The organism is Micromonospora sp. NPDC049049 (assembly GCF_040649115.1).
Classification (GTDB): domain Bacteria; phylum Actinomycetota; class Actinomycetes; order Mycobacteriales; family Micromonosporaceae; genus Micromonospora.
The window spans coordinates 314,362-366,439 of record NZ_JBEZEX010000002.1; the positions used below are offsets into that span (position 1 = coordinate 314,362).

General features: G+C 71.3%; 50 protein-coding genes (1 of these 50 cut by a window edge). 33 read left to right on the forward strand and 17 right to left on the reverse strand.

What is annotated here, in order from left to right:
- The 4 genes from AB0B68_RS03855 to AB0B68_RS03870 all read right to left on the reverse strand — a co-directional run.
- On the reverse strand, nucleotides 1–758 hold the 5' portion of the coding sequence (locus AB0B68_RS03855) for a hypothetical protein (protein WP_357257766.1). Its footprint begins 70 nt before the window's first position; 758 of the gene's 828 nt are visible here — the first part of the coding sequence; the start codon lies at nucleotides 756–758; its stop codon lies off the left edge, out of view.
- 189 nt (nucleotides 759–947) lie between these two features.
- Nucleotides 948–1,619, reverse strand: coding sequence for an FKBP-type peptidyl-prolyl cis-trans isomerase (locus AB0B68_RS03860; RefSeq protein ID WP_357203787.1), 672 nt, complete (start codon nucleotides 1,617–1,619; stop codon nucleotides 948–950).
- Between the two features lie 146 nt (nucleotides 1,620–1,765).
- Entirely contained in the window at nucleotides 1,766–2,404 is a 639-nt protein-coding gene (locus AB0B68_RS03865) for a DUF4241 domain-containing protein (protein WP_357203785.1), read from the reverse strand.
- 73 nt (nucleotides 2,405–2,477) lie between these two features.
- Complete coding sequence (locus AB0B68_RS03870; RefSeq protein WP_357203783.1) at nucleotides 2,478–3,506, reverse strand: Ku protein; 1,029 nt, start codon at nucleotides 3,504–3,506, stop codon at nucleotides 2,478–2,480.
- Nucleotides 3,507–3,592: 86 nt separating this feature from the next.
- Here AB0B68_RS03870 and ligD (AB0B68_RS03875) point away from each other — a divergent pair, with 86 nt between their 5' ends.
- Together ligD (AB0B68_RS03875) and ligD (AB0B68_RS03880) are read left to right on the forward strand one after the other, a co-directional pair.
- A complete protein-coding gene (gene ligD, locus AB0B68_RS03875; RefSeq protein WP_357257725.1) occupies nucleotides 3,593–4,534 on the forward strand; it encodes a non-homologous end-joining DNA ligase in 942 nt (313 codons plus the stop codon).
- A complete protein-coding gene (ligD, locus tag AB0B68_RS03880) occupies nucleotides 4,524–5,438 on the forward strand; it encodes a non-homologous end-joining DNA ligase (protein WP_357203779.1) in 915 nt (304 codons plus the stop codon). The genes ligD (AB0B68_RS03875) and ligD (AB0B68_RS03880) overlap by 11 nt, the downstream gene beginning before the upstream one ends.
- On the opposite strand, the gene AB0B68_RS03885 is transcribed toward ligD (AB0B68_RS03880), so the two are convergent.
- Complete coding sequence (locus AB0B68_RS03885) at nucleotides 5,347–6,477, reverse strand: hypothetical protein (protein WP_357257727.1); 1,131 nt, start codon at nucleotides 6,475–6,477, stop codon at nucleotides 5,347–5,349. The two genes, ligD (AB0B68_RS03880) and AB0B68_RS03885, sit on opposite strands and share 92 nt — an antisense overlap.
- A 145-nt stretch (nucleotides 6,478–6,622) precedes the next feature.
- Here AB0B68_RS03885 and AB0B68_RS03890 point away from each other — a divergent pair, with 145 nt between their 5' ends.
- Entirely contained in the window at nucleotides 6,623–7,375 is a 753-nt protein-coding gene (locus AB0B68_RS03890) for a TIGR03089 family protein (RefSeq protein ID WP_357203775.1), read from the forward strand.
- Between the two features lie 132 nt (nucleotides 7,376–7,507).
- The gene (locus tag AB0B68_RS03895) at nucleotides 7,508–8,230 is read left to right on the forward strand and encodes a hypothetical protein (protein ID WP_357203773.1); all 723 of its coding nucleotides are present in this window, start codon (nucleotides 7,508–7,510) and stop codon (nucleotides 8,228–8,230) included.
- Between the two features lie 12 nt (nucleotides 8,231–8,242).
- Here the strand turns inward: AB0B68_RS03895 and AB0B68_RS03900 are convergent, their stop codons facing one another.
- The gene (locus AB0B68_RS03900) at nucleotides 8,243–8,614 is read right to left on the reverse strand and encodes a DUF4267 domain-containing protein (protein WP_357257729.1); all 372 of its coding nucleotides are present in this window, start codon (nucleotides 8,612–8,614) and stop codon (nucleotides 8,243–8,245) included.
- A gap of 89 nt (nucleotides 8,615–8,703) precedes the next feature.
- Between AB0B68_RS03900 and AB0B68_RS03905 the strand changes: the two genes are divergently transcribed.
- On the forward strand, nucleotides 8,704–9,276 hold the full coding sequence (locus tag AB0B68_RS03905) for a TetR/AcrR family transcriptional regulator (RefSeq protein ID WP_357203769.1): 573 nt from the start codon (nucleotides 8,704–8,706) through the stop codon (nucleotides 9,274–9,276).
- A 372-nt stretch (nucleotides 9,277–9,648) separates the two neighbouring features.
- Here the strand turns inward: AB0B68_RS03905 and AB0B68_RS03910 are convergent, their stop codons facing one another.
- On the reverse strand, nucleotides 9,649–11,328 hold the full coding sequence (locus tag AB0B68_RS03910) for a DNA repair helicase XPB (RefSeq protein WP_112699948.1): 1,680 nt from the start codon (nucleotides 11,326–11,328) through the stop codon (nucleotides 9,649–9,651).
- A 172-nt stretch (nucleotides 11,329–11,500) separates the two neighbouring features.
- Here AB0B68_RS03910 and AB0B68_RS03915 point away from each other — a divergent pair, with 172 nt between their 5' ends.
- A complete protein-coding gene (locus AB0B68_RS03915; RefSeq protein ID WP_357257731.1) occupies nucleotides 11,501–12,391 on the forward strand; it encodes a L,D-transpeptidase family protein in 891 nt (296 codons plus the stop codon).
- Between the two features lie 97 nt (nucleotides 12,392–12,488).
- Entirely contained in the window at nucleotides 12,489–12,725 is a 237-nt protein-coding gene (locus tag AB0B68_RS03920; RefSeq protein WP_357203765.1) for a hypothetical protein, read from the forward strand.
- A gap of 30 nt (nucleotides 12,726–12,755) precedes the next feature.
- On the opposite strand, the gene AB0B68_RS03925 is transcribed toward AB0B68_RS03920, so the two are convergent.
- Nucleotides 12,756–15,239 (reverse strand): helicase-associated domain-containing protein, encoded by a 2,484-nt coding sequence (locus AB0B68_RS03925; protein WP_357257733.1) that lies wholly within the window; start codon nucleotides 15,237–15,239, stop codon nucleotides 12,756–12,758.
- A gap of 83 nt (nucleotides 15,240–15,322) precedes the next feature.
- Here AB0B68_RS03925 and AB0B68_RS03930 point away from each other — a divergent pair, with 83 nt between their 5' ends.
- Nucleotides 15,323–15,946 carry an HAD hydrolase-like protein gene (locus AB0B68_RS03930; RefSeq protein WP_357206227.1) on the forward strand — a complete coding sequence of 208 codons (624 nt, stop codon included), beginning with the start codon at nucleotides 15,323–15,325 and terminating at the stop codon, nucleotides 15,944–15,946.
- Nucleotides 15,947–15,973: 27 nt separating this feature from the next.
- Nucleotides 15,974–16,360, forward strand: coding sequence for a cold shock domain-containing protein (locus AB0B68_RS03935; protein WP_357257735.1), 387 nt, complete (start codon nucleotides 15,974–15,976; stop codon nucleotides 16,358–16,360).
- On the opposite strand, the gene AB0B68_RS03940 is transcribed toward AB0B68_RS03935, so the two are convergent.
- Nucleotides 16,321–17,169: a 1,4-dihydroxy-6-naphthoate synthase gene (locus tag AB0B68_RS03940; protein WP_357206225.1), complete on the reverse strand. Its 849-nt coding sequence runs from the start codon at nucleotides 17,167–17,169 to the stop codon at nucleotides 16,321–16,323. The two genes, AB0B68_RS03935 and AB0B68_RS03940, sit on opposite strands and share 40 nt — an antisense overlap.
- Nucleotides 17,170–17,599: 430 nt before the next feature.
- Here AB0B68_RS03940 and AB0B68_RS03945 point away from each other — a divergent pair, with 430 nt between their 5' ends.
- Nucleotides 17,600–18,460 (forward strand): helix-turn-helix transcriptional regulator, encoded by an 861-nt coding sequence (locus AB0B68_RS03945; RefSeq protein ID WP_357206223.1) that lies wholly within the window; start codon nucleotides 17,600–17,602, stop codon nucleotides 18,458–18,460.
- A gap of 13 nt (nucleotides 18,461–18,473) precedes the next feature.
- Here AB0B68_RS03945 and AB0B68_RS03950 read toward each other — a convergent pair whose 3' ends face one another.
- Together AB0B68_RS03950 and AB0B68_RS03955 are read right to left on the reverse strand one after the other, a co-directional pair.
- Entirely contained in the window at nucleotides 18,474–19,124 is a 651-nt protein-coding gene (locus AB0B68_RS03950) for a futalosine hydrolase (protein WP_357257737.1), read from the reverse strand.
- A complete protein-coding gene (locus AB0B68_RS03955; protein ID WP_357206219.1) occupies nucleotides 19,121–20,734 on the reverse strand; it encodes an MFS transporter in 1,614 nt (537 codons plus the stop codon). Before AB0B68_RS03955 ends, AB0B68_RS03950 begins: the two co-directional genes overlap by 4 nt.
- Nucleotides 20,735–20,822: 88 nt before the next feature.
- On the opposite strand from AB0B68_RS03955, the gene AB0B68_RS03960 reads away from it, so the two are divergent.
- On the forward strand, nucleotides 20,823–21,662 hold the full coding sequence (locus AB0B68_RS03960) for a DUF3027 domain-containing protein (protein WP_357206218.1): 840 nt from the start codon (nucleotides 20,823–20,825) through the stop codon (nucleotides 21,660–21,662).
- Between the two features lie 36 nt (nucleotides 21,663–21,698).
- Here the strand turns inward: AB0B68_RS03960 and AB0B68_RS03965 are convergent, their stop codons facing one another.
- On the reverse strand, nucleotides 21,699–21,944 hold the full coding sequence (locus AB0B68_RS03965) for a DUF2530 domain-containing protein (protein ID WP_091395273.1): 246 nt from the start codon (nucleotides 21,942–21,944) through the stop codon (nucleotides 21,699–21,701).
- An 88-nt stretch (nucleotides 21,945–22,032) separates the two neighbouring features.
- Between AB0B68_RS03965 and AB0B68_RS03970 the strand changes: the two genes are divergently transcribed.
- From AB0B68_RS03970 to AB0B68_RS03985, 4 genes are all read left to right on the forward strand, one after another.
- Nucleotides 22,033–23,511, forward strand: a complete 1,479-nt coding sequence (locus AB0B68_RS03970) for an NCS2 family permease (protein WP_357257739.1) — start codon at nucleotides 22,033–22,035, stop codon at nucleotides 23,509–23,511.
- A gap of 114 nt (nucleotides 23,512–23,625) precedes the next feature.
- Nucleotides 23,626–24,075 (forward strand): MarR family transcriptional regulator, encoded by a 450-nt coding sequence (locus AB0B68_RS03975; protein ID WP_357206214.1) that lies wholly within the window; start codon nucleotides 23,626–23,628, stop codon nucleotides 24,073–24,075.
- A 71-nt stretch (nucleotides 24,076–24,146) separates the two neighbouring features.
- Nucleotides 24,147–25,430, forward strand: coding sequence for an MFS transporter (locus AB0B68_RS03980; protein ID WP_357206212.1), 1,284 nt, complete (start codon nucleotides 24,147–24,149; stop codon nucleotides 25,428–25,430).
- A gap of 114 nt (nucleotides 25,431–25,544) precedes the next feature.
- Entirely contained in the window at nucleotides 25,545–26,036 is a 492-nt protein-coding gene (locus tag AB0B68_RS03985) for a hypothetical protein (RefSeq protein ID WP_357206229.1), read from the forward strand.
- A gap of 16 nt (nucleotides 26,037–26,052) precedes the next feature.
- Here the strand turns inward: AB0B68_RS03985 and AB0B68_RS03990 are convergent, their stop codons facing one another.
- Nucleotides 26,053–26,802: a helix-turn-helix domain-containing protein gene (locus AB0B68_RS03990; protein WP_357257741.1), complete on the reverse strand. Its 750-nt coding sequence runs from the start codon at nucleotides 26,800–26,802 to the stop codon at nucleotides 26,053–26,055.
- A gap of 237 nt (nucleotides 26,803–27,039) precedes the next feature.
- Between AB0B68_RS03990 and AB0B68_RS03995 the strand changes: the two genes are divergently transcribed.
- Together AB0B68_RS03995 and AB0B68_RS04000 are read left to right on the forward strand one after the other, a co-directional pair.
- Nucleotides 27,040–27,705, forward strand: a complete 666-nt coding sequence (locus AB0B68_RS03995; RefSeq protein WP_357206208.1) for a DUF4097 family beta strand repeat-containing protein — start codon at nucleotides 27,040–27,042, stop codon at nucleotides 27,703–27,705.
- A gap of 32 nt (nucleotides 27,706–27,737) precedes the next feature.
- A complete protein-coding gene (locus tag AB0B68_RS04000; RefSeq protein WP_357206206.1) occupies nucleotides 27,738–28,565 on the forward strand; it encodes an alpha/beta hydrolase in 828 nt (275 codons plus the stop codon).
- Between the two features lie 99 nt (nucleotides 28,566–28,664).
- On the opposite strand, the gene sepH is transcribed toward AB0B68_RS04000, so the two are convergent.
- The 3 genes from sepH to AB0B68_RS04015 form a co-directional block, all read right to left on the reverse strand.
- On the reverse strand, nucleotides 28,665–29,744 hold the full coding sequence (gene sepH, locus AB0B68_RS04005; RefSeq protein ID WP_357203179.1) for a septation protein SepH: 1,080 nt from the start codon (nucleotides 29,742–29,744) through the stop codon (nucleotides 28,665–28,667).
- 185 nt (nucleotides 29,745–29,929) lie between these two features.
- Nucleotides 29,930–31,057, reverse strand: coding sequence for a phosphoserine transaminase (gene serC, locus AB0B68_RS04010; RefSeq protein WP_357203182.1), 1,128 nt, complete (start codon nucleotides 31,055–31,057; stop codon nucleotides 29,930–29,932).
- 227 nt (nucleotides 31,058–31,284) lie between these two features.
- A complete protein-coding gene (locus tag AB0B68_RS04015; RefSeq protein ID WP_091395245.1) occupies nucleotides 31,285–32,391 on the reverse strand; it encodes a citrate synthase 2 in 1,107 nt (368 codons plus the stop codon).
- A 278-nt stretch (nucleotides 32,392–32,669) separates the two neighbouring features.
- Between AB0B68_RS04015 and pdxH the strand changes: the two genes are divergently transcribed.
- The 7 genes from pdxH (at nucleotide 32,670) to AB0B68_RS04050 (ending at nucleotide 38,808) form a co-directional block, all read left to right on the forward strand.
- Complete coding sequence (gene pdxH / locus AB0B68_RS04020) at nucleotides 32,670–33,299, forward strand: pyridoxamine 5'-phosphate oxidase (protein ID WP_357203216.1); 630 nt, start codon at nucleotides 32,670–32,672, stop codon at nucleotides 33,297–33,299.
- A complete protein-coding gene (locus tag AB0B68_RS04025) occupies nucleotides 33,296–34,594 on the forward strand; it encodes an MFS transporter (RefSeq protein ID WP_357203185.1) in 1,299 nt (432 codons plus the stop codon). The genes pdxH and AB0B68_RS04025 overlap by 4 nt, the downstream gene beginning before the upstream one ends.
- A gap of 18 nt (nucleotides 34,595–34,612) precedes the next feature.
- Complete coding sequence (locus AB0B68_RS04030) at nucleotides 34,613–35,542, forward strand: aldose 1-epimerase family protein (protein WP_357257744.1); 930 nt, start codon at nucleotides 34,613–34,615, stop codon at nucleotides 35,540–35,542.
- Nucleotides 35,542–36,144 (forward strand): nitroreductase family protein, encoded by a 603-nt coding sequence (locus AB0B68_RS04035; RefSeq protein ID WP_357203191.1) that lies wholly within the window; start codon nucleotides 35,542–35,544, stop codon nucleotides 36,142–36,144. The genes AB0B68_RS04030 and AB0B68_RS04035 overlap by 1 nt, the downstream gene beginning before the upstream one ends.
- Nucleotides 36,145–36,331: 187 nt before the next feature.
- On the forward strand, nucleotides 36,332–36,637 hold the full coding sequence (locus tag AB0B68_RS04040; RefSeq protein WP_030329612.1) for a type II toxin-antitoxin system VapB family antitoxin: 306 nt from the start codon (nucleotides 36,332–36,334) through the stop codon (nucleotides 36,635–36,637).
- 44 nt (nucleotides 36,638–36,681) lie between these two features.
- Complete coding sequence (locus AB0B68_RS04045; protein ID WP_357203194.1) at nucleotides 36,682–37,845, forward strand: acyl-CoA dehydrogenase family protein; 1,164 nt, start codon at nucleotides 36,682–36,684, stop codon at nucleotides 37,843–37,845.
- A gap of 99 nt (nucleotides 37,846–37,944) precedes the next feature.
- Nucleotides 37,945–38,808, forward strand: coding sequence for a DUF4230 domain-containing protein (locus tag AB0B68_RS04050; RefSeq protein WP_355004975.1), 864 nt, complete (start codon nucleotides 37,945–37,947; stop codon nucleotides 38,806–38,808).
- Nucleotides 38,809–38,890: 82 nt separating this feature from the next.
- On the opposite strand, the gene AB0B68_RS04055 is transcribed toward AB0B68_RS04050, so the two are convergent.
- Entirely contained in the window at nucleotides 38,891–39,100 is a 210-nt protein-coding gene (locus tag AB0B68_RS04055; protein ID WP_030486383.1) for a PspC domain-containing protein, read from the reverse strand.
- Nucleotides 39,101–39,470: 370 nt separating this feature from the next.
- On the opposite strand from AB0B68_RS04055, the gene AB0B68_RS04060 reads away from it, so the two are divergent.
- From AB0B68_RS04060 to AB0B68_RS04100, 9 genes are all read left to right on the forward strand, one after another.
- Nucleotides 39,471–40,847 carry an L-serine ammonia-lyase gene (locus AB0B68_RS04060; RefSeq protein ID WP_357203197.1) on the forward strand — a complete coding sequence of 459 codons (1,377 nt, stop codon included), beginning with the start codon at nucleotides 39,471–39,473 and terminating at the stop codon, nucleotides 40,845–40,847.
- A gap of 71 nt (nucleotides 40,848–40,918) precedes the next feature.
- Nucleotides 40,919–41,746 carry an ABC transporter permease gene (locus tag AB0B68_RS04065; protein ID WP_112581809.1) on the forward strand — a complete coding sequence of 276 codons (828 nt, stop codon included), beginning with the start codon at nucleotides 40,919–40,921 and terminating at the stop codon, nucleotides 41,744–41,746.
- A gap of 1 nt (nucleotide 41,747) precedes the next feature.
- Nucleotides 41,748–42,494, forward strand: a complete 747-nt coding sequence (locus tag AB0B68_RS04070; protein WP_334507643.1) for an ABC transporter ATP-binding protein — start codon at nucleotides 41,748–41,750, stop codon at nucleotides 42,492–42,494.
- A gap of 11 nt (nucleotides 42,495–42,505) precedes the next feature.
- Nucleotides 42,506–44,551 carry a DUF5941 domain-containing protein gene (locus AB0B68_RS04075; protein ID WP_357257768.1) on the forward strand — a complete coding sequence of 682 codons (2,046 nt, stop codon included), beginning with the start codon at nucleotides 42,506–42,508 and terminating at the stop codon, nucleotides 44,549–44,551.
- Nucleotides 44,552–44,565: 14 nt separating this feature from the next.
- Nucleotides 44,566–46,776 carry a bifunctional glycosyltransferase family 2 protein/CDP-glycerol:glycerophosphate glycerophosphotransferase gene (locus AB0B68_RS04080; RefSeq protein WP_357257746.1) on the forward strand — a complete coding sequence of 737 codons (2,211 nt, stop codon included), beginning with the start codon at nucleotides 44,566–44,568 and terminating at the stop codon, nucleotides 46,774–46,776.
- A 125-nt stretch (nucleotides 46,777–46,901) separates the two neighbouring features.
- The gene (locus AB0B68_RS04085; protein WP_357203205.1) at nucleotides 46,902–48,200 is read left to right on the forward strand and encodes an ABC transporter ATP-binding protein; all 1,299 of its coding nucleotides are present in this window, start codon (nucleotides 46,902–46,904) and stop codon (nucleotides 48,198–48,200) included.
- Nucleotides 48,201–48,271: 71 nt separating this feature from the next.
- Nucleotides 48,272–48,736, forward strand: a complete 465-nt coding sequence (locus AB0B68_RS04090; protein WP_357203208.1) for a DUF4442 domain-containing protein — start codon at nucleotides 48,272–48,274, stop codon at nucleotides 48,734–48,736.
- A 59-nt stretch (nucleotides 48,737–48,795) separates the two neighbouring features.
- Nucleotides 48,796–49,599 (forward strand): beta-phosphoglucomutase family hydrolase, encoded by an 804-nt coding sequence (locus AB0B68_RS04095; RefSeq protein ID WP_357203211.1) that lies wholly within the window; start codon nucleotides 48,796–48,798, stop codon nucleotides 49,597–49,599.
- Nucleotides 49,596–51,968 carry a glycoside hydrolase family 65 protein gene (locus AB0B68_RS04100; RefSeq protein ID WP_357203213.1) on the forward strand — a complete coding sequence of 791 codons (2,373 nt, stop codon included), beginning with the start codon at nucleotides 49,596–49,598 and terminating at the stop codon, nucleotides 51,966–51,968. Before AB0B68_RS04095 ends, AB0B68_RS04100 begins: the two co-directional genes overlap by 4 nt.
- The last annotated feature ends 110 nt before the right edge of the window (nucleotides 51,969–52,078 follow it).

Sequence of the window (52,078 nt, forward strand, 5' to 3'; positions counted from 1 at the left end):
GGCTCCAGCAGCTCCCGGAGACGGTCCGTGTCGTCGGCGCCGAGCGTCTGCCACGGGTGCGCGGCGGCCAGGTCGGTGGCGTCCTCGATGGCCTGGAACTCGGCGCGGGCGTGGTCGGTGGCCGCGCCGTCACCGGTCAGCCAACCCCGTTCGGTGAGCCGCTCGCGGGCGGCCTGCCACTGCTCCTCGGACCAGCCCCGGCCCAGCAGGTACTGCGGTGGCGAACCGTCCAGCGCGACCCGCACGGTCAGCGTCTCCACCGGGTCCAGGCCGGCGGCCACCAGCGCCGCCACGTGCCCGTCCCCCCGGTGCTCCCGCAGCGTGGTCGCGGCCTGCCAGAGCCGCGCCAACGGGTACTCACCGGCCGGGAGAGCCGCGTTCGCCGCGCCGAGCACCCGGCCGGCGGTCTGCGCCGCCGATGCGGCCCGTTCCAACAGGTCGGCGGCCTCCACGAGGTGCGACTCGGGAAGCTCGTAGGTCAGCTCGGCGAGCGCCTGCACCGCACCGGTCAGGCGGGCACGCAGCGCCTCCTGGGGAGTGGCCAACCGCCACACCGCAGGCAGTGCCCGGGTCACCATCGGCGGCGCGAAGTTGAAGAAGGCGGCGATCACCGGGGCCGCCTCGGCGGCTCCCAGCGGCGCGGCCCGGCCGGCGAAGTAACCGCGCCAGTAGCCGCGCAACCCGACCGCTTCGTACGCGGCCCGCGCCCGGGGGTGAAGGTAGGTGACAGCGTGGACCGGCTCGAAGTACGCCCACATCGACCGGGCGGTCCGCCCAGGCTCGTCCAGCGCAGTCACATGCACCTCCGCGTCGCGGTTCCGGATGCTCACCCCGGGCGGCGAACCGCCCGGGGTGACGCCGAACCTACTGCCGCTGGGTGACGGGCCGGAAGCCCCATGTGAACAACTCCATCTCGTCCCGGCGACAACCGGGACGATCCGGACAGGTCACTGGGCGGCGAGCACGTCCACCACGAAGCGCAGCGGACCGGTCGGACGTCCACCGGCGTTGGCCTCGTCGTTGCCGTACGCCAGCTCGCCCGGGATGTCGAGCTGCACCCGGCTGCCCACTGTCACACCGACCAGGCCCTGGTCCCAGCCCGGAATGACCTGGCCGACGCCGATCGGGAAGGTGGCCGGCTGCCCGGCCTTCCACGAGGAGTCGAACTCCTTGCCGTCCTTGAAGAACACCCCCACGTAGTTGGTGGTGATGTTCTGGCCCTTCTGCACGGCCGGGCCCTTGCCCTTGATCAGCGGGGTGACCACGAGCTTCTTCAGGTCACCCGTGCCCGGCGTCACCGTCGGCTTGGTGCCCAGCGCCGGGTCGGAGCCCTCGGGCAGCTGCGGAGCGGGGGGTGCGCCAGCCTCGTCGGGGGCCGGGGCGGAGGCGGACGGGGTCGCGTCGGCCTGGGTCTTGGGCTTGTCGTCGCCCCCGCCGATCGCCACGAAGACGCCGATCAGCGTCGCGGCCACGGCGAGGGCGGCGAGGCTACTGAGCCCGGCGTTGATCTTCCGCCTCCGGTCGGCGGCCTTCTTCTCCGCCAACTGGGCGGCCAGGCGGCGCCCCGACTTGGTTGCCGGGCTCTGGTCCGGGCCCGTCTGCTGCGTCCGCTCGCTCACGTCGTCGACTCCCTGCTGCGAAGTGTGGCCGGCACCCGGTGCCGGGGGGAAAGCCGACGCACACGGTACCCGCACAGCGGCCCACCGTGCCCGCCGCGGACGCCTCGGATCGCCCAGCGCGACAGTTCCGGGTCTTTCCCGGGCGGTTATTCCGGGACGACCATGAAGTCCGTCACGAACGAGGTGACCCGCCCGTCGGCGGCACGGCCGATCCAGGTGCCGTAGCAGCCGTCGCCCCAACCGGTGGCCACTGTGACGACGTTGGCACCGCTGGCCTCGTCCAACACGGCGGTGATCAGCCCCGGAACCGGGGACGAGGGCAGCTCGGCCGGGATGAAGACCTCCTCGACCAGTTCCTCGTCCCAGCCCTCCAGGACGGCGAGAGCGGTCGGGTCGGCGAAGGTGCCGACGCCGGCATCCACCCCGTAGCCGAAGTAGTCGTCCCCTCCGAGCGTGGCGACGTCCTGGTCACCCGCGACGGCCGGCTCCCAGCGGATCGTCGGCTCGGCTGAGACGACCAGCTCCAGCGCTGCGACCCGCCGGTCCACCTCGGCGTCCTCCCGGAGCACCACAGCCACCCAGGCGCGCGCGGGATGCCGCCCCGGCGGCACCGTCACGGTGAACGGCTCCGCCTCCGGGCAGACCAGCGGGTCACACCCGACCACACGGCCGGTCGGCAACACGATGTCGCCCACCGGGTGCACCTCGATCAGGTATCCGCCGTGCTGGTCGGTGAAGCGGGCGCCGGGCGTCAGTAACCGGTCCAGATCAGGGGTGTACGGCATGGGGGCTCCTCCGGTCGCCAGCGGCCGGCGGAGCGTACCCGGCGAGGCGGACACCGCCGCCGCTGCCGTACGGTCAGGCGCTCTTGCGGGGTGCGGTCTTGCGTGCGGCGGTCTTCTTCGCCGGCTCCGCCTTCTTCGCGGCGGTCTTCTTGGTGGCGGTCTTCTTCGCCGGCTCCGCCGCCTTCTTCTCGGCCGTCTTCTTCGCCGCGGTCTTCTTCGCGGGTGCCTTGGCCGCCTTCTTCTCGGCTGCCTTCTGCGCCGACCGGGCCGACGAGATGGGCGTCGGCTCACCCCCGCCACCACCCCCGCCGGCGGGCTGCTCGCCGCGAGCCGCCTTGGCGCGCTCCACCGAGGCCTTCAACGCCGCCATCAGGTCCACCGCCGCGGCCGGGGCCTCCTCGACCTCCTCCGGCTGGACGACCTCCCGACCCTCCACCTTGGCGTCGATGACCTCCTGCAACGCGGCCCGGTAGTCGTCGGTGAAGACGTCCGGCTCGAACTCGCCGGTCATCGAGTCGATCAGCGAGCTGGCCATGGCCAGCTCCGGGGGGCGCACCTTGAGGTCCTCGTCGAGGAAACCGAAGTCCGGGGTACGGATCTCGTCCGGCCAGAGCATGGTGTTGAGCAGCAGCACACCCTCGCGGACCCGCAGCGTGGCCAACTGCTCCCGCTGGCGCAGCGCCACCTTGACGATGGCCACCCGCTCCGAGTCGATGAGCGCGTCGCGCAGCAGCACGTACGGCTTGGTAGCGGCGCCCTCCGGCTCAAGGAAGTACGCCTTGTTGTAGAGGATCGGGTCGACCTGCTCGGCCGGCACGAACTCCAGCACGTCGATGGCACGGGAGCTGGTCAGCGGCAGGTCGGCGAAGTCCTCGTCGGTGAGGATCACCATTTCGCCGCCGCCGATGTCGTAGCCCTTGGCGATGTCGTCGTAGGTGACCTCTTCGCCGCAGACCGAGCAGGTGCGCTTGTAGCGGATCCGGCCGCCGTCCTCGCGGTGCACCTGGTGGAACCGAATGTCCTTCTCCTCGGTCGCGGAGTAGAGCTTCACCCCGATCGAGACGAGCCCGAACGACACGGCTCCCTTCCAGATGGCACGCATCCTGCGCTCCCTTCCCCGGTATCGACCATGCTCGCATCCGAAGGAACCGGACGCGAGGTGTTCGGCCCGCTACTACAATTCGGGTCGTGCCCGGAGCGCCGCTCAAGCCGATGCTCGCGATGACCGGGCCGCTCCCGGCCGGTGACGGCTGGGCGTACGAGTTCAAGTGGGACGGCGTCCGCGCCCTGGCCGACATCTCTGGCGGCGGGCAACACCTGTATGCCCGCTCCGGCGTGGAGATCACCGCCGCGTACCCGGAGTTGGCAACCCTGCCCGAGCAGGTCGACGACGCGCTGCTCGACGGTGAGGTGGTGCTGCTCGGCCAGGGTGGGCAGCCGTCGTTCACCGCGCTGGCCGAGCGGATGCACGTCCGGGACCGGGCCAAGGCGGCCCGGTTGGCAGCGGTCATGCCGGTGACGTACATGATCTTCGACCTGCTCCGGCTGAACGGCGACGACCTGACCGGCTGGCCGTACGATCGCCGCCGGGAGGCGTTGGACGCGCTGGCGCTCGGTGGCCTCCGGTGGGCGGTGCCGCCGATGTTCACGGACGGGCCGGCGACCTACGAGGCGGCCGGGGAGCACGGCCTGGAGGGTGTGATGGCCAAGCGCTCCGGGGCCGTCTACCGCCCGGGGGTGCGCTCGCCGGACTGGGTGAAGGTCAAGCTGGAGGTGACCGGCGACTTCGTCATCGGCGGTTGGCGACCGGGCGCGCGCCGGATCGGCGGGCTGCTGGTCGGGGTGCCCGGCTCGGATGGCCGACTGATCTACCGGGGCCGGGTCGGCGGCGGGATCGGCGCGGCCATCGAACGGCAGCTCCTCGCCGAGCTGGAGCCACTGCGCTCCGGCGTGTCACCGTTCGCGCCGGGGGTGCCGCGCGAGGATGCGCGGGGCGCCATCTGGGTAGAACCCCGGGTGGTGGTGGAGGTGAAGTACGGCCAGCGCACCCCCGACGGCCGGCTGCGCTTCCCCCGGGTGCTGCGGTTGCGCCCGGACAAGCCTCCGGAGGAGGTCGACGATGCCGGCTGATCGGCTACGGGTGGACGTCGAGGGCCGTGCGCTGGAGCTGTCCAACCTGGACAAGGTGCTCTACCCGGCGGCCGGGTTCACCAAGGGCGAGGTGATCGACTACTACACCCGGATCTCGCCGGTGCTGCTGCCGCACCTGCGGGACAGACCGGTCACCCGGATCCGCTTCCCCAACGGGGTGGACGACAAGTCGTTCTTCGAGAAGAACACGCCGGCCGCGACCCCGGACTGGGTGCGGGTGGAGAACCTGCCGGCGCCCGGGTCGACGAAGGGCCGGGAAACCATCGACTACGTGGTCGCCGACGACCTTCCCACCCTGGTCTGGCTGGCCAACCTGGCCGCGTTGGAGCTGCACACACCGCAGTGGAAGGTGGGCGAGCACCCGGACATGATGGTCGTCGACCTGGACCCGGGCCCGCCGGCCGGGCTCGCCGAGTGTTGCCCGGTGGCGGTGCTGATGCGCGACCGCCTCGCCGACGACGGCATCGAGTCGTACCCGAAGACGTCCGGCAAGAAGGGCATGCAGCTCTGCTGCCCGATCGCCGGCACCCAGTCGTCCGACCTCGTCTCCGACTACGCCCGGCGGATCGCGCAGGAGTTGGAGAAGGCCCACCCGAAGCTGATCGTGTCGAAGATGGCGAAGAACCTTCGACCGGGCAAGGTCTTCATCGACTGGAGCCAGAACAACGCGGCGAAGACCACAGTCGCGCCGTACTCGCTGCGGGCCCAGTCGGTGCCGTCGGTGTCGACGCCGCTGACCTGGGACGAGGTGGAGGCCGGCGCTCGCGGCCGGAAGCCGGCCGTCCGCCAGTTCACCGCCGCCGAGGTGCTGGCCCGCGTCGAGGAGTACGACGACCTGCTCGGCCCCCTGCTCGACGGCGGCCCGGAACTGCCCACCCACTGACGCGGCGCAGCCGCCACCAGGCGCCGCCGACCAGGGCGAGCGTGAGGACTGTGACCGCGACGTCGCCGGCCAGGGCCGCTGCCGGGCTCGCCGGGGAGTAGGGCGGCACCAGGTACGCGAATGCTGCGGCGATGACCAGGCCCGCCGACCCGGCCGCGAGCACGTGCCTTTGCCCCCAGCCGCTGCCCGACGACCAGTAGGCGATCAGGGCCCCGGCGGCGGCTGCCAGCGTCAGTGCCACAGTCACTCCCGCCCAGCCGGGCGTCAGGTCGCCGCCGAACCGGACGAGGACGACCAGCAGACCCACCCAGAGCGGGTGCGGCACCCGACGGGCCCGACGCGGGCGGGGATGACGCCAGCGGGGCAGCAGGGCGACCGCGATCAGGGCGACGACCACCACGGCGGCGAAGGACAGTTGGAGCGGGCTGGCCAGGAAGCCTTTGTCCCCGTTGATGTCCGAGAAGATGAGCAGACTGCCGAGCAGGTAGATCAGACCGACGACGAGGAGACCGGGGCGGCCCAGCCACGGCCGCAGCCGGCGGTCCGCACCGAGGAACGACTCGATCAGCACGATCGGCGCGCAGATCGTCAGCACGATGTGGTTGCCGACGTAGTCGAACGCCTGCCGGAGGCTGAATTCGAGCCCCGGCACCAGCGACGCCTCGGCGGCGGCGCGGGTGTCGGCGTACTGCGTGTCGTCCAGGAAGTCGGGGTTGAACAACGACTGGTCGACCAGCCCGGCCTGGAGTACGCCGAACGCGGCGGCGAGCAGCACGATCGTCGGCCAGCCCGCGCCGAGGTGCCGGGCGGTCTCCCGGATGAGGATCGCCGCACCGCCGTACATCGGGCCCAGGAAGATCAGCACCGGGAGGAAGTCGTCGATGGCGAAGCCACCCCACGAGCACTCGGCCGCCCACGGGGCGAGCAGCAGCAACGCGATCACCGGCAGGAGCCGCCGGCGAAGAGGCAGACGGTCGGCGGATACGAGACGGTCGGCGGCGGGGCGGTCGCCGGTGACGGGGTCGGAACCGGTCGGCATGGGCGCTCCTCGGCGGCATTCTCTTCGGGGGTCACCTGCACGGTGCCCGGACCACCCGGCCACCCGATACGGCCATCGGCCGACGAGCGATGCGACCAAAGTCGTTGAGTACTGTGATGCCGACGTCGACCCGGGGAGCGTGGAGATGCAGCCAACCGACACGGCCGACCTGGCGGCCCGGCCCGTCGAGGCCGAGCGCCCGCTGCTCAGCTACCGCGACGAGGCGACCGGCGAGCGCGTCGACCTGACCGCGCAGCAGGTCGGCCAGTGGGCTGCCCGGAGCGCCGGCCTGCTGCGGGACGGGTGCGGCCTTGGCCCCGGCAGCCGCGTAGCGGTCCTGCTGCCGCCGCACTGGCGTACCGCCGCTGTGTTGTTGGGAGCTTGGGCCTCGGGCCTGGCGGTGTCGTTCCGACCGCGCGCCACCGCGGGCCTGGCGGTCCTCGAACCGGGCGGCGACCGGCCGTTCGATGCGGTGTTCGTGACGCCGGAGCGGCAGGACGACTGGCTTGAGGACGTGCCGGACGCGCCGCACCGCTACCTCGTCGGCACCGGTCCGGGGCGGCTGGACGACGTGCCGTTGGGCTGGTTGGACTGGTCCGCCGAGGTGCTCCGGCACGGCGAGGGCGCGCCCGACCACACAGCCATCCACCCGTCGGACCCGGCCACCGCCGACGGCACCACATACGGTCAGTGGGGTGCGCTCGCCCAGGAGTTCGCCACGATGCTGGACCTGCGCGCCGGCGACCGCCTGCTGGTCGACGCCGCCGAAACCGAGCAGCCGCTGAAGTGGTTGCTCGCGCCGCTCTCGGCCGGCGCGTCAGTGGTGATCAGCGCCAACCTCGACCCGGCGCGGCGGGACTCGATCGTCGCCGCGGAACGCATCACCCGCGTCCTCTGAGGCCGTCTCGAGTCACCCGACCGGTGGAGCCGCCGCCTTCCGTCAGCTCTCACATCTTTCCTGCTCATACGCTTCGCCGAAGGCACGCGCGATGGTCCGGGCGCGGCCACTGTGCACACCGGCGGAGGGCTGATGGCTTCGAGGCGTACACCTCGGGTTGTGGTCGCGGCGGTGGCCGGTGGACTCTTCGCCCTCGGGGTGGTCGCGCCCGGGCCGGCGGCGGCGCCGATGCCCCGTGCGGCCCAGGCCGACGGGCCCACGGCCCCCGACCCGCGCGAGCCGCGCCCGCCGCTGCTCCCCGCCGACTTCCAGGGCACCGGCCGGTACGTCGTGCGGGACCTCGGCATCGACGTGCCGTTCTCCTGGCAGGGCCGCGACGGCAACAGCCAGATGATCGCCGGCGGCCCGGACCATCCGATCTGGTTCACGAACCTGATCTACGAGAACACGCTCTACACGCTCACCTACAAGTGGCCGAACATCCCGCTCTTCCCGCCCCGCGCGTGCAGCAAGGTCCCGGGTTTCTTCAACCGGCAGATCTTCAACGACAAGCTGAAGACCGCTCGTTACGTGGGGCCGGAGATCCTTCAGGGTGAGAAGGACCGACATGTCGACCACTGGCGGGTCGGGGTCGTCGGCGGCTCCGCGGTGCCAGGGGAGTTCTTCCGGTTCCCGATCGCGCTCGGCGACATCTACGTCGACCAGCACGACCCGAGCCGGTGGTGGCAGGTGTTGCAGTTCGGGTTGCAGAACCTCTTCGACCCGGAGCTGGACGAATGGTTCACAATGGACACGTTCGACCACCGCCCCGGCGAGGTCACCCTCCCCGATCGCTGCCCACCCCCCACGTCGTAGCGCGTCCGGCGCTTACAGGGCGAACAGCAGGGCGGCGTTCAGGAGGACGACGAGGGCGGTGGCGAAGTGGATGCCGAATGCCACAGCCTTCGTTCCGCCGTTGCGCAGCACGATGAGGGTGTCACCCAGCGGGACGAGCGCGACGATCAGCATGAACCACGCGACCGCGTCGGCGGTCGTGAAGGCGATCAGGGCGAGGCCGAGCAGCCCGAACGTGAGGTCCTTCAGCCCCTTGACCGTCAGGTAGGCGGGGTCGCCGTCCGGGCTGGCCGGCACGCCGTACCCGGCGGCGGCGGCCTGCGGCACCAGCAGGAACCGCGCGCCGATGAAGGCGACGAAGAGGCTGAGTACGACGGCGAGCCCGTAGGCGAGGGGTGCCAGCATGAGTCTGCTCCAATTCCTAGCGCTGCTAGATATGAGAGCGACGCTAGCAGAGCGAAGACAGGATTGCTAGCAGTGCTAGGGTTGCTGTCATGTCGACACAGGCGCGCCGGGAGCGTGAGCGGGCTGAACGGGAGCAGGCGATCATCACCGCGGCGCGGGACCTGGCGTTGGCCGAAGGCTGGGACGCGGTGACCACCCGACGGCTCGCCGCCGAGATCGAGTACAGCCAGCCCGTCCTCTACAGCCACTTCAAGGGCAAGGACGCCATCATGGCGGCGGTCGCCGTCGAGGGCTTCGCCGAGCTGGCAACCGCACTGGTCTCGGCCCGGGCCTCCGCCCCCGACCCCCGGCAGGCGGTCGCCGACGTGGCAGCCGCGTACGTCGCGTTCGCCCAGCAGCGGCCCGCGATCTACGACGCGATGTTCACCCTCGCCGTGGACCTGCCGTTCGCCAGCCAGGACGTGCCAACCGACCTGGCCCGGGGCTTCGCCGAACTGTCCGAGACAGTGCGCCCGGTCGCGGTGGACGACGACCTGGAGACGGTCACCGAAACCTTCTGGGCCGGCCTGCACGGCCTGGTCACACTGATGCGCAGCGGCCGGCTCCGCCGCGCCGACCACGAGCGCCGGCTCGCGGTCCTGGTGGACCGCTTCTCCCGTTGAGCGATGCCGGTCAAGGCTGACGCGGTCGGGGTGCGCACGGCGCGAGGTGGTCGGTCGGCAGAGCGCACCGCGCGCCGCCAGGCAGCGGCCGATCACAGAAAACCCCCAAGCGCTGACGCTCGTTGACTGCCTGGAACACGCCGGAGCGCGAGGTCGTCGAGATCTTGGACAGTTTCCGTTCAGACGTGACGGAAAGTGTCCAAGATCTGGAGTGACGGACCAGCGGCACGGGCAGGGTGGCGCGGACGACAGTTACCGCGTGCTGCTGGCGACCCCACGCGGGCGACCGACTCGGGTTCCAGGAAAGCGGGGCATCACAGCGCCCCGAACACCGCGACTTCCTGGAAACCGAGTCGATCGAGGCCGCGCGGGTCAGTCGACAGTGGGCAGCTTTGGGCCGAGGACGTCGTCGGCGTCGACGATCGTGTACGCGTACCCCTGCTCGGCGAGGAAGCGCTGCCGGTGTGCCGCGTACTCGGTGTCGATCGTGTCCCGGGACACCACGGTGTAGAAGTGCGCCTGCCGGCCGTCGGCCTTCGGTCGCAGCACCCGACCGAGCCGCTGCGCCTCCTCCTGGCGTGAACCGAACGTCCCGGACACCTGGATCGCCACCGCCGCCTCGGGCAGGTCGATCGAGAAGTTGCCGACCTTCGAGATGACCAACGTGCGGATCTCCCCGGTGCGGAACGCGTCGAACAGCCGCTCCCGCTCCTTGTTCGTGGTCGAGCCCTGGATGATCGGCGCGTCGAGGTACTCGCCGAGCTGGTGCAACTGGTCGATGTACGCGCCGATCACCAGCACCTGGTCGTCCGGGTGCCGGTCGACCAGCGCCTTGACCACCGGCAGCTTGGTGCGGGCGGTCGCCGCCATCCGGTAGCGCTCCTCGGCCTCCGCCGTCGCGTACGACATCCGCTCCGCGTCGGTGAGGGTCACCCGGACCTCGGTGCACTCGGCCGGGGCGATCCAGCCCTGCGATTCGATGTCCTTCCACGGCGCGTCGTACCGCTTCGGTCCGATCAGGCTGAACACGTCGCCCTCGCGGCCGTCCTCGCGTACCAGAGTCGCGGTGAGGCCCAGCCGGCGGCGGGCCTGGAGGTCCGCCGTGAACCGGAAGATCGGCGCGGGCAGCAGGTGCACCTCGTCGTAGACGACCAGGCCCCAGTCGCGGGCCCCGAAGAGGTCCAGGTGGGTGAATGCGCCGCCGCGCCGCGAGGTGAGCACCTGGTACGTGGCGATGGTGACCGGACGGATCTCCTTGCGCTCGCCCGAGTACTCGCCGATCTCCTCCTCGGTCAGCGAGGTGCGGGCGATCAGCTCCCGCTTCCACTGCCGACCGGCGACCGTGTTGGTGACCAGGATCAGGGTGGTCGCCTTCGCCTCGGCCATCGCCGCCGCGCCGACCAGGGTCTTGCCGGCACCGCAGGGCAGCACCACCACCCCCGACCCGCCGGCCCAGAACGCCTCCACGGCCTCCCGCTGGTACGAGCGCAGCGTCCACGGCTTGCGGCCGTCCTTGCCGGCCTCGGCCAGCTCGATCGGGTGCGCCTCACCGTCGACGTAACCGGCCAGGTCCTCCGCCGGCCAGCCCAGCTTGAGCAGCGCCTGCTTGAGCCGGCCACGCTCGGACGGGTGCACCCTGATGGTGTCGTCGTCGATCTTGTCGCCGAGCATCCCGGCGAGCTTCTTGCTCTTGGCCACCTCGATCAGCACCAGCCGGTCCAGTGCGCGCAGCACCAGCCCGTACGCCGGGTCGTTGGCGAGCTGGAGCCGGCCGTACCGGTCCATCGTCTCGGCCACGTCCACCAGCAGCGCGTGCGGCACCGGGTAGCGGGAGTACTTCAGCAGCGAATCCACCACTCCCTCGGCGTCGTGCCCCGCCGCGCGGGCGTTCCACAGACCCAGCGGGGTCAGCCGGTAGGTGTGCACGTGCTCCGGCGAGCGTTCCAGCTCCGCGAACGGCGCGATCGCCATCCGGCAGGCCTGCGCGTCGGGGTGGTCGATCTCCAGCAGCAGGGTCTTGTCCGACTGCACGATCAGTGGTCCACCGCTCACGCCAGCGTCCTCTCCTCGGTTGGCCGACCGGCCGGAACGGGGCGCATACCCGCTGCTGGCCGACCATCCAGTGTTGCACGATGCGGGACGGCAAAAGAAAGATGCTCACCGGACGCAACCGTGATGGCACTCACGAACGTCTAGTAAAGGGACAACTGTCTGGGGAGGGCCCATGGAGCATGTCCGGATCGCCTCCCGGCTGGTTGCCCTCGTGGTGGTCGTGCTGGTCGGCGCGGGAGCGTGCGCGTTCGATCCGCAGTCCGGCGGGAGTGGTGGCGGGGGAGCCGCCCAAGCCGGTGCGGCGGAACAGGCAACGGGGGCGGGCGACACGTCCGGGCCCGACCAGCACGGCCGGCCCACCCCGGCCGCGCCCACAACGAAACCCTCCCGGAAACCCACGCGGAAACCCACGCCGAAGCCGACCCGCCCGGCACCCACCACGACCCCCGGCACCGGTACGCCGACAGTCGCCGGCTGCCCCCAGGGGCAGCACCAGCGGGCGGTGGAGACTCACCTGGCCCGGTTGGGCGGGTTCGGGGCGGTGACAGTGGACGGCCGGCAGTCCGCCGCCGACTGCGCGGCGATCAAGAAGTTCCAGAAGAGGTACGGCATTCGCCCCGTCGAGGGTCGCGCCGGACCAACCACCCTCGACGTGGCCCAGCGCCTCGCCACCACCGACACGACGCGCTGCAAGGCCGGCACCGGCACCACGTTCTGCGTGGACCTCACCCGGCAGACCGTCTGGGCGCTCCGCGGCGGCAAGGTGATCATGGCGCCAACGGTGACCCGCACCGGCATGTCCGGCTACCGCACCCCGGCCGGCACGTACGCCGTCAACTACCGCAACCCCAAGGAGTGGTCCAACCCGTACGAGGTGTGGCTGCCGTACTGGCAGCACTTCACCCAGGGGATGGGCTTCCACGAAACCACCACCTACCTGCACGACAAGTCGATCGGCTCGCACGGCTGCGTCAACCTGCTGCACGCCGACGCCGTCCGGATGTGGGAGCTCGGCAAGGTCGGCACCCGGGTGGTGCTGATCGGCCGACGCCCCGGCACCTGAGTGACACGGAGCGAATCGCGGGGATAACCCCCTGTCCGACCGGACCAACGAGTGTCACCCTTGGAGTCCAGGGCCGGACCGGGCGGGGAGGCTGGGCATGACGGTCGACCGTGACGTGATCGCGGAGCACGAACACGCACCACCCGACGAGGTGTCCCGAGCGACGGTGATCGCGTACGCCGTCGCGGCGACACTCCTGCTCGGGTGGTTCCTCTTCGGCTGGCTGGTGCTCCAGCAGGGCTTCGTCGACTCCATCGGCGAGTCCGCCGGTGCCGGCTTCGCGCTGCTGTTGATCATCTCGGTGGTCGGCACCGTACGCCGCAGTCGCCGCTGACCGACGGCGTCCGCGCGGTGGCACCGTCGGTCAGTCCGCCACCACCGCCGCGGTGATCCGGTGCAGCGCGAACGTGTGCAGCATCTCGGTCCGTTCGTCCTCGGCCCGCAGGTAGCCGGCACCGATCGAGACCGGCTTGAGCAGGCGTGACGCCGTCGCCCCGTGCGCGTCGACGTAGCCCACCCAGACCAGCGCCTTGTCCCGGACCGCCTGCTGGAGCACCGCCAGTGCCTCGCTGTGGGTGTGCGCCGGCACCGGGCCGCCGCCCAGCCCGGGTGCACCGCCGCGCACCACGGCAGGCGCCCGTCGGGCGGCCCGCGCCGCCGCGTCGCCGCGCCGGATGTGCTCCACCACACCGAGCAGCCGGGGCATGGGCAGCTTCGGTGCGGCCAGCGGATCGATCGTCCGGGTGGTCACCGACACCCGGGGCGGGGCCCGCCGGATTCGCGGCCGGGCCAGCACAGTGCTGCCGGTGCCGTCCTCCTGCACCGGGGCGTACCCCGCGTCGCGCAGCGCACCCAGCAGCCGACCAACCTGGTACTGCGTACACAGCACCGTCGGCGCGAGCCGGCGCAGCGCCAACGACTCCAGCCGCCGGTCGGCCAACACCTCGCTGATCAGCGTCTCGTCGTCGCTGCGCAGGTACGCCCCGGCCAGGCCGACCCGCAGCCCACCGTGCTTACGGGCCACGTCGTCGATCAGGTAGGTGAGCCCTTGAGGCACCGCGGTACGTGACCGACGCCGGAACACGTCGTGCAGGTCGTCGGCCGTGTAGCCGGAATCCAGGGCCCGCCGCACGCTCGCCGTGGTGACGCGGTGCACGCTGGCCCCGCCGGCCGACTCCAGCTCGGTCATCGCCTCCAACTCGACGGCGAGTGCCGGCTCGGGTGGGCCGGGCACCACCACTGTCAGGTCGGCCTGCACCAGGAAGTGGTCGACTGGTGCGGGGAGCAGGGCGTCCAGCGCCCGCGCGGTACTGGACGGGTCGCCGCTCTCGACGTCGGCGTGCACGCCCAGCGGGTCGTCACCCCGCTCGTCGGTCGACGTCAGGTCCCCCAGCAGCAGCCGACCGTACGAGGTGAGCGCCCCCAGCCCCGTCACGCCCAGCTGTGCGGCCTCGGCCAGCACCTCCCGGTGTGCGGCGTCCCGGCCCCGGCTGCGACGGGGAGACCGCCAGTCCAGCAGCTCCTGCACCTCCTCCGGGGTGGGTGCCGTCGCCGGCTCCAGATCGGCGAGTACGCCGAGCACCGCCCGTCGGGTGGCCGGCACGCTGGCCCGCTCGGCCTCGGCGGAGAGCGCGGTGATCGGCCGGTCCCGGTCGTCACGGCGACCCACCAGCCCCACCTGCCGGGTCATGGTCAGCCACGCGCGGGCGAGCTGCTCCCACCGTTGGGCCAGCGAGGCGGCCCGCCACACCTCGTACCCGCCGGTCGGCAGCACCTGCTGATCCGCCCCGTAGCGGCCGGTGGTCGCGCCGGGCATCTCCAGCTCACCGAGGAGCCCCGCCGCGTACGCCACCTCCAGCAGCAGCGCGGTGGTCGGTTCGTCCAGCCCGGCGGTACGCGCCAACCGGCGCAGGTCGCGTACACCGATGCCACCCGAACGCAGCACCGGCGCGGGCTCGTCGGCGAGCTGCTCCAGCAGCCCTTCGGTGTGCCGGACCACCTCCATGGTCTGCCCGGCTCCGGCCGAGTCGACCGCCTTCGGCTCGCGCGGCGCGGCGGCCACCGGCGGCGGGCTGGTGCGCAGCGGCCCGAGGGGGCCGCTGTCGCGGCGCAGCAGCAGGCCGACCTCGCGGGGCAGCTCCACCGTTCCGCTCGCCGTGGACGAGCCGGTCGTCGACGGGACCAGCAGCCGGTTGTCGACGAGCCACCGCACCGGGGAGCCGGTCGGCGCGCCACCGTTCGTCGGGTCGGTGAGGACCGGGTCCGCCGCGCCGAGCGGCGGTGCCTGCAACGCCCCCGGCGGCACGCTGCCCACCGGCGGGCCGGCCGCCAACCGGTCCAGGATCGCCCGGGCCGAGGGCGGGGCGGCGAGCACCGTCCGTCGCAGCTTCGCCGGGTCCGCGCAGAGCGCGGCCGCGCGCGGGTCCAGCTCCGCGGCCGGTCGGCCGAGCCCAGCGGGGTACGGGGAGACTTCGTCGACGGCGGGCAACACCTGGAGCGCGTGTTCCGGGCCGTACAGCAGGAAGAGCGCACGCAGTCGGCCCACGGCGGCCCGGACGGCCGTCGGAGCCGGCGGGTGCGGCCCGGCGGTCGCCATCGCGAGCACGGTGTCGGTGGCCGTGGTGGCGTCGTCCGGGTTCCGGGTGAGGCGGGCGGCGTCGAGGATCTGGAGGGTGAACTGGTCCAGGCCGTCCAGCGCGCGGGCCACGGAGACCCGGGACTGGGCCCGGATGGCCAGGGCGGAGACGTCGGCCGGCACGGGCACGACGAGGTCGGGCCGCAGTTGGAGGAGCGCGGCCAGTGACTCGTCGGGCAGCGACCGCAGGTGGTCGGCGAGTGAGGTGGTCATCGTCTTTCCACGCTAGCCCGGCACCGGGCTTCCGCGCCCCTCGGACGTCCGGTCGGCTGGGAGTAGCCGGTACGTTTCTCGACATGCCCGCACTGACCGTCGGATTCGACCTCGACATGACCCTGGTGGACTCCCGCCCCGGCATCGCCGCGGCGTACCGGGCGTTGACCGCGAGGACCGGTGTGCCGGTCGACGCCGAGCTGGCGGTGTCCCGGCTCGGGCCGCCGCTGCGTACCGAGATCGCGCACTGGTTCCCGCCGGATCAGGTCGAGTCGGCCGTGCGGGTGTATCGCGAGCTGTACCCGGCGTACGCGATCACCCCGACGCTCCTGCTGCCCGGCGCGCGGGAGGCGATCGAGGCGATCCGTGCACGCGGTGGCCGGGTGCTGGTCGTCACGTCCAAGATCGGCCGGCTGGCCCGGTTGCACCTGGACCACCTCGGTCTCACTGTCGACGAGTTGGCCGGCGACCTGTTCGCCGAGCAGAAGGCGACCGCTCTGCGGGAGCACGGCGCTACCCACTACGTCGGTGACCATGTCGCGGACATGGTGGCGGCGGCAGCGGCCGGGGTGCCCGGCATCGGTGTGGCGACCGGCCCGTGCTCCTCCGATGAGCTGCGCGCGGCCGGGGCGGAAGTGGTGCTGGAGGAGCTCACCGAATTCCCAGCGGCGCTCGACGGGATGATCCAGCTAGCCTTGGAGCAGTAGCGGCTCAAGTGAAGCAGGGGTTTTCAGGTGCCTACGGGTCGAGTGAAGTGGTACGACACGGCCAAGGGATACGGCTTCGTCACGAGTGACGAGGGCGGCGACGTGTTCCTGCCCAAGGGGGCGCTGCCGGCGGGTGTCACCGACCTCAAGGGTGGCCAGCGGGTCGACTTCAGCGTGGTGGACAGCCGCCGGGGCTCGCAGGCCATGGGGGTCAAGCTGCTGGACGCGCCGCCGTCGATGTCGGAGCTGCGCCGTCGGCCGGCTGAGGAACTGCACGGCCTGGTCGAAGACATGATCAAGGTGCTGGAGGCGAAGGTCCAGCCGGACCTGCGCCGGGGTCGATACCCGGACAGGAAGTCCGCGCAGAAGATCGCTCAGCTGGTCCACGCGGTGGCCCGCGAGCTGGAGGTCTGAGGCACCAGGCCGGCGGTGGCGGCCCGGTCGAGCAGTGCCGCCACCGCGGCGAAACCGGCCTCGCCCAGGTCCGCTGTGAACTCGTTGACGTAGAGGCCGATGTGCCGGTCGACCACGTCGAGTTCCATCTCCTGGGCGTGCGCCAGCACGTACTCCCGGCTGGCCTTCGGGTCCGCCCAGGCCTGCCGGACCGACTCGCGGACCCAGGCGGCCGCGGCCTGCGGGTCGACCGCCCCGCGTCGGGCCAGGATCGCGCCGAGGGGGATGGGTAGGCCGGTGTCGGCCTCCCACCATTCGCCGAGGTCGACGAGGGCGCTCAGGCCGTGCCGGTGGTAGGTGAACCGGGCCTCGTGGATGACCAGCCCGGCGTCGTAACGCCCAGCCGCCACGCCCGGCATGATCTCGTGGAACGGCACCACCTCGATCCGGGCCGGTGGCCGCCCGGCCGACCAGAGCCGGAACAGCAGGTATGCGGTGGTCCGGTCACCCGGCACCGCCACAGTGGCACCGGTCAGGTCGGTGCGGTCCGGGCCGCCGTCGCGGTCGCCCCGGGTGAGCACCAGCGGACCACAACCGCGACCGAGAGCGCCGCCGCAGGGCAGCAGGTGGTAGTCGTCGAGCAGCCAGGGCAGCGCCGCGAAGCTCACCTTCACCAGGTCGAACGCGCCCTGCTCGGCCGCCGTGTTGGTGACGTCCACGTCGGCGTACGTCACCTCGACCGGCGGTGCGTCGGGCACCCGCCCGTGCACCAGCGCGTGGAAGACGAACGTGTCGTTGGGGCAGGGCGAGATCGCCAGGGAGAGCGCCACACCCTCACGGTAGTCCCGCCCTCAGCCCAGCTTTCGCGCCCACCCCGCCCCGTGTGATCCGCGTCGGAGATCCGCGACGACCGGCTGGTGGGACCGGACCGGACCGGACCGTGGCCGGTTGCCGGCGGCTGCGTGGCCGCCGGCCCGTTGTGTGCGCGGAGGCCGGGCACGTGTCTCGGACTCCCTTTGGAGCTGATGTCGCGAACGAATCGCGCTGGGCTCAGGGCGCAGCGGTGCGGAGTCGTGATGCGAGGCCATGCCTTCCGAACGCCTGCTGGTACGCGCAGGCCGTGATGATGTCGTAGACGATTCAGCTCCAAAGGGGGCTTGCGGAGTAGGTCGTCCACCGAGCCGAGCGGTTGTCCACAGCTTTATCCACAGGTCTGGCCGGGGTGTTGATAGTGCGCTGACCAGCGGGGAGCATCGGTCTGTGACCGAGGCGAGTGATCACACGGCCGAGACCAGCGGGGTCGATCTCGGTCCGGCGCTCCGCGCTCTGCGTCGGCGGGCCGATCTGAGTCAGCGGCAGTTGGCCGAGAGATCCGGGGTGCCGCAGCCGACGCTCGCCCGGATCGAGTCGGGGCGGGCGCTCGATCCCCGATTCCGGACAGTGGAACGCCTCGTCCGGGCGGCCGGTGGGACGCTGGCCGTCGGCGTCCCACCGGCTGTCTCCGGCGTCACCGAACCCGCGCCGGTTCCGCACGACGACATGCGCGACGAGGCGGGCCGCCGATACCCGGCTCACCTGGACGTCTGGCCGGTCCACGAGCCTCGGGACTGGCCCGGCGCCTGGTGGGCGGAGTGGTACCGGTTGCCGCCCGAGCGGTATCCGCTCCCGCTGCCGCCGGCCGCCTACGAGCTGAACCGGCGCTATCGCGACAACCGGCGGTGGGCTGCCGATGTCCGAAGGACTGCGCAGGTGCGCCGGGTGCTGGCCAGCGACCTGCCGGCCACCTGCTGGCGCTACGTCGCCGAGCTTCCCGACGGCACGCTGGTTGGTGAGCTGCGGGCCCATGAGCGCAGCCCGTTCCTGGAGTTCGGCGAGTGGCATCCGGACATGCCGGAGCGGGAGATGGTGCTCGACGGCGTGCTTGTCGACGCCCGGCACCGGCGGTTGGGGCTCGGGCGACGGCTGGTCACCGCGCTCGTGACCGGGATGCGCGAGGCGGGCATCGACGACGCGGTCGCTGTCGCCGAGGGGTTCGGCACCGACCTGCTGCTGGCGTGCGGCTTCGAGATCGAGGCACGCCGCGCTGCCGCACTGCGCCTGGGCAAGCGCCGCTTTTTCTGAGCGTCGGCCGGGGTCAGCGAAGTGCCGGGGCTGCTGCGGTCAGGGCGGCCAGGGCTTCGCGCAGCCGCCAGGCGTCCCGGTCGCGGGGGCCGATCGGGTTGGAGATCGTGCGCAGTTCGGCGAAGGGCACCCCGGCCTGCGCCGCGGCGACCGCCACGCCGTACCCCTCCATGGCTTCGGCGACCGCTTCCGGATGCCTCCGGCGCAGCTCGTCGGTGCTGGCCGTGGTGCCGGTGACGGTGCTGACCGTGAGCACCGGGCCGGCCGTGGCCGTCGGGAGGGCGGCTCGCAGTGCCGCCAGCAGGCCCGGGTCCGCCGGGACCCTGCTGCCGGCACCGAGCAGCGCGGGCGGCATGCCCAGCTCGTCGACCGGGATGAAGCCGTCGAGCGACTCGGCACCCAGGTCGGCGGCGATGCTGGCGGTGCCGAGCACCGTGTCGCCGACCTCGGCCCGCCCGGTGAAGCCGCCGGCAACGCCGGCGCTGACCACCGCACGGTACGGACGACCGGCGGCCTCTGCCAGCGCCAACAGCCGGGCGGTGGCGGCACCGGCGAGGGCCGGGCCCACACCGATCGGGGTGACGGTCACGCTGGGGTCGGTCAGCCCGGAGCGGACCGCGTCCGCCTCGGCTGGAACCGCCGTCACCACCAGCAGCCCGGTCACGAAAGTGAGCCGGGGGACTCGCGGCGGGTTTCGTCGTCGGCCCCGCCACCCGGGCCGCCAACGGCCGACGACGGGCGGTAGATGTGGTAGCCCGGCGGGGCGAGGCTCGGGTCGTCGTACTGCGGTGAGCTGGTCCGGGCCGGGGCCGGTGAGGTCGGTGTGGGGTCCCCGGGCTCGTCCGCCGGCTCGTCCGTCGGCTCGTCCTCAGTCAGCTCGTCGTCACCGAGCGGTCGGCCGGCCAGCTTCTCACCGCGCAGCCGGGCGGCGGCCAGCACACCCCGGATCGCCGCCAGTACGCCGACCCCGGCGGCCACGGCGATGCCCATCCGGCCGTCGAACGGCACCAGCCCGAGCCCACCGCCGGCGACGAAGGCGAGCATCAGCACCGTCTCGGAGTGGGCGAAGGAACTGGCCCGCAACCGTTCCGGGATGCGCTCCTGGATCGAGGCGTCCACCGCCAGCTTCGCTATCCCGCTGGCCAGCGCGGCGACAAGGCAGAGCAGGGCGACCATCAGCAGCGAGAACTGGATGACGGCGAGCACCGCCACCCCGGCCACGATGATCATGCTGCTGGACTGGATGGCGGTCGGCCGGTGGATGCGCAGCCGGGTGCCGATGGCGGTGGCCAGGAAGGTGCCGACCGCGAGCGCGCCGCCGACCACGCCCAACGCCCACTCGGCGCCCAGATCCCGGCCGAACACCACTGTCGTCAGGTCGCCCTTCTTGATCGCGAAGGCGAGGAAGAGCAGCAGGAAGCCGTAGAGCGCGCGTAGCGTCGCCGCGCCGATCAGGGTGGCGATCACCAGCCGGCCGGACGGTCGGCCCCGGCCCAGCGGCCGGTCGCCACGGCGGCGGCCCAGCGCGCGCAGTGGCCGGGGGACCCGCTCCGGTGGCTCCGAGTCGGCCTTTGGCGGCAGCCGCAGGGAGATCACCATGCCGACCAGGAAGATCACCGACGCGACCCGCAGCGGCCACTGCGGCCCGAACCAGAACGCGGCCAACCCGATCGGCGCCACCAGCGCACCCGCGACGGTGCCGTAGACGCTGGCCCGGGCACCCACCTGGGACAGACCGAGCCCCTCCGGCAGCAACCGGGGCACCGCCGCGGATCGGGCCACGCCGTACGCCCGGGAGAGCGCGAGCACCCCGAACGCGGCCGGATAGAGCCCGAAGCCGTGGATGTAGTCGGAGATCAACCAGGCCAGGAAGGCGCGCCCGAGCATCGTCGCCGCCAGGGCGTACCGCCGGCCGTGCCGGAAGTGATCCAGCAGCGGGCCCACCACCGGGGCGAGCATCGCGAACGGCACCATGGTCACCAACAGGTAGAGCGCGACCTTGCTGCGAGCCTCGCCGAGCGGCACGTTGAAGAAGATCGTGCCGGCCAGACCGATGGCGATCAGGGTGTCACCGGCGCAGGAGAGCGCGTGCAGGTCGAACAGGCGAACCATGCCGACCTCGCCGCCGGCACCCCGGGCGCGGGCCCGGCCGGCCCGGCGGGTCACCCAGCGGCCGCTACCCACCGAACCACGCAACAGCAGACGGATGGCGCGAATGCCGGTGCCGACGGTCCGCCCGAGGACGGAACGCCCGGAGCGGGAGTACGACGGCATGTGCACCATCCTCGCCCATCTGATCCGGGTACGCCGCACCACCGCTGGGAAAGGTTCCCCGGGAGTCCCTGTCACCCCTGCGAGGCGCATGGGGAACAATGGTCGGGTGACCAGGCCCGTCTCCACCCGTGCCGCCCGTCTCGACCAGGTCTGCGCCGCCGCCGTCGAGGTGGCCCGCGCCGGCATCACCGAGGTGGGCTCCGACGATGTCGGCGACCACCTGCAGGTCGTCGCCGAGGGCGACCGGCTCGTCACCCACTACTTCGAATGTCGCCTCGCCGGCTACAACGGCTGGCGCTGGGCGGTCACCGTCACCCGGGTGCCGCGTAGCAAGACGGTGACCATCTGCGAGACGGTGTTGCTGCCCGGCCCGGACGCGCTGCTCGCGCCCGGCTGGCTGCCCTGGCAGGAGCGGCTCAAGCCGGGCGACCTGGGTCCGGGTGACCTGCTCCCGACCTCGCCCGACGACGATCGACTGGTCCCCGGTTACCTGCTCTCCGACGACCCGGCGGTCGAGGAGACGGCATGGGAGTTGGGCCTCGGCCGCGCCCGCGTGCTCTCCCGGGAGGGTCGCATCGACACGGCGCAGCGCTGGTACGAAGGCGACCACGGCCCCGCCGCGGCCATCTCGTCCGCCGCTCCGACCGCCGCCCGCTGCGGCACCTGCGGCTTCTACCTGCCGCTGGCCGGTGCGATGCGGCAGGCATTCGGTGCGTGCGGCAACTTCTACGCTCCCGACGACGGCCGGGTGGTGAGCGCCGACCACGGTTGCGGCGCCCACTCCGAGACGTTGATCGAGGCGGCCGAGACCGCTGTCGACGAGCTGCCCACTGTTTACGACGACAGCGCGGTGGAGGCCATGTCGGTCAGCCGGGCTCCGGGCTCGGTGGAGGCCGCTGAGCCGGCGGAGCCGTACGGGCACTCCTGATCGTCCGCGCCGGAGTGCTCCGGCGCGGCGGCCAGCTCACCTTGCGCGGCGACGTCGTCGGTTGGCGTCGTGCCGCATCATCACGGCGAGGCCCGGGAAACCCCACAGGAAACCGGCGAGGCAGGTCCAGAGCCAGTTCTGGTGACCGTGGTCGGTCAGCCAGCCCCGGAAGAAGATCAGCAGGACCAGCCCGGCCACGGCCCACGCGATCAACCCGGCGAGGGCGAACGGCACCATCGGCGGATCCAGTGGTGCGGGCCGCGGTGGCTGCTCGTTCGGCATTCGGCAAGCGTACGGGATCTACTTCCCCTGCCCACCGACGATCTGGGACGATGCGCGCGACAACTGGAAGATCACCTGCGAGGACCTGATGGCCGTAGCGCCGCCCGAGAACGGCACACCTTCCAAATCCGCCCCTCCGCGTAACGGTTTCGACCGGTTCTTCGAGATTTCCGCCCGTGGCTCGACGTTGAGCCGTGAGGTACGCGGTGGCCTGGCGACCTTCTTCACGATGGCGTACATCGTGGTGCTCAACCCGCTGATCCTGGGTGGCGCCGTCGACGGTGACGGCAAGAGCCTCCCGATTCCCGCGCTGGCTGCCGCGACCGCGCTGGTCGCCGGCCTGATGACCATCCTCATGGGTGTGGTCGGCCGGTTCCCGCTGGCGCTCGCCGCCGGTCTGGGTGTCAACGCGCTCGTGGCGTACGAGATCGCCCCCGAGATGACCTGGGCAGACGCGATGGGCCTGGTGGTGATCGAGGGTCTGATCATCGCGGTGCTGGTGCTGACCGGTCTGCGGACCGCTGTGTTCCGCTCGGTGCCGACGCAGATGAAGAGTGCGATCGGGGTCGGCATCGGTCTGTTCCTGACCATCATCGGCCTGGTGGACGCCGGTTTCGTCCGGCGCATCCCGGACGATGCCAACACCACAGTTCCGGTCGGCCTGGGCATCGGCGGCAAGCTGGTGAGCTGGCCGATGCTGGTCTTCGTGGTGGGCCTGCTGATCACGCTGGTGCTGGTGGTCCGTCGGGTCAAGGGCGCGATCCTGATCGGCATCCTCGCCTCGACGGTGCTCGCGGTGATCGTGGAGGCGATCGGCAACATCGGCCCGTCGTTCGTCAACGGTCAGCCCAACCCGAAGGGCTGGTCGCTGAACGTGCCGGAGTTGCCGAAGTCGGTGGTCGACCTGCCGGACCTGTCGCTGCTCGGCAAGTTCAACGTGTTGGACTCGTGGGGCCGCGCCGGTTGGCTGGTCGTGCTGATGTTCATCTTCACGCTGTTGATCACGGATTTCTTCGACACCATGGGCACGATGGTCGCGGTCGGCCAGGAGGGTGGGCTGCTCGACGAGCAGGGCACTCCGCCGAAGGCCAAGGAGATCCTGCTGGTCGACTCGATCGCGGCGGCGGCCGGCGGTGCGGCCAGCACCTCCAGCAACACGTCGTACATCGAGAGCGCCGCCGGTGTCGCGGAGGGTGCCCGGACCGGTGTGGCCAACCTGGTCACCGGCGTGCTTTTCCTGCTCGCGATGTTCCTGGCGCCGCTGGTCGTGATCGTGCCGTTCGAGGCGGCGTCGACGGCACTGGTGGTGGTCGGGTTCCTGATGATGACTGCGGTCCGGACGATCGACTGGTCCGACTACGAGATCGCCATTCCGGCCTTCCTCACCATCGTGTTGATGCCGTTCACCTACTCGATCTCCAACGGGATCGGCGCTGGTCTGATCACCTTCGTGGTGGTCAAGCTGGCGCGGGGCAAGGCCCGGGAGATTCACCCGTTGCTGTACGGGGTGGCCGTGCTCTTCGTGCTGTACTTCCTGCGTGGGCCGATCGAGTCCCTGGTGCTCTGAGGCTCGTCCGGGCGGGGAATCGATCGGGATTCCCCGCCCGTACCATCTGAATCCCCTCGTGAGCCTGGTCATAACGGATGTCGTTAGCCATGCTCATTAGTTAAGCTAACTACTGTGACGGAGCGGACGGTGACGGCGGAACGCGTGCCACCGGCGCAGCTGGCTCCCCAGCTGCGTGATGCGATCACCCGACTCAACCGGCGGGTCCGACAGGCCCGACCGGTCGGCGACCTCACGGTCACCCAGATCTCCGCGCTCACCAGCCTGCGGCTGGCGGGCGCGATGACACCCCGTGAGCTGGCCGACGTGGAGCGGGTGCAGCCGCCGACGATGACCAAGATCGTCGGGAAGTTGGAGGACCGCGGCCTTGTGCAGCGGACACCCCATCCGACCGACGGGCGGCAGGTCATCCTCGCGGCGACCGAAGGAGCGCAGGCCGTGCTCGACCAGTTCGAGCGGGCCCGCGACGAATGGCTGGCCCACCGGCTGGCCGCGCTCGACGAGGACGAACGGGAGACCCTGCAGAGGGCCGCCCAGATTCTTCAGCAGCTCGCTCGCGCCTGAGCCGCGCCCGCGCCACCGGGTCCGTGCCGTCACCTGTCGATGACGCGTACGTCCGAGGAGGCGCACCAAGAGTGCAGGCCAAGCTGAGCACGATGTTCCAGTCCCTACAGGTCCGCAACTACCGGCTCTTCGCATCCGGGCAACTGATCAAACTGATCGGTGTCTGGATGATGTTCATCGCCCAGGACTGGCTCGTCCTCGACCTCTCCGACAACTCGGCGACCGCGCTCGGCGTGGTGACCGCGTGTCAGTTCACCCCGGTGCTGCTGCTCACCCTGTTCTCCGGCCGGCTCGCCGACCGGTACGACAAGCGGGTGCTGCTCTTCGTCGCCAACGCCTTCTGGAGTGTGCTGGCGCTCGGCATGGCGGTGCTGGTCCTCACCGACCTGGTGCAGCTCTGGCACGTCTTCGCCTTCGCCGCGCTGCTCGGCACGGCCAACGCCGTGGAGACCCCGGTCCGGCAGGCGTTCGTCTCCGAACTCGTCGGCACGCCGCTGCTGCCCAACGCGTTGTCGCTGAACGCCGCCGTGTTCAACTCGGCGCGGATCGTCGGCCCGGCCGTCGCCGGCCTGGCGATCGCCGCGTTCGACGTGGGCCCGGTCTTCCTGTTCACCGCCCTCAGCTCGGTCGCGCCCCTGGTCAACGTGGTCCGGATGCGGACGGCCGACCTGCATCGCGAGGCCCTGCTGCCGCGCGACGAGCGGGCGTCCGCACGGGTCATCGACGGGCTGCGGTACGTGTTCCGTCGCCCCGACCTGCTGCTGCCGATGGCTGTCATGTCGGTGATCGGCATGTCGCTGTTCAACTTCCAGCTCACCCTCGCCGCGCTGGCGAAGACGGTCTTCCACACCGGTGCCGCCTCCTTCGGCCTGTTCAGCACGGCGCTGGCCGTGGGCGCGCTCGGCGGCGCGCTCAGCGGCACCGGTCGGCGCAGCCGGCCGTCGGTCTGGCTGGTGCTCGGCGCGGCGATCGCCTGCGCCAGCTTCGGCACCCTGGTCGGTCTCGCCTCGACGTACTGGCTGGTCGTGGCCCTGCTGGTGCCGACCGGCTTCTTCATGGTCTTCTTCGCCCAGGCCGCCAACCAGCGGGTCCAGTTGGGCGTGGACGCGGCCTTCCGGGGTCGGGTGATGGCCCTGTGGGTGCTGGTGTTCCTGGGTACCAACCCGGTCGGCGCGCCGCTGATCGGCTGGGTCGCGGAGCACTACGGTGCCGGTGCCAGCATCTGGATGGGCGGGCTCATCTCGCTGGCCGCCGCGGTGATCGCCCTCACCTGGCAGCTCCGCCACTCCGGTGCCCGGCTGCGTTTCCGGGTGCTGCCGATGCCCCGCTTCTACGTCACCTCCACCGACTGCTGAGGTTTACCGCCGGCTCCGGCCGCATCCGGTTGCGCGGATTGCTCGGATGCGGCCAAATCGCTGGCGGGGTGGCACGGTGGGGCTTAGCGTCGATGCGTGGGAGTCGGACACGCGCTGACGCTGGCCCTGGCGTTCCTCGCCGTGGCCACGCTGCCGGCGGCGTTCGCCCTGCTCTTCTGCTACGACGAGATTCTCGACCGGGTGGTCTGCGGCTGGTCCGAGTGGCGTGACCGCCGACGGGAGAAGCGCACGATCGCCAGACTCGACCGTGCCATCGAGGCCGACGCGCTGACTCGGGACATCGACCTCAGCGAGTTCGACAGCGTCGACCGCCGGCCGCTGGAGCAGCTCGCCGCAGACCTGCGCCGTCTCGGCGGTCAGCGGGTCGGCGGTAGCGGTCGCTCGATGGTCTGGCACAGCGCGCTGCTCCAGGCGTACGACGACCGGCTTCGTCTCGCCTGCCGCGCCCTCGGCATCGCCGAGCACCTCGCCGAGCTGGAGGGCGTCGACCAGGAGATCGAGCGGGTCCGGGTGGAGGGCGTGCTGCACGCCGCCGGTCTGGCCCTTCCGGCGGCCCGCCCCGGGCAGCGGCAGCGGCACCGCTGACCCGCCGGCCCGTCGGTCACCGCCGATCCGGTTGCCCGGTGGCCTGGGCAACGGGTTGGGACCCGGTGTGAAGCACCGCGCGGCCCTGCTCGGCGGCGCGCACGATGCTCTCACTGATGAAGTCGAGGAAACGGGCGATGTTCTCCAGGCGGGCGGCGGCGGGGGTCTGTGGGCCGAGGATGGCGACGCCCTGGCGCGCGGTTGCGACGAGCTGGTCGTTGGCCCGGGCGCTGGCGATCGTCGCCTGGTAGAACAGCTCGTCGTCGACCACGTAGCGGTCGCGGCGGCGTTCGTCGCGTTCCCGGCGGACGAGGCTCTGACTCTCCAGGAAGGTGATCGCCTTGGAGATCGACGCCGCGCTGACCTGGAGGCGTTGGGCGAGCTGTGACGCGGTGAGGCTGGCCGAGTCGGTGATGAACAGGTGGGTCAGGACCCGGGCCGCCATCTTGGGCAGGCCCGAAGCCATGAGGACCGTGGTGAACGTCTCCCCGTACTCCGCCACGGCCCCGGCGTCACGTCCATGCTCCTGAGGGAGCGCGCTGGCTCCCGGTGAGGTGACTGTCCTGCGCCGCTGGGCGCGACGTTCGGTGGCGCGGTGGGCCAGCTCGGCGCGGTAGGCGGTGGGGCCGCCGTTGCGCATCACCTCGCGGGTGACTGTCGACGTGGGACGGTCGAGGCGCCGGGCGATCTCCGCGTAGGGGAGGCTGTCGATCAGCCCCATCGCGATCTGCTGGCGCTCCTGCTGACTGAGTCTGCCTCCCGGCATCACGATCTCCCCGGCGATTCCTCGTCGCGTCCTCTGACTGCCCCACCATAGCGTTCACTCTCCGCCTGTTGCAACGGCTGAAACCTTCATCGTTGCGTTATCTCCAGAACCGTTGCAACATTTTGTGCGGTCTGAGCTGCATCTATGCAATGCCAACGCAACAAACTTGTTGCCTGCCCATGGAAAGCAACGTAGCGTTTCCGTTGTCAGAAAGAACTGCCAACGCAGGAGAACACGATGCAGACGTTCGACACCCCCGCCCCCATCTCGGCCGTCCTCGACATCCCCGCCGGACGGATCCAGTTGATCGCCGCGGACCGCGCCGACACCGTCGTCGAGGTTCTGCCCACCGACCCCTCGAAGAAGCGCGACACCAGGGCCGCCGAGCAGACCACTGTCGCCTACACCGACGGCGTCCTGCGGATCACGGCCTCGGCCCCCGGCAACCCGCTCGTCGGCCCGTCCGGGTCGCTGGAGGTGACCGTTCAGCTCCCCGCCGGCTCCACGATCAAGGCCAGGACCGCCAGCGCCGAACTTCGCGGCGTCGGGCGTCTCGGCGACATCGCCTTCGACGGGGCGTACCGCCAGATCAAGATTGACGAGGTCGCGAGCCTGCGGCTCGCCGCGATCGACGGCGACGTCGAGGTCGGCCGGCTCAACGGCCCCGCGGAGATCAGCACCGCCCGGGGTGACATCCGGATCGCCGAGGCCGTGCGCGGCGCGGTCGTGCTCAGCACCCAGTCCGGCGACATCTCGGTCGGTGCCGCCGCCGGCGTCTCCGCCGCACTCGACGCCGGCACCGGCCACGGCCGGATCAGCAACGCCCTCAAGAACGACGGCACCACGACGCTCGACATCCGCGCCACCACCTCCCAGGGCGACATCACCGCCCGGAGCCTCTGAACCCCACCACGACCAGGCGACAGGAGTACGACATGAACCCAGCTACCAGCTCCCCGTGGGCCGGCATGGTGTCGGTCGACGACACGGCCCTGGCCGTCACCGACACCGGTGGCCCCGGCATCCCGGTGGTCTACCTCAACGGCCAGTTCGCCACCCAGGGCTACTGGCGGCGGGTCATCGCCGAACTGGGCACCGAGTTCCGGCACATCACCTACGACGAGCGGGCTCGCGGCAGGAAGTCGGAGCGCTCAGCCGACTACTCGTTCGAAGCTGCCGTCCGGGACGTCGACGCCGTACTCGCCGCCCGGGGGGTGGCCCAGGCGGTGCTGGTGGGTTGGTCCTACGGAGCGGTGGTCGGGGCGCACTGGGCCAACCGGAACCCGGAGCGTGCCCTGGGCGCGGTCCTGGTCGACGGCGCGTTCCCGCACGACTGGCTCGACGATGCCATGGCGCAACGGATCCGCAAGATGTTCCGACGGATGAACCTGTTCATGCCGCTGCTCCGCCCGACCGGCCTGACCCCACGGATGAACGCCGACCAGATGGCGGACAGCAACATCGAACTGGGCGAACTCTCCCGCGAGCGCGAACTGGGCCCGGTGCTGGACGCCATCAGCGTTCCGGTGCGGTACGTCGTCGCCTCGGGGACGTCCCTCGGCAGTCGCGGGGACGAGCAGGAGCAGATCCGCGCCAGCCTCGACGCGGTGACCGCCCGCAACCCGCACATCACCATCGGGGCGAAGGTCGCCAGCAACCACGGTGCGATCCTCAAGAAGGACTTCCGCGCCGTCGCCGAAGCGGTACGCGGAGTCGCCGCCCTCAGCCGAACCGCACGAAGGACCCTCAACGAGGGTGCGTAGTCGGCCGCTACACCGCCGGGCGGACCATGTCGCTCAGGGAGCTGAGGTTCGAACGCGCGCGTTGACGGGTGACACAAGGTCACCCGTCAACGCGAGGCGTCAGGAAGATTCGCGGGCGGCCGGGCCGCTGCCGAAGAGCACGTCGTCCCAGCTCGGCAGCCTCTTGCGTGGCTTGCCGTTGGCGTCGGTGGACTCGCCGCCGGTGGCCGCCGCAGCGCCGGTGCGGCGGGGCCGCAGCACCGCCAGCGACGGCACGGCCGGCACCTCCTTGGGCGCGTCCGAATCGTCGTCGAAGGCCGAGCCCTGGCCACCGCCGAGCAGCGCGGCGGCACCCCCACCGACCGGCCGCTGCCGGGGCGCGTCCGACCCGGCCAGGGCAGCCGGGGTACGCGGTTCCAGCCCGCGACCCGACGAACCGCCGAGCGGACGGTCCAGGGAGGCGAGCAGGGCGTCACGGCCGGCCCGGATCGGATCACGGCCAGGGCGCGGGTGCTCGGATGCCGCCGGCAGACCGTGCCCGCCACGACTCGGCTCGCCGCGCGACGGACCCGGCAGGCCGTGCCCGCCGCGCTCCGGTGCCGGCTCCTGGCCGAGGATCGGCGTGGGCCGCTCGGCGCACAGGTACTGCGCCATGTCGTCGTGCGGCGTGACCACCTGTCGGGCCTTGTCCATGTCCCAGATGGCCTGCGCGGTGGCCTTGCCCGACGGCCAGGTGGCGATGATCCGCCAGGTGCCGTCGTCGCGCCGGTACGCGTCCCAGGAGATCTTCTCGGTGTCGATGCCGTGCTGGCTCAGCCGGCCGTTGACCACCTCGGCGAGCGGGGTGGGCTTCTCCGCGCCCTTGAGTCGGGTGCGCCGGGCGTGCTGGGCGAGCATCGCCCGCTCCTGCAACACCGGGCCGGCGTAGCGCAGCACGCGGTCGACCGGCACCCCGGCGATCCGGGCGACGTCCTCCGCGGACTCACCGGAGCGGATGCGGGCCTGGATGTCCCGGGGGGACAGTGAGGGAATCGGGTCGACGGTGCTCGGTGCCACCGCGAGCGGCGGGGCACCCGGCTCGGGGTGCATCACACCGGCGATGCGTTCGTCGATGGGCAGGGCCAGGAGGCGCCCAACCTCGTCGGCGAGCACCAGTGCCTGGCCGTCCTCGGAGAGGGCGACGAAGCGTACTGGGCGCATAACGTTGCCTCCGTCCCGCTTCGCTGGCCGCACACCACGAGTCGGCCACCCAGGCGTCTCGGACCACCGTACGCGCATCTGTCTCGGGGTGGGGGAACCGACACCCCGCATGTCGTGACTGAGCTGCGGCGATGATCACGGTCGGTGTCCGTGGAGGCTCCAACGGACACCGACCGTGACGAACGTCAGAGTCGCTCGACCACGTAGTCGATGGACGCGGTGAGCGCCTCGACATCGGCCGGCTCGACGGCCGGGAACAGCGCCACCCGCAGCTGGTTGCGACCGAGCTTGCGGTAGGGCTCCGTGTCCACGATGCCGTTGGCGCGCAGCGCCTTGGCGATCGCCGTGGCATCCACCCCGTCGGCGAAGTCGATGGTGGCGACCACGTTGGAGCGCAGCGCCGGGTCGGTGACGAACGGGGTGGCCACGCTGGACTGCTCGGCCCAGCCGTAGACCGCTGCGGCGCTCTCGGCGGTGCGCTTCGCCGCCCAGGACAGGCCGCCCTGCGCGTTCATCCAGTCGGTCTGCTCGGCGGCCAGGAAGATCGTGGCCAGCGCCGGGGTGTTGTAGGTCTGCTCCAGCCGCGAGTTGTCGATAGCGGTGACCAGGTCGAGGAAGGCGGGGATGTAGCGCCCGGACGCCTTGATCTCGGCGGCCCGGTCCAGTGCGGCCGGGGACATCAGAGCCAGCCACAGACCGCCGTCGGAGCCGAAGCACTTCTGCGGGGCGAAGTAGTAGACGTCGGTCTCACCGACGTTGACCTCCAGGCCACCCGCGCCGGAGGTCGCGTCGACAAGCAGCAGCGCGCCCTCGTCGGCACCGGCCACCCGGCTGATCGGGACGGCCACACCGGTCGAGGTCTCGTTCTGCGGCGTCGCGTACGCGTCCACGCCGGACTCGGCGACCAGGGTCGGCGCGCTGCCCGCGTCGGACTTGCGGACGGTCGGCTCACCCAGGAACGGGGCGTCCTTGACCGACTTGGCGAACTTGGCGCCGAACTCGCCGAAGCTGGCGAACTGGGCCCGGTCGCGAATCAGGCCGAAGGTGGCGACCTCCCAGAACGCGGTGGTGCCGCCGTTGCCGATGACCACCTCGTAGCCCTGGGGCAGCGAGAAGAACTCGGCGATGCCGGAGCGCAGACGGGCAACCTGGTCACGCACCGTCTTCTGCCGGTGCGAGGTGCCGAGGTAGGTGGTCGCGACCTCGGCGAGGGCGGACACCGCCTCCGGGCGGACCTTGGACGGGCCGCAGCCGAAGCGTCCATCGGCGGGCTTGATCTCATCGGGAATCCGGATGATCGGTGCGTCAGCCACGGTCTTGAAGATCCTTCCGCAAGGGCGAGGGCGGGCCCGGCGACACTGCCGGCCCTCATCCTCGCACTCGGACCGAATGGCGATGGGCGGGGTCCCGGCGCTCGGTCTGAGTCCTTCGCCACAGTTGGCTCCGGTAACCGACGACAACGACCACTCTTCGACGCTCGGCGTGGACAAGGGGGCCTTCCTCGACGTCCGGCGTCGAGGAAGGCCCCTTGTCGACCAGCTCAGACGCCGTGCGGGATTGCTGCCCAGCCCTCGACGTCGGACGGCTTGCGGGTCTCCGGGCCCATGTAGCGGGCGGATGGGCGGACCAGCCGCTGCAGGCGCTTCTGCTCCAGGATGTGCGCGCTCCAGCCGCCCATCCGCGCGCAGGTGAACATCGAGGTGAACATGTGCGCCGGCACCTCGGCGAAGTCCAGCACCACGGCCGACCAGAACTCGACGTTGGTGGCCAGCACCCGGTCCGGGCGGCGGGCCTGGAGCTCGGCGAGGGCCGCCTTCTCCAGCGCCTCGGCGATCTCGAAGCGCGGCGCGCCCAGTTCCTTGGCCGTACGCCGGAGCACTCGGGCGCGCGGGTCCTCGGCACGGTAGACGCGGTGGCCGAAGCCCATCAACCGCTCACCGCGGTCGAGGACGCCCTTGACGTAGCCCTCCGCGTCGCCGCTGCGCTCCACCGCCTCCAGCATGCTGAGCACCCGCGACGGGGCGCCGCCGTGCAACGGGCCGGAGAGGGCGCCGATGCCCGACGAGATGCAGGCAGCCGCGTCCGCACCGGTGGAGGCGACGATGCGAGCGGTGAAGGTGGACGCGTTGAGGCCGTGCTCGGCGGCCGAGATGAAGTACGCGTCGACTGCCTTGACGTGCCGCGGGTCCGGCTCGCCGCGCCAGCGCTTCATGAACCGCTCGACGATGGTCTGCGCCTTGTCGATCTCCTTCTGCGGCACCGCCGGCAGGCCGAGGCCGCGGGCGGACTGGGCGACGAAGGAGAGCGCGGTCACCGAGACCCGGGCGAGATCCTCACGGGCCTGCTCGTCGGAGATGTCCAGCAGTTGGTTGAGACCCCAGTACGGGGCCAGCATGGCGACCGCGGACTGCACGTCGACGCGGATGTCACCGGAGTGCACCGGCACCGGGAACGGCTCCGCCGGCGGCAGGCCCGGCCCGAACCGGCCGTCGACGAGCAGCGCCCACACGTTGCCGAACGACACCTGGCCGATCAGATCCTCGATGTCCACTCCGCGATAGCGCAGCGCACCGCCCTCGCGGTCAGGTTCGGCGATCTCGGTCTCGAAGGCGACGACGCCCTCCAGCCCGGGTTTGAAATCGGCCATGTCGCTCTCCTGGATCTGGTCGGTGCGCCCGATCGCTCATCCGGCCCGGATCGGCCGAGCGCCTTAGGCGACCCTCAGGGATGTGTTCGCAACATACTGCCTGCTGAGTAAGGGATACGCGACCCGCTGCGACTGTGCTGCACGCGACATCCCCGGACGCGCATTCTCCGTCCGGCTCGGTGAGACTGGGCAGGGCGGGCTGGTCAGCGCGGGAGGGTGCTGGTGGGGCCCCCGAGAAGGAGTGGGACGTGACGGGCGACACACCCGCCCCGGCCGCGATGCGTAACGAGTACGCCGCGGACCTGGGCCTGACCGAGGCTGACCTGGCCGCCGACTGGCACACCCAGTTCGACAGCTGGTTCGCCGACGCGGTGGCCTTCGGGCTACCCGAACCGAACGCCATGGTGGTGGGCACCGCCGACTCGGCCGGCCGGCCGAGCGGGCGGACGGTGCTGCTGAAGGGGTACGACCCGGAGGGCTTCGTCTTCTTCACCAACCACCTGTCGCGCAAGGGCGTCGAGGCGACCGCCAACCCGTACGCCAGCCTGGTCTTTCCGTGGTTTTCCATGCAGCGTCAGGTGGTGGTCGCCGGACGGGTCACGCCGGTCGACCGCGCCACGAGCGAGGCGTACTTCGCCAGCCGACCGCGCGGCTCCCAACTGGGTGCCTGGGCCAGCCCGCAGTCGCAGGTGGTGTCGGATCGGGCGGCGTTGGAGCAGCGGTACCAGGAGGCGGTCGAGCGGTTCGCCGACCAGGCCGAGATCCCGACCCCGTCGCACTGGGGAGGGCTGCGGGTCCAACCCGAGTCGGTGGAGTTCTGGCAGGGCCGGGCCGGCCGGTTGCACGACCGGCTTCGCTTCCGTCGCCTCGACGAGGGTGGCTGGATCGTCGAGCGGTTGGCGCCGTGACGGGTGTGCGGGAGACCCGGCCGCGCGCAGCGCGCCGCTGGGCGATCGACGTGCGTCCGCTGCGGGTTCCGGCGTACCGCCGGCTCTGGCTCGGCAACACGGTGGCGATGTTCGGCTTCCAGTTCACCGCCGTCGCGGTGCCGGTGGAGATGTACGCCCTGACCCGGGACTCGTTCTGGGTGGGCCTGCTGGGCGTGGCTGCCTTCGTACCGTTGCTGGTCTTCGGGCTCTGGGGCGGCGCGGTCGCCGACGCCCGTGACCGGCGTGCGGTGCTGCTCGGCGGCTCATTGTTGCTCTGGGCATCCACTCTCGGGTTGCTGCTCCAGGCGGTGCTGGACGTGGGCAGCCCGGTGCTGCTGCTGGCGTTGATGGCGTTGCAGTCGGTGGCCTTCGCGATCAGCTCGCCGGCCCGTAGCGCCATGCTGCCCCGGCTGGTGCCGGAGGACCTGGTGGCGTCCGCGACCACCCTGAACTACACGACCTTCACCGCCGCCTCGGTCGCCGGCCCGCTCGCCGCCGGTCTGATCCTCTCCGCCTCGCCGGACACCACTGTGGTCCTGCCGATCGCCTACGGGCTGGACGCGGTGCTGTTCACCGCGATGCTCTGGGCGGCGCTGCGGCTGCCCTCGCTCCCGCCCGAGCCCAGCGCCGACGGCCAGGTTCGGCGTGCCGGTCTGGCCAGCGTCGTCGACGGGTTCCGCTACCTGGCCACCACCCCGGTCCTGCTGCTGTCCTTCGCGGTGGACCTGATCGCGATGATCCTCGCCATGCCACGGGCCCTCTTTCCGGAGATCGCGCACGAGCGATTTGGTGGCGGTGGCTCGGTCGGTCTGCTCTACAGCGCCATCGCGATCGGCTCGATGATCGGTGGGTTGACCTCCGGCTGGATCGGCCGGCTCCGCCGGCAGGGGCTCGGCCTGGTGCTCGCGGTGGTCGGCTGGGGCCTGGCGATCGCCGCCGCCGGATTGGCCCACCAGCTCTGGCTGATGGTCGTGCTGCTCGCCGTGGCCGGCGCCGCCGACCTGATCAGCGCGGTGCTGCGTCAGTCGATGCTGCTGGTCTACGCACCGGACCGGATGCGCGGCCGACTCCAGGGCGTGAACACGGTGGTGGTGGCGGGTGGCCCACGCCTGGGTGATCTGCGCGCCGGCACCATGGCCGCCGGGTTCGGTGGAGGGGTGGCCTGGGTGGCCGGTGGGCTCGCCTCCGCGGTGCTCGTGGTGGTGCTCGCTGTCGCGTTCCCGGCGCTGCTGCGCTACCGGGCGGCGACGGCGTCGAGCGACAACCGGACCTGACCGGTTAGTGTCGCCGGCATGGAAAGCCCCGATCCGCGCCCGTTCTCCGGCGCCCAGTGGACCATCTCCGCCGCCGGCCACGAGGCCGTCATCGTGGAGGTCGGCGGTGGGCTCCGGACGTACCGGCGCGACGGTGTCGACCTGCTCGACGGGTACCGGACCGACGAGGTCTGCCCCGGTTGCACCGGGCAGGTGCTGGCACCGTGGCCGAACCGGATCCGCGATGGTCGCTACTCGTTCGACGGGCGGACGCACCAGCTTTCGCTGACCGAGCCGGAGCGGCACGTGGCCATCCACGGGCTGGTCAACTGGGTGCCGTGGCAGTTGCTGGAGCAGTCGGCGGACGCCGTGACGGTCGGATACGACCTGCCGCCGCAGCCCGGCTACCCGTGGCCGCTGCGGCTACGCAGCCGGTGGAGCGTCGACGCGGACGGGCTGCGCGCCGAGCACGAGGTGACGAACATCGGCGGGGAGCTCGCCCCGTTCGGCTTCTCCGTGCACCCGTACCTGCAACTGCCGGGCGTCGCGGTGGACGACCTGGTGATGCGGCTGCCCACCCGCAGCCGGGTGCTGGTGGACGGTCGACTGCTGCCGGTGGGGGTCACCCCGGTGGCCGGCACCGAGTACGACTGGACCAGCCCCCGCCGGATCGGCGCTGCCGTGTTGGACTCCTGCTTCGGCGAGGTGATCTCCGACGCCGACGGCGGTTCGTCGGTGAGCCTCGCCGCGCCGGACGGTTCGGCCGCGGTGAGCATCTGGGCGGACGCCGAGTTCGGCTGGTGGCAGGTGTTCACCGGGGACGCCCTCACCGGCGAGCGGCACCGCCGTTCGGTGGCAATCGAGCCGATGACCTGCCCACCGGACGCGTTCCGGTCGGGCAAGGACCTGCTCACCCTCAAGTCCGGCGCGACCTGGCGAGGTGCCTGGGGCATCCGCCCCGGCGCCTGATGGAGTTCGCCGAGGTCGTCCGCCGACGGCGGATGGTGCGCAACTACGACCCGGACCGCCCGGTCCCGCCCGACGTGGTGGACCGGTTGCTCGACCACGCGGTCCGCGCGCCGTCGGCCGGCTTCGCCCAGGGCTGGGGTTTCCTGGTGTTGGAGGAGTTGGCCGATCGGGAGCGGTTCTGGGCGGCCACCACCCCCGAGGGCGGTGGGCGGGAGCGGTGGCTCGCGGGCATGCGCCGGGCACCAGTGATCGTGGTGCCGCACGCCAACGAGTCGGCCTACCTGCGGCGGTACGCGGAGCCGGACAAGGGCTGGACGGATCAGTCCACGGACCGGTGGCCGGTGCCGTACTGGCACGTGGACGCCGGCTTCGCGGCGTTGCTGATGCTGCTCACCGCAGTGGACGAGGGGCTGGGGGCGTGCTTCTTCGGCATTCCACAGCAGCGGCTCGCCGCCTACCGGGACGCGTTCGGCGTGCCGGCGGAGTACCAACCCATCGGTGCCGTCACAATCGGTTACCGTGCGGCCGACCATCGGTCACCATCGTTGCGCCGTGGACGTCGTCCAATGGACGAGGTGGTGCGGCGCGGCCGGTGGAACTGACACGGACGTCCCGTTCGTCCGGTTCAGGATCGGACGAGCGATAGCGAAACTGACATCAGGGAGCAGAACGTAGCGTGCGCTGGGCGGCTAGGCTGGCACGGTCATCGGTGCCGCGCCGCGCGGTGCCCGCCGCGGCCCGGCTCGGCGCCGTCGGTCGGCCCGGCCACGGGGAGGGGAGCGTGCCGTCGTGATCTTCAGAGCGGTCCGGGACGGGCGTCCCTATCCGGAGCACAATCTGACGCTCAAGCAGTGGGCGGAGATCCCGCCGAGGCCACTGCGCCTGGATCAGATGATCACCACCAAGCGCGAGTTGGCGCTGGACAAACTCCTCGCCGAGGATTCGACCTTCTACGGTGACCTCTTCCCGCACGTCGTGCAGTGGAACGGCGGGCTCTACCTGGAGGACGGGCTGCACCGGGCGCTGCGCGCAGCCCTCCAGCAGCGCAACCAGATCCACGCGCGGGTGCTGGTGCTCTCCGAGCCCATCGAGTGACGAGCCCTTCTTTCCCGCGCTGAACCTTCGTTAGGGTGGCGTCCATGACCGCTGCGCTGGATCTGCTCGACCTGGACCCGTCGCTCAGCGAGGAGGAGCGGCAGATCCGCGACGTCGTCCGCCAACTCGTCGACGACCGGGTGCGACCCCACGTCGCCGACTGGTACGAGGACGGCCGGGTGCCCGCCCGGGAACTGGCCCGTGAGTTCGGCAAGCTCGGCCTGCTCGGCATGCACCTGACCGGCTACGGCTGCGCCGGCGCCTCCGCTGTCGCCTACGGCCTGGCCTGCCAGGAGCTGGAAGCCGGCGACTCCGGCCTCCGCTCCCTGGTCTCCGTGCAGGGATCGCTCGCCATGTACGCCATCTGGCGCTACGGCAGCGAGGAGCAGAAGCAACGGTGGCTGCCGTCGATGGCCACCGGTGAGGCGATCGGCTGCTTCGGCCTGACCGAGCCGGATCACGGCTCCGACCCCGCCTCGATGGCCACCCGGGCCCGCCGCGACGGCGACGACTGGGTGCTCACCGGCGGGAAGATGTGGATCACCAACGCCCCGATCGCGGACGTCGCGGTGATCTGGGCCCGCACCGACGAGGGCGTACGGGGTTTCGCCGTACCCATGGACACCCCCGGCGTCACGGCCCGCGAGATCCGCCGCAAGATGTCGCTGCGCGCGTCGGTGACCGGCGAGATCGTGCTCGACGACGTCCGGCTCCCGGCCGACGCCCAACTACCCGAGGCGGTCGGGCTCAAGGCACCGCTGAGCTGCCTCACCGAGGCCCGCTACGGCATCGTCTGGGGAGCGGTGGGCGCGGCCCGCGACTGCCTGGAAACCACACTGGCGTACGCGACCACCCGCACCCAGTTCGGTCGCCCCCTGGCCGGCTTCCAACTCACCCAGGCGAAGCTCGCCGACATGGCCGTCGAGTTGGTGAAGGGGCAACTGCTCGCGCTGCACCTGGGCCGGCTCGCCGACGCCCGGCGACTGCGGCCCGAGCAGGTCAGCGTGGGCAAGCTGAACAACGTGCGGGAGGCGCTGGCCATCGCCCGGCAGTGCCGCACCATCCTCGGCGCCAACGGTGTCTCCGGTGAGTACCCGGTGATGCGGCACGCCAACAACCTGGAGAGCGTGCTGACCTACGAGGGCACCTCCGAGATCCACCAACTGGTCATCGGTCAGCGGCTGACCGGGCTCTCCGCGTTCGCCTGACCTGCTCGTTTGTCACTTCCTGGCGCTCGCCGCGCGACTGTCGTATCGGGGCCGTACCGTCATTGACAGACGACGTGTCTGACGAGGACGGTGAGCGTGATGGCCCGCGACGCTGGCAGCAACGAGCCCACGAGAGAGTTCCCCGGTTACCCGACCGGTGACGATCTCAAGGCGCGGTCGACCGCTACAACCGGGTGGACCATGGACACGCCGGGTGGCCCCGGCGAGCCGGCCGGTCCCGGTGGACCCGCTGGCCCCGGTGGGCCTGGAGATCCCGGTGGCCCGACGAGCGGTGGCGATGGCCCCGTCGGTGGTGGTGGCGGTGGGGCGGCCCGTGGTCTGCTCCTGCTGCTCGGCGCCGCCGCGCTGGCCGTGGTCGTGCTGCTCGGCATCCAGGCGACCGGCATTCTGCCGGAGTTCCGCAACCCGTTCGCCAAGGAGCAGACCGACCGCAGTCAGCCACCGCTGCTGAAGTCGATCCAGGACCTCAGCCGCTACGTGGCCGCGGAGGGCAACTTCCAGGTCGTGGTCGACACGCAGAACGACAGGCGCAACGTTCCGGACTTCCTGCTCAACGAGCGCACCCTGTTCGTCGGGGCCGGCAGTGTCGAGGCGTACGTCGACTTCACCAAGATCGGTGAGGGCGCCGTCGTCCAGTCCGCCGACGGCAAGTCCGTCGAGATCAAACTGCCCGCGCCGCAACTCGGTGAGACCAACCTCGACATGGAGAAGAGCTACGTCTTCGCCGAGCAGCGCGGTCTGCTCAACCGACTCGGTGACCTGGTCGGCAACGACCCCAACCGGCAGCAGCAGGTCTACAAGCTCGCCGAGGACCGGATCACCGCCGCCGCCCGGGACAGCGGGCTCTCGGCCCGAGCCGAGGAGAACACCCGCAAGATGCTGGAGGGGCTGCTCCGCTCCCTCGGCTACCAGCAGATCACTGTCACCTACATCGCCCCCTGACCTGCCCTCCGTACGCCGAAGCGCCCGCCCCGACCTCCGTCGGAGCGGGCGCTTCCGGTTCCGTGGGGGTGTGGCGCGGGGATCAGTGTCCGGTGGACGCGAGGTAGCGGTCCTCGTTCGGCATCAGCACCCACAGGATCAGGTAGACGATCACCTGCGTGCCGGGCAGCAGCAGCGACAGCAGGAACAGCAGCCGGACCATTCCGGCCGACATGCCGAACCGCCGCCCGAGGCCGGCGCAGACACCAGCGATCATGCGCCCCTCGCGGGGCCGAACCAGTTTGCGACTCATCGTCGTACTCCCACTCTGCGGCGGTGCGCCGCGTCTGCAATCCACGGTAGAAAGGGATGGCCACCTCGCCCTCGGTCTCGAGGAGGAGCGGCGACCCGTGGACCCGTAGGTGCTTTACCCGGGCAACCCCTCGCTGACGCCTCCCCGAGCCGCCCGCCCGCCGCAGCCAGGCGGGGCGGGAGACGGTGGTCGGGTGTTCACGTCCCGGACCGGGTGGCGGGTGAGCTGGGCAGGTAGGCTGGTAGATCGGCCTTCCACACCCCGGGAGGCCGGCACCCATACCCCGGACGGTCACGAGCGGGGCCGCCAGACCGGCGGTCACGACCCGGCCGGGTCCCGTACGCCGGGACGACGGCGAGGAAGCGCAGCCATGATCAGTGTTTTCGACCTCTTCAGCGTCGGTATCGGGCCGTCCAGCTCACACACGGTGGGGCCGATGCGGGCCGCGCGGACGTTCGTCGGAGGGCTGAAGGCCGACGGGCTGCTCAGCGACACGGCGCGGGTGCAGGCCGAGCTTTTCGGCTCGCTGGGTGCCACCGGGCACGGCCACGGCAGTGGTCCGGCGGTGCTGCTCGGGTTGGCCGGGGAGTCGCCGGAGACCGTCGACACGGACACCGTCGGTCCTCGTGTCGAGCGGATCCGGGCCGAGCGGCGGATCAACATCCTCGACGCGCACGAGATCGACTTCGACCCGGATCGGGATCTGACACTGCACCGCCGGCGGTCGTTGCCGTACCACCCGAACGGGATGACCTTCGCGGCGTACGACCGGGCCGGTGCCGAGCTGCGCAGCCGCACCTACTACTCGGTCGGTGGCGGGTTCGTGGTGGACGAGGCGGCTGCCGGGGCGGACCGGATCAAGCCGGACAGCACCGTGGTGCGGTACCCCTTCCTGACCGGGGCGCAACTCCTCGACGTCACCACCCGCACCGGGCTGTCGATCAGCGAGGTGATGCTCGCCAACGAGCGTTCCTGGCGCAGCGAGGCGGACATCCGGGCCGGTCTGCTGGAGATCTGGCGGGTGATGCAGGAGTGCGTGCGCAACGGCTGCGAGCGCGACGGCGTACTCCCTGGGGGGTTGAAGGTCCGGCGGCGCGCGGCGGAGCTGCGGCGTGGCCTGGAGGCCGAGGCGGAGGCCGGGTCGGCCGACCCGCTGCACGCGATGGACTGGGTGACCCTGTTCGCGCTGGCGGTCAACGAGGAGAACGCCGCTGGTGGCCGGGTGGTCACCGCGCCGACCAACGGCGCGGCCGGGATCATTCCGGCGGTGCTGCACTACTACACCCGGTTCGTGCCGGACGCCGATGACGAGGGTGTGGTGCGGTTCCTGCTGACGGCGGGCGCGATCGGTGTCCTGTTCAAGGAGAACGCCTCGATCTCGGGCGCCGAGGTGGGCTGCCAGGGTGAGGTCGGTTCGGCGTGCTCGATGGCGGCGGCGGGGCTGGCCGAGGCGCTCGGTGGCACCCCGGAGCAGGTGGAGAACGCGGCCGAGATCGGGATGGAGCACAACCTCGGGTTGACCTGTGACCCGGTGGGTGGCCTGGTGCAGATCCCCTGCATCGAGCGGAACGCGGTGGCTAGCATCAAGGCGATCACGGCCGCCCGGTTGGCGTTGCGCGGCGACGGGGTGCACAAGGTGTCGCTGGACAAGGTCATCAAGACCATGCGGGAGACCGGCGCCGACATGAAGGTCAAGTACAAGGAGACGGCGCGTGGCGGTTTGGCCGTCAACGTGATCGAGTGCTGAGTCCGGTCGATTCGGGGCAATCGTTCACCGACTGCTAACCTGTCGTCCGTTTCAGGAGGCGGGAGGCTGCGGTGACCTCTGGCGTCGCGGCGTTGTGGTCGCACCGCAACTCGCTGCGCATCCTGGTCAGGCGGGATCTCGCGGTCAAGTACCAGCAGTCGGTGCTGGGCTACTTCTGGTCGTTGATCGAGCCGCTCGGCATGGGCGCCATCTACTGGTTCGTCTTCGGGGTGCTCTACTCCCGGGACACCGGTCGGCACCTCGGTGAGGCGGCCGGGTCGTACCCGTTGTTCCTGATCACCGGCATCTTCGCCTGGATGTGGACCAGCTCCGCGCTGAGTGAGGCGACGAATGCGCTGACCGGCCAGTCCCGGCTGATCACCACGATGAACGTGCCGCGTCAGGTGTTTCCGATCGGCCGGGTCACCGGCCGGTTCGCCGAGTACGCGGCCGGCCTGCCGATCCTGATCGCCATCGCGGTGATCTACGCGGTGCACGGCCGGATCCACCCGGGTTGGTCGCTGCTCTCCCTGCCGCTGGCGGTGGCCGTCCAGGCCGTCCTGCTGACCGGGCTCGCCCTGCTGCTGTCCGCGTGGAACGTGCTGATGCGCGACGTGGAACGGCTGATGCGGCTGATCATCCGGGTGCTCTTCTACGCCACGCCGATCATCTATCCGCTCAGCCTGGTCCGGGAGTCCGGGCTGCCCGGCTGGCTGAAGGTGGTGTACGAGCTGAACCCGCTGGTCGGGATCTTCCAGCTGCACCACGCGATCTGGTACCCGGACGAGTTCCCGGACGCCCGGCTGCTCGCCACCACGATCGTCGGCAGCCTTCTGGTGCTGGCCGCCGGTTGGTGGTCGTTCCGCCGGTTGGAGCCCGCCGTGCTCAAGGAGCTCTGAGGTGGCCGCGCCGATCATCGAGGCGGACGGCCTGGGCATTCGGTTCGTCCGCAACCGTCGCCGTCAGCTCCGCCTGCGGGAGTTGTTCATCCACCGGGGCGCCCGTGGCGCGCTGCCCGGCCAGTTCTGGCCGTTGCGGGACGTGTCGTTCACAGTGCAGCCCGGCGAGACCGTCGGGGTGATCGGGCGCAACGGCACCGGCAAGAGCACGCTGCTGCGGCTGATCGCCGGGGTGCTCATCCCGGACGAGGGCGACATCCGGGTGCACGGCGCGGTGGCGCCGTTGCTGGAGTTGTCCGCCGGTTTCTCCAACGACCTGACCGGGCGGGAGAACCTGCACCTGGTCGGTGGGCTGCACGGACTGTCGACGAGCTACCTGAAGCGGCACTTCGACGAGATCGTCGAGTTCGCCGGTGAGCAGGTGGAACGTGCCATCGACACGTCGGTGCGGCACTACTCGTCGGGGATGAAGGTGCGGCTGGGCTTCGCGATCATCTCGCACCTGCCGCACCCGATCCTGCTGATGGACGAGGTGACCGCGGTCGGGGACGCGGAGTTCCGCAAGAAGTGTTACGCGACGATTGATCGTCTGCTCGGGGAGGGGCGCACGCTGGTGCTGGTGTCACACAACGAAAAGGACCTGACCCGGTTCTGTCGTCGGGGGTTGTACCTCGACGCGGGCCGGTTGACGCTCGACGGCACCATTGCCGAGGCGCTCGACGCGTACCACGCAGCGGTTCCGCGGTGACGCTCGCGATCGTGCTCGCCGCCGGAACGTCCGCGACGGGCCTCACCACTGCGACAGGTGAACCGCTGGCCGATCGGTTGGCCGCCCAGTTGCGCCTGGCCGGGGCGGACGAGGTGCGCTTCGCCGCCACCCTCGACGAGTTGTCCGACCTGGTCACCACCGCGACCGCCCCGGTGCTGATCACCGGCACCGACCTGGTCGCGCACACCGCCGTACTGCGGCACCTGGCCACCAGCCCGGTGGGCCCCACCGTGGCGCTGGTGCTCGGCGACCCGCCGGTGCCCGGTCGGACCGCTGTGCGGGAGGAGCGCGGCCAGGTGGTCGACGCCGGCGCGTTGGACGCCCTCGACGGGGCCGCCACCGGCGTGTTCGGCGGCGCGCTGCGGGTCGGCGTGGACGACCTGCCGACCCTCGCGGCCGCCGCCCGGGCGGCCGCGTCCGGGATGCTTCCCGTCGCCGCCCCGATCGGCCCGGCCGGCGACGTGGCGCCGCTGCCGGCGACGGTCGGAGCCGGGCCCGGAGGGTCGGTGGCGCCCGGTGGCCCCGGGTCCGCCGTGGACCGGCTCTTCGCGGGTCTCGCGGCGCTCGGCACCCTGATCTTCGCCCAGCGGGTACGTCTGCTCGTCGCCCACCGGGTCGAGGACCCGGCCGGGCTGACCGCTGCCGAGGCGGCGGTGACCGCTGTCGACGAGGACCGGGCCGAGTTGCGGCTGTCGGTGAAGGAGAAGGACGACTTCTTCTCCACCTACTTCGTCAGCACCTGGTCGCCGTACCTGGTCCGGCTCTCGGCCCGGCTCCGGCTCACCCCGACCGGGGTCACGGTGATCTCGGTGCTCTTCGCGCTTGGCGCGGCGGTGCTGTTCGGGATCGGTGGGCGGCCCGCGCTGGTCGGTGGCGCGGTGCTGCTCTACCTCGGCTTCGTGCTCGACTGCGTGGACGGCCAACTGGCCCGCTACACCCGGCACTTCAGCGCCTGGGGTGGCTGGCTGGACACCATGGCGGACCGGGCCAAGGAGTACCTGGTCTACGCCGGGTTGGGCTTCGGTGTGAGCCACGCCGGGCTGGGCAACGGGTGGGCGCTCGCGATCGCCGCGATGACGTTGCAGACCGTCCGCCACATGACCGACACCTGGTACGGGGTGCTGCACGACGAGGCGGCCCGCCGCCCGCGTACGGCCACGAACGCCAGCGGCGGGATCGGCGACCGGCTCAACGCCGCGTCGACCCGGGTGCAGGCGGACACCGGGTCGGTGTCGTACTGGCTGAAGCGGACGGTGGTTTTCCCGATCGGTGAGCGGTGGGCGCTGATCGCGCTGACCGTGGCGCTGTTCAACCCACTGGTCAGCCTGATCGCCGTCCTGGTCTGGGGGGTGCTGGCGTTCGCGTACACCGGGGCCCTGCGGACCCTGCGGGCCCGCTGGATGTGGGTGCCGGTGCTGGACACGGTCGACGCCACCCTGCACCGCGACGACGGCCCGTTGGCCCGCTGGCTGCCGGTGGTCCGCCCGATGGGACCACTGACCCTGGCGGTCATCGCCGCGCTCGGCCCGGCGGTGCTTCTGGTAGCGGCGCTGCTGAGCGACGCCCCGGACGAGCTGCGCTGGGCGGTGCCGGTGGCACTGCTGGTGCTGCTCATCGGTGGACTCGGGGCCGGGGCGGCGCACAACGGCCCGCTGGACTGGCTGGTGCCCGCGGCGTTGCGAGCCGCCGAGTACCTGTTCGCCATCGCGGTCGGGGTGGTCGGTGCGGCACCCGGCTGGCTGATCTTCGGGTACGTCTTCGTGCTCACCGTGCACCACTACGACCTGACCGCCCGGCTGGAGAAGCGGCAGGCGGCACCGCCCCTGCACGCAGCGACGCTGGGCTGGGAGGGGCGTTCGGTGCTGCTGGCCCTCGCGGCGATCGCCGGTATTGCGGGTATCGGACTGGCTACACTCGGTGCGTACCTTCTCGTGGTTTTCGTGGTGAGCGTCGTCCTGGCCTGGTTCGTGCGACCGGCCCGTAGCGCGCGGGCGTCGGTGGCGCCGGCGGGCGCTGGAGGTGCCGCGCCGCGCTGACGGAGGGCGGCCGGATGACTCTGATCAGCTTCGTGGTGCCGGCCTTCCGGGTGCAGGGATACCTGCGGGAGTGCCTGGACTCCATCCTCGGTCAGCCGGAGACCGACATCGAGGTGATCGCCGTCGACGACTGCTCGCCGGACGCCAGCGGCGACATCATCGACGAGTACGCGGCCCGCGACCAGCGGGTCCACTCGGTCCGGCTGCCGGAGAACGTCGGCCTCGGTCCGGCCCGGAACATCGGGCTGGACCGGGCCGTCGGCGAGTACGTGTGGTTCCTCGACGGCGACGACTGGCTGGCTCCGGAATGCCTGACCGAGGTCGCCGAACGGTTGCGGGTCACCCGCCCGGACGTCCTGCTGGTCGACCACGTCCGCACCCACTGGAACGACACCGCCACCCGCAGCGCGATGGCCGAGGTGTTTCCGGAGTCCCCGGGGTCGGACACCTTCCGGTTGCGGGACCGGCCGCAGGCGATGCACCTGCTGCACACCGCGTGGAACCGGCTGGTCCGGCGGGAGTTCCTCGCCGACCTGGGGTTGCGTTTCGCGCCCGGCTGGTACGAGGACGTCTCCTTCAGCTACCCGGTGCTGATGGCCGCGCACCGGATCGGCGTACTCGATCGGGTCTGCGTCAACTACCGCCAGCGCCGCGCCGGCGCGATCACCCGGACCCGGGGTGACCGGCACTTCGAGGTGTTCCCGCAGTGGCACCGGGTCTTCCACCTGATGGATTCGTGGGGGCCGGCGACGGAGGCCCTGCGGCCGGCGGTCTTCGAACGGATGATCTGGCACTACCTGACAGTGCTCGGCAACGGTCAGCGGATCGCCCCGGAGCTGCGGGAGGCGTTCTTCGCGCAGATCACCGCGGACTACGAGCGATGGCTGCCGCCCGGCGGCTATCCGGTGCCGGACGGGGTCGAGGGGATCAAGCACAAGCTTGTCGCCTCCGGCCGGTGGCGCACCTTCAGCGCGTTGCGGGCGGCCAGCCGGGCCCGCGACGCCGCCCGTCGGCGGGCCCGCACCGCGCGGCGCACTGTCGGCCCGGTCGCCCGGCGCGGTGCCCGGCTGACCCGGGACGGGCTGCTGCGTGAGTACTACCGGGCCGAGCTGCGGCGGCCGGTCGACCCGACGCTCGCGGTGTACGCCGCGTACTGGTACCGGGGCTACTCCTGCAACCCGGCGGCCATCTACGAGGTCGCCCGCCGGTTGGCGCCGGGGGTGCGCGGGGTGTGGGTGGTGCGCCGGGACCGGGTGGAGGCCGTGCCGGCCGGAGTGGAGTACGTGGTGGCCGGCACGCCGGCGTACTACCGGGTGCTCGCCCGCGCCCGGTGGCTGGTCAACAACGTCAACTTTCCGGACTTCGTCCGCAAGCGACCGGAACAGGTGCACGTCCAGACTCACCACGGCACGCCGGTCAAGGTGATGGGGCTTGATCAGCAGCGCCACCCGATCGGCGCGGGCCGGATGGACTTCGCCGGGCTGCTGCGCCGGGTGGACCGCTGGGACTACAGCGTCAGCGCCAACAGCTTCTCCACCCAGATGTGGGACCGGGCGTACCCGGCCACGTACACCACGCTGGAGGTGGGGTACCCGCGCAACGACCGCCTGGTCACCGCGGGCCCGGACGAGGTGCGCCGACTCCGCGCGGAGTTCGGCCTCGACCCCGATGAGCAGGTCGTCCTGTACGCCCCGACGCACCGCGAGCACCTGCCCGGCTACCGGCCACCGTTCGACCCGGACCGGTTCGTCCAGGCGCTGGGTGACTCGGGCCGGTTGCTGATGCGCAGTCACTACTTTCACGACCGTGATCGACGCCCCGGCCAGCCGAGGGACTGGGAGCGGGTGCGGGACGTCAGCGGCCATCAACGGGTGGAGGATCTGTACCTGGTGGCGGATGTGCTGGTCACCGACTACTCGTCGGCCATGTTCGACTATGCGGTGTTGAACCGGCCGATCGTGCTCTACACCCCGGACTGGGAGGCGTACCGGCTGGCGCGGGGGGTCTACTTCGACGTCACCGCCGAACCGCCGGGCGCGGTGGCCTCCACTTTCGCCGATCTGCTCGATGTGTTCCGCACCGACGGGGTGCGCTCGGACGCGGTGACCAAGGCCCGCGAGCATTTCCGGGCCCGGTTCTGCACGTTGGACGACGGGCGGGCGGCCGAGCGCGTGGTGCGACGGGTGTTCCTCGGGGAGCCGGACGAGCGGTCCACGCGCTGCTGATCGCGGTTTCTGTCGTGTAATAGCAGCGTCATCGATCGAACATGAGACGTTTACCCGATGTCACAAACCCATGATCCTGGTCACAGTCTTGGGGGGTTCGGCCGACGCGCGCTGGGGGGAAGACGGTGAGTACCGTCACGCTCAAGGATGTGACCAAGGTTTTCCGAGATGGCACGCTGGCCGTCGACAGCATCAACCTCGATGTGAACGACGGCGAATTCCTGGTGCTGCTCGGGCCTTCCGGGTGCGGTAAGTCGACAGTGCTGCGAATGATCGCCGGGCTGGAGGAGCCGACCACCGGTGCGGTGATGCTCGACGGGGAGTTGGCGAACGACCTCCCCCCACGCGATCGCCGGATCGCCATGGTCTTCCAGGACTTCGCCCTCTACCCGCACATGACGGTCGGCGACAACATCGCCTTCCCGCTGCGACTGGCCGGGGTCGAGCCAGAGCCGCGGGGCGAGCGGGTCAGCGACGTGGCGAGCGCGCTGGGCATCGGTGACGTGCTGGCCCGCAAGCCCGGTCAGCTCTCCGGCGGGCAGCGGCAGCGGGTGGCGATGGGCCGTGCGATCGTCCGCCGGCCCGGCCTGTTCCTGATGGACGAGCCGCTGTCCAACCTGGACAGCGGCCTGCGCGCCGAGTTGCGCGCCGAGATCTCCGGCCTGACCCGCGAGCTGGGCGTCACCACTGTCTACGTCACACACGACCAGGCCGAGGCGCTCACCATGGCCGACCGGGTGGCGATCATGCGCCGCGGCGTGCTCCAGGACGTGGGCACACCGACCCAGGTGTACGGCCGGCCGGCGACGCTCTACGTCGCGGCGTTCCTGGGCAGCCCACGGATGAACCTGCTGGAGGCGTCGGTCTACGTCCATCTCGACCGGTACGTCACGCTCAACCTCGGTGACCAGTCGCTCTACCTGCCCTGGAACGACATCCGCAGTCGGGCGGTGGCGCACTACCACGGTGAGCGGATCGTGGTCGGCATGCGGGCCGAGGCGCTCACCCCGGTCGCACCCGACAGCCCCGGCGACGTGCTGCGCGGGCGGATCCGCTACCTGGAGCACCACGGGCACGAGTCCCTGGCGTTCCTCGACATCGGCGCGACCGCGATCGTGGTCGACGAGATGGGTGCTCCGCTCGACCCGCCGCCGGTCGGCCAACGCGGCCTACGCCGCTTCGGCTCGGTGATGCAGCGGCTCACCGGCAAGCCGGTGGACACGCAGGAGGCTCCGGCCAGTGGCGTCCAGACCAGCGTGCTCCCCGATCCGGGCCGGCACCACCGCCGCCCGGCGGAGCTGGCGGTGCGGCTGGCGCCGTACCCGGCGGTCAGCGCCGGTCACCCGCTCGCCGTCTCGGTACGGATGGACGCGCTGCACTTCTTCGACGAGCGTGGCGACCGGATCGACGTGGGTTGGCGCTGACGACGTCTGACCGTGCCCTGGCGGCGAAATCGCTGGTTGCCGGCCTGGTTACCGGTTAGTAACGTCAGGCCATGACTATCGACTCCCGCCAGGTGGCGGCCGGCATGCTGGAAGCGGTGCCGTTCGCTCGCACGCTCGGTATCGAGTTCGTCGAGGTGGCACCCGAGGCCGAGGGCGGCGTGCGGGCAGTCGTCCGGCTGCCCGACTCGGCGGCCACCCACAACCACATCGGCGGGCCGCACGCCGGTGCCATGTTCACCCTCGGCGAGACGGCCTCCGGCGCGGTCGTGCTGGCTGCCTTCGGGCAACTGCTCGACCGGGCCGTGCCACTGGCCGTCCGGGCCGAGATCGCCTACCGGAAACTCGCCATGGGGCCGGTGCTGGCCACCGCGCGACTCGGCCGGCCGGCGGCCGAGGTGACCGAGGAGTTGGCCGCCGGGCGACGACCGGAATTCCCCGTCGAGGTCCAGCTCACCACCGAGGACGGCAAACCGACCTCGGAGATGACAGTGATCTGGACGCTGCGACCGAACTGAAACGCCTCAGGGCGGCCGAAATGGGTTTGCGTGCCCAGCAGGGTGGATAGATTCGTACCGTGCTGGGCCTACCTGCTCACGTGACCGCCTGTCTCTTCGACCTGGACGGTGTGCTGACGCAGACCGCCCGCGTACACAACGCCGCCTGGACGCAGACGTTCGACGAGTTCCTCCGTCAGCGCGCAGCGACCTCCGGCGAACCGTTCCAACCGTTCGACCCGGGCCCGGACTACAACCGCTACGTCGACGGCCGCCCCCGGGCCGACGGCGTGCGGTCGTTCCTCGCCTCCCGAGGGATCGTGCTGCCCGAGGGCAGCCCGGACGACCCGCCGGAGGCGGAGACCGTCAACGGCCTGGGCAACCGCAAGAACGTCCTGCTGCTGCACCGTCTGCGTACCGCGGGCGTCGAGGTCTACCCGGGCTCGGTGCGGTACCTGAAGGCGGCGGCCGCTGCCGGCCTCCGCCGAGCCGTGGTCACCGCCAGCGCGAACGGGGGCGAGGTGGTCGCCGCCGCCGGGCTGGAGCCGCTGCTGGAGGCCCGGGTGGATGGGATCGTCGCGCGCACGCAGGGGCTGCGCGGCAAACCACAGCCCGACTCGTTCCTCGCCGGAGCCAGGCTGCTCGGCGTCGACCCGACGCAGGCCGCCGTCTTCGAGGACGCGCTCTCCGGGGTGGCCGCCGGCCGCGCCGGTGGCTTTGGCTACGTGGTCGGCGTCGACCGGGTCGGGCAGGCCGACGAGCTGCTGACCCACGGGGCCGACATCGTGGTGACCGACCTCGCCGACCTGCTCGACGCCGCGAACCCCCCGGCGCCGAACCGCACCGCCACCGACCCGCTCGCCGCCGAACGAGGCTCCGGATGATTCGGGAGCGCGCCTACCCGGTCGAGCCGTGGCACGTCCGGGAGACCCGGCTGGACATGGACGTGCTGGCCCAGTCCGAGTCGGTCTTCGCGCTCTCCAACGGGCACGTCGGCCTGCGGGGCAACCTCGACGAGGGCGAACCGCACGGCCTGCCCGGTACCTACCTCAACTCGTTCTACGAGCTGCGTCCGCTCCCGTACGCGGAGGCGGGCTACGGCTTCCCCGAGTCCGGGCAGACCATCGTCAACGTCACCAACGGCAAACTGATCCGGCTGCTGGTCGACGACGAACCGCTCGACGTGCGTTACGGCGAGCTGATCGCCCACGAGCGGATCCTCGACCTGCGGGCCGGCACGCTGCACCGGGAGCTGCACTGGCGCTCGCCCGCCGGCCGGGAGGTCAAGGTCCGCAGCACCCGTCTCGTCTCGTTCACCCAGCGGTCCGTGGCCGCCATCAGCTACGAGGTGGAGGCCGTCGACGGCCCGCTGCGGCTGATCGTGCAGTCCGAGTTGGTGGCGAACGAATCGCTGCCCGCGCAGAGCAAGGACCCCCGGGTCGCGGCGGTGCTGGAGTCGCCTCTCCAGGCCGAGGAGGAGCTGACCACGCCCGACGGCGGCCAGCTGATCCACCGCACGAAGGTCTCCGGTCTACGGGTCGCCGCCGCCATGGAGCACGAGGTGCACGGCCCGGACCACACCACCATCGAGTCCGAGGGTTACCAGGACTGGGTGCGGACCACGATCGCCTGCGTGCTCCAGCCCGGCGAGAAGCTGCGGGTGATCAAGTATCTGACGTACAGCTGGTCGAGTCGCCGGTCCCTGCCGGCGTTGCGCGACCAGGTCGGCGCGGCACTGGCCGGCGCCCGACTCGACGGATGGGACGGGCTGCACCGGGAACAGCGCAACTACCTCGACGCGTTCTGGGACGCCTCCGACGTGCTGGTCGAGGGCGACCCGGAGGTGCAGCAGGCGGTCCGGTTCGGGCTCTTCCACGTGTTGCAGGCCGGCGCGCGGGCCGAGCAGCGGCCGATCTCGGCGAAGGGGCTGACCGGCCCCGGTTACGACGGTCACGCCTTCTGGGACACCGAGATGTTCGTCCTTCCGGTGCTCACGTACACCCAGCCGAGCGCGGTGCGCAGCGCGTTGCAGTGGCGACACACCACGCTGGATTCGGCGCGGGAACGCGCCGAGACGCTCAACCTCAAGGGCGCCGCCTTCCCCTGGCGCACCATCGGCGGCCCGGAATCATCCGGGTACTGGCCGGCCGGAACGGCAGCCTTCCACATCGCCGCCGACATCGCCGACGCCGTGCGCCGCTACGTGATGGTCACCGGGGACACCCAGCTGGAACGGGAGATCGGGCTGGAGCTGCTGGTGGAGACCGCCCGGCTGTGGCGCTCGATCGGCCACCACGACCGGCACGGGCAGTTCCACATCGATGGTGTCACCGGCCCGGACGAGTACACCGCAGTGAAGAACGACAACGTCTACACCAACCTGATGGCGCAGCGGAATTTGCTCGCCGCCGCCGAAGTGGTCATGCGCCACCGGGACGAGGCGTTCCACCTCGGGGTCACCGACGAGGAGGCCGCGAGCTGGCGGGACGCCGCCACCTCGATGCACGTCCCGTACGACGATGAACTCGAGGTCCACCAGCAGGTCGAGGGCTTCACCCGACTCCAGGAATGGGACTTCACGCACACACCGGCGGAGAAGTACCCGTTGCTGCTGCACTACCCGTACTTCGAGCTGTACCGCAAGCAGGTGGTGAAGCAGGCAGACCTGGTCCTCGCCATGCACTGGCGGGGAGACGCCTTCACACCCGAGGAGAAGGTGCGCAACTTCCTCTACTACGAGCGCCGCACCGTACGCGACTCGTCGTTGTCGGCGTGCACCCAGTCGGTGCTCGCCGCCGAGGTGGGCCACCCCGAACTCGCGCACACCTACCTGCGTGAGGCCGCGTTGATGGACCTGCACGACCTCAACGAGAACACCCGCGACGGCGTTCACATGGCGTCGTTGGCCGGCGCGTGGCTTGCCCTGGTCAGCGGGTTCGGCGGTCTACGCGACCACGACGGCGAGCTGTCCTTCGCCCCCCGGCTCTCCAGCCGACTCAGCCGGTTGGAGTTCTCGCTCCAGTGGCGGGGGCTGTCGCTGCGGGTGGATGTCCGGCCGCACCAGACGACGTACTCGCTGCGACACGGCGGCCCGGACGACGTGGTGGAGCTGCGCCACCACGACCAGGTGCTGCGGGTGACCTGCGACGAGCCGGTGACGGTACCGGTGCCGCCGGCCGAGCCGTCCGGCCCGCCGCCCGAGCAGCCACCGGGCCGGTCCCCGCTGCTGCGGTTGCCCGAACGCGAACAGTGACGGGCGGGGCGGTCAGTACGCGGCGAACGCCACCGCGCCGGTGACCATGTCCTTGATCGAGGGACCGGAGAGGTATTCGGCGCCACCGGTGGAGACCTGGATGATGCCGT

Excerpts from the sequence above, each read along its gene's own strand:
- AB0B68_RS03865 (WP_357203785.1), bottom strand. The coding sequence starts at position 2,404 with ATGCCGTACACCCCTGATCTGGACCGGTTACTGACGCCCGGCGCCCGC.
- AB0B68_RS03870 (WP_357203783.1), bottom strand. The coding sequence starts at position 3,506 with ATGCGTGCCATCTGGAAGGGAGCCGTGTCGTTCGGGCTCGTCTCGATC.
- ligD (WP_357203779.1), top strand. The coding sequence starts at position 4,524 with ATGCCGGCTGATCGGCTACGGGTGGACGTCGAGGGCCGTGCGCTGGAG.
- AB0B68_RS03885 (WP_357257727.1), bottom strand. The coding sequence starts at position 6,477 with ATGCCGACCGGTTCCGACCCCGTCACCGGCGACCGCCCCGCCGCCGAC.
- AB0B68_RS03890 (WP_357203775.1), top strand. The coding sequence starts at position 6,623 with ATGCAGCCAACCGACACGGCCGACCTGGCGGCCCGGCCCGTCGAGGCC.
- AB0B68_RS03895 (WP_357203773.1), top strand. The coding sequence starts at position 7,508 with ATGGCTTCGAGGCGTACACCTCGGGTTGTGGTCGCGGCGGTGGCCGGT.
- AB0B68_RS03900 (WP_357257729.1), bottom strand. The coding sequence starts at position 8,614 with ATGCTGGCACCCCTCGCCTACGGGCTCGCCGTCGTACTCAGCCTCTTC.
- AB0B68_RS03905 (WP_357203769.1), top strand. The coding sequence starts at position 8,704 with ATGTCGACACAGGCGCGCCGGGAGCGTGAGCGGGCTGAACGGGAGCAG.
- AB0B68_RS03915 (WP_357257731.1), top strand. The coding sequence starts at position 11,501 with ATGGAGCATGTCCGGATCGCCTCCCGGCTGGTTGCCCTCGTGGTGGTC.
- AB0B68_RS03920 (WP_357203765.1), top strand. The coding sequence starts at position 12,489 with ATGACGGTCGACCGTGACGTGATCGCGGAGCACGAACACGCACCACCC.
- AB0B68_RS03925 (WP_357257733.1), bottom strand. The coding sequence starts at position 15,239 with ATGACCACCTCACTCGCCGACCACCTGCGGTCGCTGCCCGACGAGTCA.
- AB0B68_RS03930 (WP_357206227.1), top strand. The coding sequence starts at position 15,323 with ATGCCCGCACTGACCGTCGGATTCGACCTCGACATGACCCTGGTGGAC.
- AB0B68_RS03955 (WP_357206219.1), bottom strand. The coding sequence starts at position 20,734 with ATGCCGTCGTACTCCCGCTCCGGGCGTTCCGTCCTCGGGCGGACCGTC.
- AB0B68_RS03960 (WP_357206218.1), top strand. The coding sequence starts at position 20,823 with ATGGGGAACAATGGTCGGGTGACCAGGCCCGTCTCCACCCGTGCCGCC.
- AB0B68_RS03965 (WP_091395273.1), bottom strand. The coding sequence starts at position 21,944 with ATGCCGAACGAGCAGCCACCGCGGCCCGCACCACTGGATCCGCCGATG.
- AB0B68_RS03970 (WP_357257739.1), top strand. The coding sequence starts at position 22,033 with ATGGCCGTAGCGCCGCCCGAGAACGGCACACCTTCCAAATCCGCCCCT.
- AB0B68_RS03990 (WP_357257741.1), bottom strand. The coding sequence starts at position 26,802 with ATGCCGGGAGGCAGACTCAGTCAGCAGGAGCGCCAGCAGATCGCGATG.
- AB0B68_RS03995 (WP_357206208.1), top strand. The coding sequence starts at position 27,040 with ATGCAGACGTTCGACACCCCCGCCCCCATCTCGGCCGTCCTCGACATC.
- AB0B68_RS04000 (WP_357206206.1), top strand. The coding sequence starts at position 27,738 with ATGAACCCAGCTACCAGCTCCCCGTGGGCCGGCATGGTGTCGGTCGAC.
- sepH (WP_357203179.1), bottom strand. The coding sequence starts at position 29,744 with ATGCGCCCAGTACGCTTCGTCGCCCTCTCCGAGGACGGCCAGGCACTG.
- AB0B68_RS04015 (WP_091395245.1), bottom strand. The coding sequence starts at position 32,391 with ATGGCCGATTTCAAACCCGGGCTGGAGGGCGTCGTCGCCTTCGAGACC.
- pdxH (WP_357203216.1), top strand. The coding sequence starts at position 32,670 with ATGCGTAACGAGTACGCCGCGGACCTGGGCCTGACCGAGGCTGACCTG.
- AB0B68_RS04030 (WP_357257744.1), top strand. The coding sequence starts at position 34,613 with ATGGAAAGCCCCGATCCGCGCCCGTTCTCCGGCGCCCAGTGGACCATC.
- AB0B68_RS04035 (WP_357203191.1), top strand. The coding sequence starts at position 35,542 with ATGGAGTTCGCCGAGGTCGTCCGCCGACGGCGGATGGTGCGCAACTAC.
- AB0B68_RS04045 (WP_357203194.1), top strand. The coding sequence starts at position 36,682 with ATGACCGCTGCGCTGGATCTGCTCGACCTGGACCCGTCGCTCAGCGAG.
- AB0B68_RS04050 (WP_355004975.1), top strand. The coding sequence starts at position 37,945 with ATGGCCCGCGACGCTGGCAGCAACGAGCCCACGAGAGAGTTCCCCGGT.
- AB0B68_RS04055 (WP_030486383.1), bottom strand. The coding sequence starts at position 39,100 with ATGAGTCGCAAACTGGTTCGGCCCCGCGAGGGGCGCATGATCGCTGGT.
- AB0B68_RS04060 (WP_357203197.1), top strand. The coding sequence starts at position 39,471 with ATGATCAGTGTTTTCGACCTCTTCAGCGTCGGTATCGGGCCGTCCAGC.
- AB0B68_RS04080 (WP_357257746.1), top strand. The coding sequence starts at position 44,566 with ATGACTCTGATCAGCTTCGTGGTGCCGGCCTTCCGGGTGCAGGGATAC.
- AB0B68_RS04090 (WP_357203208.1), top strand. The coding sequence starts at position 48,272 with ATGACTATCGACTCCCGCCAGGTGGCGGCCGGCATGCTGGAAGCGGTG.
- AB0B68_RS04100 (WP_357203213.1), top strand. The coding sequence starts at position 49,596 with ATGATTCGGGAGCGCGCCTACCCGGTCGAGCCGTGGCACGTCCGGGAG.